Consider the following 55,376-nt stretch of genomic DNA (forward strand, 5'->3'; position numbering starts at 1 on the left):
GTCCCGCGGACCTGGTGGGTCGCCGGTTCGACCCGCCCGCTCCCGACCGAACCTGGGTTGCCGACTTCACCTACGTGCCGACCTGGTCGGGCACCGTCTACGTGGCGTTCGTCGTCGATGCCTACGCCCGKCGGATCCTGGGCTGGCGGGCCGCGTCCACCATGCRCACGAMCCTGGTCCTCGACGCCCTCGAACACGCCTTGTGGACCCGCCGGTCCGAAGGTGTCACCTCGCTGGCCGGGCTGGTCCACCACAGCGATGCCGGCAGCCAGTACACCTCGATCGCCTTCACCGAACGACTCACCGCCGCCGGTGTCGATCCCTCCGTCGGCAGCGTCGGCGACGCCTACGACAACGCCCTCGCTGAGACCGTGATCGGCCTGTACAAGACCGAGCTGATCAAACCCCGGGGGCCGTGGAARACCGCCGGCCAGGTCGAGGTCGCCACCCTCGAGTGGGTCGACTGGTACAACCACCGCCGTATCCACACCGCCTGCGGTGACCTGCCGCCCGCCGACCTCGAGGYCGTCTACCAGCAGAAACATATTCTGATCAAGTCCGAGCACTCAAACGCATGAGCCTCCGGACATGCCGGGGCGATTCAGTGACACCGGCGTCCCGGACGGCCGCGCCCATGATTTTCCCGCCCCCACGGCGGCCAGCGCAGCGGCCCCGGTTCCTGACATGGTCGTGACGACATGGGCCGTGTAACCGACGCACCCGGCACCGATACCGAATATTCCTACTCGACAAGCACGGGCATCTTCCCAGACATCGCAGAGGCAGGAAGAACAGCACACCAAGACCTGTTCCCCCGACGGGCATGAGGTCGCAACTGCGAGAGCAAGGCGATAGCTGGGCCTTGCTAAGCGAAGGTTCGGCACCTGCGGTAAATGTCGAGGTGCGAATTATTTGCAGGTGAGAGAAGTCGAGTCCTGCGTCATCGCCGCGATGATTCATTCGTGTAATGCTGTGCGCATGGCCGACTCACCCGCGACGGGTTCCGCCCCCGGTAACCAGCCCCGCGACAGGGGCGAGGACGTCTTGTCGTCCGGCGGCGTTTAGGGGCAGTGTCACCCGGCGGGCCCGGGCGACCTGCATGGATCCCACGAACACGGCCACGCTCACGCTCACGGTCACACCCATGGCGGCCACCAGCATGGTCACAGCCACTCTGCTTCTGGGACCGCTCGCCCGGGGCGCGTGCGGTTCCTGAAAGAACGGGTGTCACATCTGCTGCGACCACATTCGCATGACGCGGCCGACCGGGTGGACTCCGAACTGGAGGCCTCCGCGGAAGGAATGCGCACGCTGTGGATCTCACTCGCCGTCCTCGGACTCACCGCACTGTTCCAGACCGTCGTGGTGGTCGCGTCCGGATCCGTCGCCCTGCTCGGTGACACGATCCACAATCTCGCCGATGCCCTCACCGCTGTCCCGCTGGCTATCGCCTTCGTCCTCGGTCGCCGCCCACCCACCCGCCGTTTCACCTACGGCTACGGCCGGGCGGAAGACCTCGCTGGCGTCGCCGTCGTCCTCGTCATCACCGCGTCGGCGGGACTGGCCGCCTACGAGGCCGTCGACCGGCTGATCCACCCCCGGGACGTCACACACCTGCCCGCCGTCGCGGTCGCGGGCCTGGTCGGCTTCCTCGGCAACGAATGGGTCGCCCGCTACCGCATCCGCACCGGCCGCCGCATCGGCTCCGCCGCCCTGGTCGCCGACGGACTCCACGCCCGGACCGACGGCTTCACCTCCCTCGCCGTGCTCGTGGGCGCGGGCGGGGTCGCGGCAGGATGGCAGCTCGCCGACCCCCTCATCGGCCTGGTGATCACGGTGGCGATCCTTGCGGTGCTCCGTGACGCGGTCCGCGAGGTCGCCCAGCGGCTGATGGACGCGGTCGATCCCGCCCTGGTCGACACAGCCGAGACCGCCCTGACGGGGACATCCGGCGTCCGCGCCGTCGGCGCCATTCGCCTCCGGTGGGTCGGCCACCAGCTACGTGCCGAAGCGGACATCGTGGTACCCGCCGACCTCACCGTCGTCCAGGCGCACGCCATCGCCGTCAGCGCCGAACACGCCCTGTTCCACGCCATCCCGCGGCTCACCGCCGCCACCGTCCACACCGACTACACCCCGGCGGCATCCGCGACGGCACACGAGGCACTCGCGCATCACCGCTCCCCAGCACTGACGAGCTGAACTGTCACGAGGTCGAGGGCTGTGGTGGCTGTCCGTCGATAGCGGCCCCGGTGTCCTGACGTATCTGGGTGACCAGAGCGCGTGCGGTGCCTGTGCCGACGTGAAGCTGTTTGCGGAGCGTCTCGGCGGAGACGGGGCGGTGAAAGAGCTGCCAGTGCAGGACGTCCTCCGCGCGTGCACGGTGGAGCAGATCCTGCTGACGTGCCTCCCGCTCGACCTGACGTGATGCGGCATCCGCCTTCCGGCGCCGTTCACCGGCCTGGACCGGTGGCACTGACACCCCCGGCTGGTCACTCTTCGCCGCTGGAGAGGGGGTCGGGTGTGGGGAGGTGGCCTGGATGGCTTGCAGGAGGCCAGGGCCGGCCTCCGGCCCACCCGATCAGGAGGAGCGGCCCGACAGCGTCGAAGGCTGCCCTGCCGTAGTGGCCGGAGATGAGGGGTTCGGCGATGTTGAGGGCGAGGGTCACGGCGCTGGCGAAGATGAGCAGGAGTCTGGCCGAGCGGATGACGTCGGCGGGGCCGCCGTGCAGGGTGAGGTGGCGCGCGCCAAGGAGGAGCCCGACGACAGAAAGATCGACTGCCGGCGCCACGAGGATCGCGACGTAGGTCGGGACCCCCAGACGGATACCGAGTGTGGCGACGTTGCCCAACCCGAAGAGGAAGGTCAGCCCGACAACGGTGCCCACGATCACCGTCACCATGCGGGCGGTGCCGTTCGGACCCACCAGGTCCACGGAACGTGTGTTCGATTCGATGGGTGAGGCTGCTGGCCGGGGGCTCACTGGGCGTCGTCCCTGGCCAGGAGCCTTGTGGAGACCGGACGAACAGCGATCTCGGGACCCTCCACCAAGATCAGACGCTTCTTATTGTGGTGCGTTAGGTCCACCACGATGCGTAATAATGCCCTGACCTGGGCAAATAGGTAAGAGCTATGAGATTTGATGATTGATCGAATGGCGGAAGTCCAGGTCGGGGCGTTGATCTTTTGGTTCGATTCCCTGGATGTACTGGCGGCCCTTGGCTGCGAAGCGTAGCGGCGGCAGGGTGCTTGGGCGATGACCGCGACCGTGTCGTCACGTCGTGTGACGTTTGGGTTAGGGTTCAGACCGAGCCACCTTTGACTGGGTGGCCTGACAGCCGTGACTTTGCTGCTTCTACACTTCTGTCCGTGGGCGTCGCGGTGCCCCCGCGGTCGGGTGATGCCTGGCCGGTGCCGACGACGCCTCGTCCGGTGTGGGCCGCTTCCCCGCTGGGCCGTGTCTTCCGGTCCGGTGCGTTTGCCGCGCTTGCTGTCTGCTCGGGATGGGTGCGCACGCGGTCTCGACCGCACCCCCACCGCCTCTCCTGGTTACCGTTGTCGGGTTTTTGTTGACCTGGCGGGCCGGGTGGGAGCTGGCTGGAGTGTGGGTGACCGCGCCGCGTCTGGTCGGACTTGTGGTGGCGGTGCAGTCCTGTCTGCATGTGGCCTTCGCGATGTCCACTCCGCCCGGCCATCACCATGCGGGTGCGGGTGGCTCCCGGGCGGGCGATCTCGCCGCGCGTGGTGTGGATCTGGTGCACGGCGGGCCGATGATGCTGGGCGGGCATCTGCTGGCGGCGGTCTTCCTCGCCTGCTGGTTGGCGCGGGGTGAACGGCTGCTGTGGCGTGCCGCCCGCGGTGCCACCGAGGCGACCCGTGGGGTGTACAAGTTGGCAGCATGCTCACGTAATATCACCTTACGCTTCATTTAAGGTGACGTCACCAACTCTCGTTCATGTTCTCGCTTCGCAGGGCAGTTGCCAGTATTGGGTTCGCCGGGAAATCAATACATGCGGCAGAAAGAATTTTTCGCCTGCCATGTGCCACGACCCCATGCCCGACCAGTTCGCCAACTCGACGCCAAAAACTGAGTGAATCGCTCCATGCTGGCAGTCGTTGAACCGGCAGACCCGCTCGCGCTAGGACTTCACGGGCGGACTGTGGGTCGCGATAGATCTTAGCTAGCGCCTCAATTTCCAATTCCGTAAAGATGCCTGGATTCCCTGAAGTCGCCCGGGCAGCCTCAGAGCCGACCCCCGTGGCGTTTTCGTTCGGCGACACGTGGGAGCGGTTCGCGGGGCCAGAGTGGCGATTGACCCCATTTCCGAGATCACCATAGAACGATATGCCAAAAAAGCCGTCGCGATTGTCAAAATTTTCGATATCTCCTACATTGATCTGCGACGAGCGTTCACCATCCCGGTGCGGGTACTCGATTMCCACGACTTGACACTCCTCTCACTCAAGGCCGCCGACGGGTCTGCCGGAAGGCGCAGCCTTGGCACCTATCACGACCCTGTTCCCGACCTGTCCACCGCGGTTATCAATGTTCCCTATTCTTTCAATGTTCATCACGTTGTGGACCAGCGTTTCTACTTTATAGTCCTCTTTGTACTTCAGGGCTTCGATGATCAGATGAACCGCGGAATCGATCGCGCCGGGGTCTCGGCTAGCCAGGGCGTCTACGCGGGCATCGCCGCTCCCGAGTGCCATTACAAAGATATGTCGACTCGGCTGGAGGATTGGCGCAATAATCGCAAAGCCGACGACCGCGGTCAGAGTGACTATCCAGGGTGCAGCCTCATTGCTGCCAAACGTTGAGGTGAAGAGAATCCACAGGAAGCTAGGGATGAACCACGGCAAGGCCTGYGAAATTCGCTGTAGCCGGATACCAGCGTAGCCAACAATGCGGAGTTCGCGAGACACCTGCGTTATGCTGCGAAGATTGTAAACGTTAAACCCGATATACAGAAGGCCGTCGCTTACGCGCACTTGCATTCCCGCGCCGTCCTGCATCTTTCCCCCCGTCTTGCCTCATGCCGTATATGCCACCCTTGCCTCTGCATCACGATACCGCTAAAGCATGCGCGGGAGGGGTCGGCTCTACGCAATCCATCCCGCAGCTTGCCTTTGAGCAAGATCTTCGTCTAGTCCCCTGCACCTGAGATCACCGACATAAGTCGTATACCGTGTTGGGGTCGCTTCCTGCTGCGGCCCTTGCGTTGTCAGATGAGGATCGCGCAGAGCTCGGCCGCCTGGTGGCGTCGGGGCCGCGGTGTCTGGCAGCGAGGGCGCGGATTGTGCTGGCCTGCGCCGAGCCTTCGGCTGGCGGGAACTCGGGGGCGGCCGCCGTGTTGGGGGACCGCCTCGGGTGATGTTCGGGCAGGACGCGCTCGCGTTGCGCCAGGCGATGGCCGCTCCCACCGCACCGGGCCGCTGAGATCGAGATTCCCGCGGCGGCGTTCCTGCGGCAGATGCTGGTGCAGACCTAATACTGACCCGAAGAATAACGTGAGGTGACGGCGGTGCCCGGCTCAGGCGGCCTCGGGGATGGCGTCGAGCGGACGGTGTAGCCGAGGGCGTTGGCTTGGCGGGTCAGGCGGCGCAGGGCGCGTTCGGGGTCGCGTCGGGTGAAGTAGTCGCCGGCAGCGACGGCTCGGCGTTGGCATCACCGAAGGCGTCGTCCGGAGCGCGACGTACCGAGATCCAACACCTGCCGGTGGCTYGCCTGGGCCGCTACTCCGACGGCACTCCCGGCGAAGTGGTCCCAGCTTCCCCGGCTCCGCCACCGGGCGACCGCGTGCCCGCTGACCACGCACAGCCTCAAGACCGCTGCTGAGCAGTTCACCCAGGCCCGGCTGTTCCTGGCGTGGCTCGACGAGCGCGGCCGGACGGCTGGAGACCCTCACCCAGACGGACATCGACGGCTGGCACGCCACCCACCTCGACCAGGCGAGACGCTCGCTGCGGGCGTTCCTGACCTGGGTGATGAGTAGCCGCCAGCTATCCCGGCTCCCGCACGCCGTCGTCGGCTCCAGATCGGGCTGATGGTTTCCCGGTAGTCGGTGTAGAACCCTGATGTCCAACCGAGCGATACCGCACAATGCACTGTGGGCGACACCCGCCCGACGTACGGGCACGGGTCGGGGGTAGGCGGAATGACCGTTGCTTCCAGCAGCGATCCGCAGCTGGTTCTGGTCGCGGTGAACAGGATTTATCCCACGTTGCGGCGTCAGCTTGCGCCGGATCAGTGGGACGTCATCGGCGTCGGGCTCGACGCCTCGATCGCGGTGCTGGGCGACCCGGAACAGGTCTCCGGACATCCCGCCGCGGCGCTCACCGTCGTGCGGCTGCTCTCGGGGTCCGAGGCTGGTCGGTCGTTGCTGGCGGGGCGGCTCACAGCCCAGGACGCGATGCTCGCGCTGGCCGGCGGCGAGGCCGCGGCCGTGATGCCATGGGTCCTCGCCGCCGTGGACGTCGATCTCGACGCCGATGCGCAAGCGGTGGAACGCGCCATCACGCTCGCGCCAGGCGGCGTGGACGGCGCCAGGAGCCTCAAGCTGAAGAACTTCCGCGTCGACCTCGCGGAGCTGGTCAAGCTTGCCTCCGCCACGACGGTGGCGCTGCAGGCGGCACTGGCGAGTCCGAACCCGCTACTCATCGCCGCGGGTGCCCTCACCGTCATCCAGGCTTTCATGGGCTCGGTCACGACGGCGATCGGTGAGGACGAGGCAAGCGTGTTCTGGTCCTTCGCCCAGGCTGCCGCCGACCGCGACGACAAGGCCGCGACGGAGGGGGAGCTGCGGGCCGAGACCGACCGGCAGCGCCAGGAGTTCGGCCTGGAACCGCTGACGCCGGCGGCGTTCACCAGGGCGCTCAGGGCGCTTGAACGCATCTCCAGCATCGCCCCGGCGGGTGAGGCGGGGTGGCGGCTCGTCGAGTCTTACCATGTTGCGTGACCGGGCCGTACGAGCCGCTGTGCTCGTACGCCGGGGTCGTCAGCGATTGGACAGCTTGGGCCCGACGGCGGCGCTGTCGCCGTTATGCAAGGCGGCCCAGCTGCTCGACGGGGCGAGAGACGTCGGCGCCCAGGCGGTCGCGATCGAGGCATTGACCAGCCTTGGCGACGCCTACCTCGCCCGATCGCGTCCCGTGAGCGCGGATGATGTCGAACTGGCCATCGCCAGCTACACCGAGGCACTGCGGCTCGTGTACAAGCGGCCATTGAATGACGGCGCAAAGCCAGCTGACGTCCGTTTGGACTTCCTCTTCGTCCGCAACCATGACCGTATTCGCGCGCGGCTGGCGATAGCGTATGACCGGCGCGTTCTGGGCTCGCACGAGGAGAACCTCAGCCAGGTCCTGGAGCACTCCGACTCACTTGAGATCGATGACGAGGGCGACACCGAACTACGTGTCGCCGCCCGCCTTGCCCGTGGCCGGGCGTACCGGGACAGGAGCGTGGGTAGCGGCCTGGGGCCGATGGACATAGGTATCGCGCTTAGCCTTTTCCGTGAGGCGTCGCGGTGGCTCGAAGGCCGGGAGGGATCGGACCTCTGGGCCGACGCCCAGACCGAGATCGGCGCGACACTGCTGCGCGCCGGAGGCGCCCAGCAAGCGGTGGCCGGGGAGAACGCGGCGGACTGCCTGCACAGGGCGATGACGGCGTATACACGGAACGGTTCGTTGCGCAAGACCACGCGGGTTCACGTGCTTCTCGGCGATTACTACGGTGAGCACTGCGCCGACACCGACGGTGAGGACGTCCTCGACAAGGCTATCGATCATTACCTCCAGGCGCTGACGTTCATGAGGATGGACGAGGACCGCGCCGGCTGGGCACGCATCCAGGTCTCAGTGGCGCGGCTCGCGCTCGGTTTTCCCACCGGTGGAATCGACGTGGCCATCGAGCGGCTGGAGGCGGCCGTCGACACGTTGACCGGGCCGGAGCGCGCGGCCGACCGGCGCGAGGCGCTGGCCTTCCTTGGCCACCTTCTCCTGCGGGAGCGGCGCTGGGACGAGGCGCTCGAACGGTTCGAGGATGCGCTGGCACTTGCGCGGTCGTCCGTGGGCCAGGCCAGATCTGTGGCCGGTCGGCGCGCGGCAGCGGCCGGCTTCCGCCCTGAGGGAAGCCTGGCAGGGCTGGCGAGCGGCCTCGCCTACTGCTACTTCCAGCTGGGACGGCTCGACGAGGCCCTCACGACCCTGGAATCCGGCAAGGCCCAGCTACTCACCGACGCGCTGCGCTGGACCGAGGGCGCCGGCCTGAGCGGGGACACGGGCGTGACTGCCGGGGAACGCGCCGAGCTGACGCGCCTGACCAGCCAGATCCGCGAGCTGGAAGCCGCGCAGTACGGCGGCATACACGACTCGCAGGACACTCGGCGCCTGGGGGTCCTGCGAGGGCAGCTCGCCAGCCTGGTGGAGCGAATCCCGCGCGTCCAGCCGGCACGAGAGCCGGAACACCTGACAGTGGCCGCGATGTCCCCCGCTGAACCTGGAACCGCGCTGGTCGTGCCGCTGCTCAGCCCGACCGGCGGAGCGGTGTTCATCGTGGCCCACGGTGATGAGCATGTAGCACCCGAGAACGTGCTGGCGTTCCCGTCGCTCACGAACGCGGCGGTCCTCCAGTGGCTCGCCGGGGAGGAGGCGGCGCCCGGATGGTTCTCCGCATACACGGAGCGCAACGACGGACTGCGCGAATGGGAACTGTGGCAGGACAGGGTCCTCGACGTTTGCGGAGAGCTGTGGGAGGCCGTCGCAGGGAAGCTGCGGGACCGGCTGCGTGAGCTCGGAACATCCAGCATCGTGGTGATCCCGACAGCAGGTCTGCAGTTTCTCCCGATCCATGCGGCGGCACCGCGAGACACCGCGGCGCCGTGGTGCCTCCTCGACGACCTGACGGTGAGCTACATCCCATCCGCATACGCACTTGCCCTGGCGGCGCGGCGCCGTGACCGTCCGGCGGCGCGTGGGCCCGCGCTCGTCGCCGGCGTCAGCCGGTACGACTCTCTGCCGCCGCTGCCGAATGTCCCGGAGGAGCTGGACATGGTGGCCGCCACCCTGGGGTCGAGCCCGCTGCTGGACGGGCGGGCGACCCGGACGGAGCTGCTGCGACGCATGCCTGCCGCGCCCATCGTCCACCTCGCGTGCCACGGGGCGGACTGGGCCCTGACAGGGGCGAGGTTCCGCATGGCCTGGACGCCACCGCCAGTCCTGCGCCTCCAGGAGAGCGGGCTGTCCTTCGAAGACATCCTCCGCCAGGACCTGCGCAGCGTCCGGCTGGTCTCCCTTTCGGCCTGCGACACGGGGATGGTGGACTTGAGTCTGTCGTGGGACGAGGCCGAGGGCCTGATCAACGTGTTCCTTCAAGCCGGCGCCGCGGCGGTGGTGAGTAGCCTGTGGGCGGTCGAAGACCGGAGCACCGCATTGCTGATGCAGCGGTTCTACGACAACCTGACCGGCCATGACGCGGACCCCGCAGCGGCCCTGCGCGACGCTCAGCTCTGGCTTCGCGACAGCACCCGCGCGTCGCTGGCCGCCGTATACGAAGCGAGGATCGAGCAGGGTCAGACCCAGTTCCTGCCTGCCTACACAAACCTGATGCTCGGTGGCCCCCCGGACGAGCGCCCCTTTTCGCACCCGTGCTACTGGGCACCGTTCATCCTCACCGGGGCGTAAGGCGCAGCTGACCGCGTTCTTCAAGGCCCCGGCGATCCACTCTGCGCACCTCCGGTTTGGGCGATCGGACCCGAAGAAACCCCACCCCGCAGGCCATAACGCCCAGCCTCCGGGGCTCCTCGGGAAGAGCTGCGCGAGAGGTCGACTGCGGGTGCCACGAGGATCGCGACGTAGGTCGGGACCCCGAAGCGGATGCCGAGCGTGGCGACGTTGCCGAGGCCGAAGAGGAAGGCGAGTCCGACGACGGTTCCCACGATCACGGTCACCATGCGGGCGGTGCCGTTCGGACCCGGCAGGTCTACGGAACGTGTGTTCGATCCGTCGGGCGAGGTTGCTGGCCGGGTGCTCACTGGGCATCGTCCCTGACCAGGAGCCTCGTAGAGACCGGGCGAACGGTGATCTCGGGACACTGGCCTGGCGAGAGGTGGTTCGTGGATGAGACGTATGTCAAGTCTCCGGCCGCTGGACCTATGTGTCCCGTGCGGTCGACCACCGCACGGCCAGGACGATCATCTCAGACGGGAACCGAAACCCCGCGAACTCCGACACCGCCGGAACCGGTGGACAGGTACGACGTCGGCGGCTGTCGATCACGACTGATCGACAGCCGCGGCACAGCGGACTCCGCCGATGCAACAGCCATCCAAAGCGATGTGAGGACGACTTGTAACTGCAGCCTTAGCGGTTCGTCGCCCCGCTCCACCCTCGTACGAGACTGCCGTCGAAGCCGGGCAGCGGTGGATCATGATCGAGCCGCGACTCGTGCTCCAAAGCCCCGGTCGTCTCTGCCGGCCTGGTGGCCGGGGCTGGTCAGAACTGTCCTCTGTTTGATCTCGTCACAGATGGCTGCCGGGCAGCCGACCGCGTGGGCGAGGAGAGATCTGGACAGCCCTGCCGTGTGACGTTTCGTGGCGGGGGCAGCGACGTCCGTATGCTGTGTGTCCCTAGTGGACGGGTCGCGGAACGACCTCAAAGGGGGTGTTCCCGGTGTATGCGAACTCGCCAGCGGGCAGGCAGTTCTCGTCCGGGACCGTACCCAGCCCGTCGCAGTGCCGGGCCCGCAGTGTGAGGAAGACGGTGGAGGTGTGCTGGCCGACCCTGAGGGGTCTGAGCGGCGGCGAGACAGGCTGGGAGAACGGAAGTCCGTCCTCCGTGAAGAACCCGGTACGCAGCGCCTTCCGACCGAAGACGAACGACTTCTCCTGGGGCGTGCCGATGTCCACCACGAAGCGGGCGCGGAGGAATTTCGAGTTGAAGTCGTCGATCGGGTTGGGCTTCGTCGGCGTGTAATCGGCGGGGTAGACCGCGGTGGCGGCGCTGGCCGCCGTGACCCACCCCGGTCCGATGCGGACCCACGGTTCACCCGCGACGGCGGTACGGCAGGTGGGGGGACCGATGATCTGCTGCCTGATGTGGAAGAACTCGTTGAGATTGGTCCCGTCAGCGGTGATGCAGGCATGCTCGGTGGGACGGCCCTCTCCGAGCGCCGCGCGTTGGGGTGAATCGGCGAGCGCCGCCCCCGCGAGGCTCACCCCCATCGTCGTGGCGAGTGCCGCGGTCGCCATCCCGCGCAGGAGCCGGTGCCGTCGCCGGGCGGGCCCGCGGGTGATGCCTGCTGATTCACGTTCGATGCTCTGGTTCACTGCTGCTCTCTCTTGTCGGTTTCCGAGCGCCCTGGGCTCTCACCGGAGACATGGGGAATCATCCTGGCTCCGGCCAGGATCACCAGCTCGGTTTTCGTAACAGGTCCAAGCCAGGTCGACCGACCAGGGTCATCACCATGTCGCCAGGCGCTTCGACTAGTCCGTAGCCGTATGGGTGGCGACGGACGGCAGCTACCGAGGGGCAGCAGGCCGCGCGGCGATGTTACGACGGGCGGCGACCCGGGCCAGGGAAATTCAGCAGCGCGTCTCCGGGCGCATATTGGCGCGCAGAATATCCGCGGTTTGGGTGAGTTCCCCTTCTTGGCCCTCCCCTTTCCCAGGCGTCCGAAGCATGTGCCTGGAACAGGGAATGGTGGCCCGGAAACGGCCCCGACCTGATCCGCTCCCATCTGACGCGGATCCGCCGGTAGTGGTTCCGCTGATTTTGATCTTTAACCTGTGCGGAGGAATCCCTCAAGCTGTTTGGGTCAGGATCTTCGGGAAATTAGTTGGCCTGCCGGTCGGTGTCCTGGTCGTCGGGTCGGTTGATCCACGCGGGCTTGGGAAGCTCGGGTGGGGGCGGGGGTCGGCGGACGAACCGTTCGGGGTGTGCGGCGTAGGCGGCGTCGAGCACGCTGGCGCGGGCCTGGCGGACGGTGTCGGCCTGGCCGTGGTGCACGACGGTCGGGGTGAGCAGACCGGTCCCGGAGTGGCGGTGGTGGTTGTTGTAGTGGTCGAAGAACTGCCGGCACCAGGCGCGGGAAAGCCCGGCTCCGCCGCGCCCGGAGCCGATCCCGCGCAGGCAGCGCCACCAGCCCGCGGCCCTGCGACCGGTGGGCGGCCCTTCGGTTTCGACAGGCCCGCCAGCGCGCCCGCTTCACGGGCTTTACGCCACTCCACGATATGCGCCGAGCACAGGTTCTCCCGGCGCAGGATCGCGCCTTTCTGCCCGTCCGGGGCCGCCTCGTACTCGTTCAGGATCCGATCCGGTCCGCGAGCAGACTTCGCCAGTGGTCGGGTGCGCCGAAGAGGAGTCGTGAGGACGCCGCCCGCCGGTAGTAGAGGTGCGCCGGGTGTTCCCAGGTGAAGCCCATGCCGCCGTGGATCTGGATGCAGGCCGACGCGGCGTGGAGGTACGCGTCCGAGCAGTAGGTGCCGGCGATGGCGCTGACTTCGGCCAGCAGGTCGTCGTGGTTGGTCGCGCACCAGGCGGCGTAGCGCGCCGCCGACGTGGCCGATTCGGCTTCCAGCATCGTGTCGGCGCAGCTGTGTTTGATCGCCTGGAAGCTGCCGATGGGGCGCCCGAACTGGATGCGGTCCTTGGCGTACTGGACTGTCATGTCGAGGGCGAACCGGGCGCCGCCGGCCTGTTCGGCGGCGAGCGCCACGGCGGCGGCGTCGAGGACGCGTTCGAGGACGGGCCAGCCGTGACCGTCCGCGCCGATGAGTGTCGCCGGGGCGTCGTTCAGCTCGATCCGCGCCTGCTTGCGGGTTTGGTCGAGCGTCGTCATCGGTGTCCGGGACATTCCGGGAGCGTCACCGGGAACGGCGAACAGTGAGACGCCCCGGGTGGTGCGGGCGGCTGTCAGAACGAGGTCGGCGGTGTGTCCGTCGAGGACGTACTGCTTGGCTCCGCTGAGCGTCCAGCCCGTCCCGTCCGGCGCCGCGGTCACGGTGATTCCGCCTTCGTCCCACCGCCCGTCGTCCTCGGTCAGGGCGAGAGTCGCCACGGTGTCCCCGGTGGCGATGCCGGGCAGCCAGCGTCGCTGTGCGGTCTCGTCGCCGGACTCCAGCAGGGTGGTCACGGCGAGGACGGCGGTGGAGAGGTAGGGCCCGCAGAACAGCCGGCGCCCCATCTCCTCCAGCACGATGGACAGTTCGACGAAGGTCGCCCCAGGCGCCGCCGAGCTCAGGTGGTACCAGGATGCCGACGAGGCCGAGGTGGTGTCCGCGGCTGGCCCAGGTGGCGGGGTCGTAGCCCGTCGTCGTGGCCATCAGCCGCCGGACCTCGGCCTCCGGCGACTTCTGCGCCATGAACGTACGCACCGTGCGGCGCAGTTCATCCTGCTCGGGGGTGGACGCGAACGGAGACGTGAACGGGGACGTGGGCAAGCCATCTCCTCCTTGGCCGGGCGCTAGGCCTGCTGCCGCCCGTCGAGTGGCGTGGACAGGCAGAACCTCAGGAGTCGCTCCTTCTCACCGGGAGTCACCCGGGTGCCCGCTCGCAGATGGCCACCGACCCGCCCGAAGACGGCGTGGGTGACGAGTTCCGCGTCGAGCTCGGGGGTGGTGCTGCCGAGGCTGGCGAACGGCTCGTGGAGGAGCCTGGCCAGAGGGATCTTCGCCGCGTGGTCTCCCGTCGGGATGGACGAGTTGAGGGTGCTGCTGTTCCACAGCACGGCCGCGGTCGACGCGGCCTGCGACGCGTCGGTCTGGGCCAGTGTCCCCTCGACCCACACCCGGATCCTGCCTTCGGCGGACGGCTCGGCGGCCATCCGGCGGGCGATGGCCGCCGCGACGCGTTCGGCGCCGTCCTCGATGAGTGCCGCGACCAGGGCGTCCTTCGACGGGAAGTGCCGGTAGAACGCGTCGTTCGACAGGCCGGCGGCGGCGACGATGTCGGCCACCCGTGCCTTCCCCGCCGTGCCGGTCGTCTCGATGATGTGCCGCGCCGCGTCGATCAGCGCGGACACCTCGGCCGTGTAGTCGGGGCGGCGACGCTCCGCGGCCGTCCGGGCCGCGATGCGGGTCGCCACCCGGCTCGGACGACCGATTGCGTTCGTCATATCAGAATCATATGGTGCTAACCAGAATGATGTAGGAAGTCTGGATCGAGATCCGCCATCTGGAATGATGTTGGAGTCGATGTGAAGATTGACGGAGGGCTGCCGCACTCGCTCGCGGACCGTGAGTCCGCGGCGCGCGGCGCGGGTCTCGCCGCGTCGGTGGGCTATGACCGGCTGTTCGCGGCGGAGGCGGCGCACGACCCGTTCCTGCCGGTCGCGCTGGCCGCCGGTGCGGCGGATGTCGACCTCGGCACCAACGTGGCCGTCGCCTTCGCCCGCAACCCGATGACGACGGCGATGGTCGCGAACGACCTGCAGGTCCTGACCGGTGGGCGGTTCATCCTCGGCCTGGGGTCACAGGTGAAGGCGCACATCACCCGCCGGTTCTCGATGCCGTGGTCGCACCCCGCGGCACGGATGCGGGAGTTCGTGCTCGCGCTGCAGGCGATCTGGGAGAGCTGGCAGCCCGGTGGCCGCCTGCGGTTCGAGGGCACCTTCTACCGGCACACGCTGTCGAACCCGCTGTTCCAGCCCGGCCCGAACCCGTTCGGGCCGCCGCGGGTGTTCCTGGCGGCGGTCGGCCCGCGGATGACCGAGGTCGCCGGCGAGGTCGCCGACGGGCTGATGTGCCACGCGTTCACCAGCCCCTCCTACCTGGCGGAGGTGACACTGCCGGCGCTGCGTCGCGGCCTCGCGCGGGCTGGTCGCGCCGACGGTGCGGTGGAGGTGTGCCTGCCGGTGCTGCTCGCGACCGGCCCGGCGGGCGCCGACCTGGAGCCCGAGATCGACCGGGTGCGCCGCCAGGTTGCCTTCTACGCCTCGACGCCTGCCTACCGCGCCGTTCTCGACCACCACGGCTGGGGCGACCTGCACGGCGAGGCCCATCGCCTGTCGGTGGACCAGCGCTGGGAGGAGATGGCCGGCCTCGTGGACGACGACATCCTGCACACGCTCGCGGTCGTGGCTGACGCCGGCAGCCTGGCGGACGTCGTCCGGGACCGGTTCGGCCGACTCGTGACCGGCCTGCGCCTCAACGTGCCCTACGCGGACGACCCCGAGGCCTGGGCGCCGGTGATCGAGAAGCTCAAGCAGCCCGTCGAGGAGCCGGTGGGATGAGCCTGACCTGCTTCGACGTCCGCTACGAGGACGGGGTCGCGTATCTGCGGCTGAACCGGCCGGAGCGGAAGAACTCGCTGATCCCGTCGTTCTGGGCGGAGCTGCGCACGCTGGTCGAGGAGATCGACCGTGAGGCCCGTGCCCGGGTGATCGTGATCTCCTCCACCGGCCGGCACTTCTGCGCCGGTCTCGACCTCGGCGTGTTCGACGGCGGGATGTTCCGCGCGAGTGGCGGCGGTGACGAGCCCGGCCGCAAGCGGGCTGTGCTGTACCAGGGCATCCGGTTGTTGCAGGAGACGTTCACCGCGCTGGAGCGGGCCCGGGTCCCGGTGATCGCCGCGATCCAGGGCGGCTGCGTCGGTGCCGGCCTCGGCATGGTCTCGGCGTGCGACCTGCGCTACGCCACCAGGGACGCGTTCTTCCTGGTCCAGGAGACCAACATCGGCATCACCGCCGAGGTGGGCCAGCTGCAGCGGCTGCCGAAGGTCATGCCCGAGGGCGTCGCCCGCGAGATGGCCTACCGGGGAATGCGCCTGCCGGCCGCCCGCGCCGAGTCCGTCGGGTTCGTCAACGCGGTGTTCGACGACCACGAAGCCCTGCTGACCGGAGTGTCGGAGATCGCCCGGGAGATCGCCGCGAAGAGCCCGCTCGCGGTCTGGGGCTCGAAGCACTCCCTGAACCACGCCCGCGACCACGCGGTCGACGACGGCCTCGACCTCGTCGCGCTGTGGCAGGCCGGCATGTACCACCCGGACGACTGCCTGGAGAGCCTGAGCGCTCAGCGGGAACAACGCGCCCCGGCCTTCGAGGATCTCCGGCCGGCGCCCTGATCCGCACGGCCGAGTACATGGCCGAGTACTGCGACGGAAGGAATCCCGCGGTGACTGACCTGTGGCCCATTGACGCCGACAACCACTACTACGAGCCGCTCGACGCGTTCACCCGCCATCTCGACCCGGCGTTCACCCAGCGCGGCGTGCAGATGCTGCAGAAGGGCAGGCGGGTCGTGATGGTGCTCGGTGGGCGGGTGAGCCAGTTCATTCCGAACCCCACGTTCAACCCGGTCACCAAGCCCGGCTGCCTGGACCTCTACTTCCGCGGTGTCATGCCCGAGGGGGTGACCCGGGCGACCCTGATGGAGCTCGAACCGCTGGCTCCCGAGTACCGCGACCGGGACGCGCGGGTCAGCCGGCTCGACGAGCAGGGCCTCGCCGCCGCGGTGCTCTACCCGACCCTGGGCGTCGGGGTGGAGGAGGCGCTGCGCGAGGACGTCCCGGCGACGATGGCGTCGTTGCACGCGTTCAACCGCTGGCTGGAGGACGACTGGGGCTACGCCTACCGGGACCGGCTGTTCGCGGTCCCGTTGATCTCGCTGGCCGACCCGGAGGCCGCCGTCACCGAGGTGGAGCGGGTGCTCGCGCTCGGCGCGCGGATCGTGCACGTCCGGCCCGCTCCGGTGCCCGCGCCGGGTACGGGGTCCGGCGGGCGGTCGCTGGGCCATCCCGCGCACGACCCGGTGTGGGCCCGGCTCGCCGAGGCCGGCGTGCCGGTCGCGTTCCACCTGGGCGACAGCGGCTACCACCGGATGTCGGCGATGTGGGGCGGCTCGGCGAGGCTGGAGGCGTTCGGGAAGACGAACGTCCTCGCCAAGATCGTCGTCGGTGACCGGGCCATCCAGGACACGATGGCCAGCCTCGTGGTCGACGGCGTGTTCGCCCGCCACCCGAGGCTGCGGGCGGTCAGCATCGAGAACGGCGCCGCGTGGGTCAGGCCGCTGCTGCGCCTGATGAAGAAGTACGCGAACCAGTCCCCGGAGGGCTTCTCGGGTGACCCGGTCGAGACCTTCAAACGGCACGTGTGGGTGGCTCCCTACTACGAGGACGACATCGGCGACCTGATCGACCTGATCGGCGCCGACCACGTCCTGTTCGGCTCGGACTGGCCGCACGCCGAGGGTCTCGCCGAGCCGCTGCAGTTCGAGAAGGAGATCGAAGGCCTCGACACCGCGACCCGCCGGCGGATCCTGCGGGACAACTCCGCCGCGCTCCTCAGCCTGTGACCGCCGGGCAGGCGCCGCCGGGGCTGCCTCGTGACCGGGCCTGAGACCACCGCGCCGGAGGAGGCGGCCATCGCGGCGGGAAGCATGCCGCCGGAAGCCACGACCAGTCGCGCGGCTGGTGCGGCTGGTGCGGCTGGCGCGGCTGGTGCTGCCCCGTTCCCGAGCCGGTCGCCGTGGGCCGAGGACGGCACGGTCGGGGTCGAGGTCGCCGGCGGCGTGGCCACGGTCAGCCTGGACCGGCCGCCTGGCAACGGCTGGACTCCCGGGCTGGGGCGGGAGTTCTTCGCCGCGCTGGACCGGCTGGCGGCGGACCCCGAGGTGCGCGCGCTGGTGGTGACCGGCACCGGGCCGGACTTCTGCGTCGGCGCCGACGGTGGCAGCCTCGACAACATCACCAACGCCGGCTCGTACGAGATCGACGCGGCCCGGCCGACCTACTGGGCGGCGATGACGATCGCGAAGCCGGTCGTCGCCGCGGTCAACGGGGCCTGCTTCGGGGTCGGCCTGCAGCTGGCGCTGTTCTGCGACGTGCGGTTCGCCGGCTCGTCGGCGAAGTTCGCGACCGCGTTCGTGCGCCGCGGACTGATCGCCGAGCTGGGCATGACCTGGCTGCTGCCCCGGATCGTCGGGCTCGGTGTCGCCAACGACCTGCTGCTGTCCGGCCGGCTGGTCCGCGCCGCCGAGGCCGAGCGGCTGGGTCTGGTGAACCGGGTCGCCGAGGACACAGGCCTGCTCGCCGCGGCGCAGGAGTACGCGGCGGGCCTGGCCGCGCGCTGCTCGCCGGCCGCGATGGGCGTCGTCAAGCGCCAGACCTACACGGACCTGACGTCCACGCTGCCGGCCGCGGTCGCCCGCGGTGACGCCTACCTGGAGGCGGCGCTGGCCTCGGCGGACTTCGCCGAGGGTGTCCGCAGCTGGCGGGAGCGGCGCCAGCCCGTGTTCGGTGGCCTTGACCCCGCGCATGCCCGGTTCACGCTTCCCGACGCCGACGACGCGAGACAGGCGGCCAGCCGATGACCCGACCACGCGACATCAAGGTGATCGACACCCTGATGGGTTTCCGTTCCACCAGCAACATCCCGTCCATCCCCGGGCTGCGCGACGCGGGCCGGGCGGACAACACCATCGGTTACATGTTCAAGGGCATGCCGGCGAACCGGCCCGACGAGGTCTCCGACGAGCAGGCGATCGACGAGACGCTGGGGAAGATGGACGCCCACGGCATCGAGCTGGCCCTGGTCAACATCACCAGCGAGACGGCGAGGACCGCGCTGGTGAAGCACCCGGAACGCTTCGCCGGCTCGCTCGCCGTCGACCCGAACGACGTCATGGGCGCGGTCCGCGAGATCCGCCGCGCCGTGGCGGAACACGGCCTGCGGGCCGTGACGCTGTTCCCGTCGGGCCTGTCGCCGCAGGTGCCGATCGACGACCGGCACGCCTACCCGATCTACGCGACCTGTGTCGAACTCGGCCTGCCCGTGTTCGTCTCCGTGGGCGTGCCGGGGCCTCGCATCCCGATGGCGCCGCAGCATGTCGAGCGGGTCGACCAGGTGTGCTACGACTTCCCCGAGCTGGTGTTCGTGATGCGTCACGGCGCCGAGCCCTGGGTCGACCTGGCCGTGAAGCTGTTGCTGAAGTGGCCGAACCTGTACTACTCGACCACCGCGTTCGCGCCGAGGCACTACCCGGCGGCGATCATCGACTACGCGAACACCCGCGGCGCCGACAAGGTCATCTACGGTGGTTACTACCCGTTCGGCATCGAGCTGGAGCGCACCTTCGCCGAGCTCGACGGCGTCCCGTTAAAGGACATGGTCTGGCCGAAGTTCCTCCGCCACAACGCCGCCCGGGTGCTCGGCGTCGGCTCTGACGCCGGCGCCGAGGCCGGCCTGGGAGCGTCATGACCCCGGCCCGGGGGGCGTTGTCCGCCGTCCCGGCGCGGGCCGATGAGGCACTGCTGGACCGCACTGTCGGTGACCAGCTGCGGCTGCGGGCCACCGGGCAGCCTGACCGGCCGGCGCTGGTCTGGGCCGTCGACGACGACCCCGCCGCGCTCGACAGCCTCACCTACAGTGAGCTTCTTCGCGCTGCCGAGGCGGCCGCGACCGAGATCCGCCGCAACGCCCGGCCGGGGGAGCGGGTCGCGCTGTGGGCCGCCAACGGGCCGGAATGGGTGATCGTCGAGTACGCCTGCGCGCTCGCCGGGGCCGTGCTCGTCCCGTTCAACACGGCCTGGACCGACGGCGAGGTGGCCCACGCGCTCTCCCTGGCCAGTCCGAGGCTGCTGTTCGCCGGGGCGGACAACCGCGGTGTCGACCTGCGCTCGCGGGCGGCCGAGCTCGTCCGCCCGCGGCTCGGCTGTCAGGCGGTCGACCTGACCGGCGTCGCGAAGGACGTGGCCACGCCCTCCGTCGCCGACAGGCCCGTGGTGCTGCCGGAGGACCCGTTCCTCATCCAGTTCACCTCGGGTACCACCGGCCGGGCGAAAGGGGCGACGCTCAGTCACCGTGCCGCTCTCAACGCCGGGCACCTGCGGGCCCGGACGTTCCACGCCGACGAGCAGGACGTCTGGCTCAACCCGGTTCCGCTGCACCACGTGGGCGGGTCGGTGGTCATCGTGCTTGCGGCCTTGGCCTCCGGCGGCTGCTACGTGGCGATGTCCCGGTTTCACCCGGTCAGGCAGGTCGCGCTGATGCGGGCCACCGGCGCGACCCGCACCGGTGGGGTGCCGACGATGTTCTACGCGCTGCTGGACACCCCCGGCTTCGACGAGGCGCTGACCACCGTGCGGTCGGTCGGGCTCGGCGGGGCGAGCGTGCCGCCGTCGCTGGTCGAGCGGCTGCAGGCGCACGGGGCGACCGTCTCCGTCGGGTACGGGCAGTCGGAGTGCCCCATCGTCACCCAGTCCGACCCGGCCGGGGACGCCGATCACGTGGCGACCACCGTCGGCGTGACGATCCCGCACACCGACCTGCGCATCGTCGACGGCGGCGGGCAGGTCGTCGGCCGCGGCGAGATCGGTGAGGTCCGGGTCCGATCGCCGCTGACGATGATCGGTTACTGGGACATGCCCAAGGCGACCGACGAGGTCTTCGACGCCGACGGCTTCCTGCGCACCGGCGACGTCGGCTCTCTCGACGACGCGGGCGTGGTCCGCATCCATGGCCGGACCCGTGAGGTCATCATCCGCGGCGGCGAGAACATCTACCCGATCGAGGTCGAGGACGCCCTGCTGCGCCACCCGGCCGTCGACTCCGTCGCCGTGCTCGCCGTGCCCAGCGACCGGTGGGGCGAGGAGGTCGCCGCGGTCGTCCGGCTCACCACACCCGGCGCCGTGACCGCCGAAGAACTGGCCGAGTTCGCGGCGGAAGGCATCGCGCACTTCAAGGTTCCACGCCGGTGGCGGTTCGTCGAGGAGTTCCCGCTGACCGCATCCGGCAAGGTCCGGAAACTCGAGCTCCTGTCCCTTTTCCCGGCCCGAGTCTGAACATCACCACAGTCTGGAGGGTGCGCCCCGTCCTGGAAGCGCTGGAGCACGCCCCCGGCGCGACGGGATTGACCACGGTTCACCGGTGGCGGGGACCTATCGCCCGCCTATACCGGCGGTCTGCCATCGAGCGCCGTGGACACACAGAACCGCAGGAGGCGTTCCGCCTCGTCAGGGGTGGGGCGGGTACCGGCTCTGAGATGGCCGCTGACTCTTCCGTAGACGGCGTGGGTGACGAGTTCGGCGTCGAGCTCGGGGGTCGAGCTGCCGAGCATCGCGAAAGGTTCGTGGAGGAGCTCGGCGAGCGGCCGTTTCGCACTGTGGTCACCGGTGGGGAAGCCGGTGTTGAGGTTGGCGCTGTTCGACAGGATCGCCGAGGTGGACGCGGCCTGGGTCTCGTCGGTCTGGGAGAGCGCCGCGTCGAGCCACTGGCGGAGTCTGCCCTCGGCCGTGGGTTCCTTGGCCATCCGGCGGGCGAGGGCGGCGGCGACCCGTTCGACACCGTCCTCGATCAGTGCGGCGACCAGGGCGTCCTTCGACGGGAAGTGCCGGTAGAACGCGTCGTTGGACAGGCCGGCCACGGTGACGATGTCGGCCACCCGCGCCTTCGCCGCCGTGCCGCTGGCGTCGATGACCTTGCGGGCCGCCTCGATCAGTGCGGTGACCTCGCTGGCGTAGTCGGGCCGTCGCCGTTCGGCCGCTGTCCGCGCTGCGATGCGGGCGGCCACCCCGCTCGGGGAGGCAATGGCGTTCTCCACATCAGGATTCTAGCCTCGACCAACGTGCAGCCCGGCGCGTGCCGCTCTGCCGGGCGCTCGGTCTGCCCGATGCCGACAGGCCCGGTTGTCGGTCGAATGCGCGGCCACGACGCTCGCCCGCCGAACACCGGCTGCATTCCGGCCGAAACGCGTTTACGCTCAACCTCGAGATGGCCATGGACAACAAGATCGCCYTTCGCGTGCGGCCCTACCTGGAACCCGGCGAAGAAATCCGTCAGGTGTTCATGGCCCAGACGCGCACACCGTACCTGCGCATTCTGGTGCCCTTGTTCGGCTACACGCTCGCTGTGGTCGGCTACCTTCTGGTGCCCGAGGCCGCTTACCAGATCTATTACTGGGTCGCCTACTGCCTCTTCATGATCTTCGGCTACGGCGTCGTCATCGCGGTGCCCCTGCTCCTCTTCGGGCTTGTCGTGCTCTACATCCTCCTGTGGCCCGCGCTCACCTACCACGTGATCGGCCCCCGGATCGTCGTCGTCACCGACCGGAACGTGATCGTGCTGCGCGCACAGGGCCGGTGGCCCACCTTCCCGACAGGCGCCGCGCCCCTTGCCCGACTGCCGCTACAGAATCGTTTCGGCAGGCGCCTGCTGTGGCACTGGACGTCGGTGGAGGGCGAACGCCTGTGGATCGCCGGCCGTCCCCACCGGGATGTCGCACAGGCGGGCGCGCGTGCCAGGCCGGGTTACTGCCTGCGCCGGGTGACGAACTGTTTCCTGGCGTCCTGAGTGGTAAATCGGCGTCCTGAGCGGTAAGTCGGTGTCCTGAGCGGTAGCTCCGCTCACGGCAGGCGGCGAGGGTCTCGAAGATCTTTCCGGTGGGAAGGCTGGAGCTGTCCGGGTAGCCCGGCCGGTCCGGCGATCTCGGTGGGTGTCGACGCCGCTTCGTCTCGGTGGTGTCGGGGGATGGGTGCCGTCGTGGCGGGTGGGGCGTCGACCTGTGCGGCGAACCGGCGCAGCCGCAGGCTGTTCGCGACGACGAACACCGAGCTGAACGCCATCGAGGCACCGGCGATCATCGGGTTGAGCAGGCCGGCCGCGGCCAGCGGCAGGGCCGCGAGGTTGTAGGCGAAGGCCCAGAACAGGTTGCCTTTGATGGTGGCCAGGGTGCGGCGGGAGAGCCGGATCGCGTCCGCGGCGGCCCGCAGGTCACCGCGGACGAGGGTCAGGTCGCTGGCCTCGATGGCGACGTCGGTGCCGGTGCCCATCGCGAGGCCGAGGTCGGCCTGGGCGAGGGCGGGGGCGTCGTTGACGCCGTCGCCGACCATCGCGACGACCTTGCCCTGCGCCTGCAGACGTTTGACCACGTCGACCTTGTCGGCGGGCAGTACCTCGGCGATGAGGGTGTCCGGGCCGGTGCCGATGCCGGTCTCGGCGGCGACTGTGCGGGCGACGGCCGTGTTGTCGCCGGTGAGCAGCACGGGGGTGAGCCCCAGCTCGCGGAGCTGGGCGACGGCCTGGGCCGAGGTGGGTTTCACGACGTCCGCGACGACGAGGACGGCGCGGGCCTTCCCGTCCCAGGCGACGCCGACGGCGGTGCGGCCGGCGGTCTCGGCGGTGGTTCTGGCTGCGGCGAGGTCGGGCGGCAGCGGCTGGCTCCACTTCTCCAGGAGTGCCGGTCGTCCGACGAGGACGGCGTGCCCGTCGACGACGCCCTGGACGCCGAGTCCTTCCAGGTTGGTGAACTGTTCGACGTCGGGCAGATCGCCGACGCGCTCGCGGGCGCCGCGGGCGATGGCGGCGGCGATCGGGTGTTCGGAGGCGTTCTCCAGCGCCCCCGCGAGCCGCAGCACCTCGGTCTCGTCCGCCTCGGCGGTGCCGGCGGTGTCGGCCGTGCCGGCGGTGTCAGTGGTGCCGGCGGCGACGTGGATTCCGACCAGGCTCATGCGTCCTGTGGTGATGGTGCCGGTCTTGTCGAGGACGATCGTGTCGACCCGGCGGGTGGATTCGAGTACTTCGGGCCCCTTGATGAGGATGCCGAGCTGTGCTCCCCGGCCGGTGCCGACCAGCAGCGCGGTTGGGGTGGCCAGCCCGAGGGCGCAGGGGCAGGCGATGATCAGTACGGCGACCGCGGCGGTGAACGCGGCGGCCGGGCCGGCGTCCGCGCCGAGCCAGAAGGCCAGGGTGGCAGCCGCGAGAGCGATGACGACGGGCACGAACACGCCGGAGATCCGGTCGGCGAGCCGCTGCGCGGCGGCCTTGCCGGTCTGGGCGTCCTCGACGAGTTTCGCCATCTGGGCGAGCTGGGTGTCGGCGCCGACGCGGGTGGCACGCACGATCAGACGTCCGCCGGCGTTCACCGTCGCTCCGGTGACGGTGTCACCTGGGGCGACCTCGACGGGGACGGACTCGCCGGTCAGCATCGAGGCGTCGACGGCCGAGGATCCCTCGTCGACCACGCCGTCGGTGGCGATCCGCTCGCCGGGCCGGACGACGAACCGCTCGCCGACGGCCAGCTGGCTGATCGGGATCCGGATCTCGGCGCCGTCGCGCAGGACGGCGACGTCCTTGGCGCCGAGTTCGAGCAGTGCGCGCAGCGCGGCGCCGGCCTGTCGCTTCGCCCGTGCTTCGAAGTACCGACCGGCGAGGATGAAGGTGGTGACGCCGGCGGCGACTTCCAGGTAGATGTTGCCGGTGCCGTCGCCGCGGGCGATCGTCAGCTCGAACGGGTGTGTCATCCCCGGTGTCCCGGCGGTGCCGAACTGCAGGGCGTACAGCGACCAGCCGAACGCCGCGCTGACGCCGATCGAGATCAGTGTGTCCATCGTCGCGGCGCCGTGGCGCAGGTTCGTCCAGGCGGCGCGGTGGAACGGCCAGGCGGCCCAGGTCACGACGGGGCTTGCGAGGGCGAGGGAGTACCACTGCCAGTTCGTGAACTGCAGGGAGGGCGTCATCGCCATCGCGATGACCGGAACCGCGAGCACGATGCTGGTGATCAGGCGGTGGCGCAGCGACCGGGTCGGATCGGGTTCGGCGCCGGCCCCGGTTCCGGCTCCGGCCCCGGTTCCGGCTCCGGCCGCGCCCGGTTCCAGGTCCGCGGCCGGCGGCCGGGGCAGGTCGGCGGTGTAGCCGGCTGCCTCCACCTGGGCGACCAGCACGGCCGGGTCGACGCCGCCTGGGGCGCTCACCCGGGCCTTCTCGGTGGCGTAGTTGACGGTGGCCGTGACACCGTCGATCTTGTTCAGCCTGCGTTCGATCCGGTTCGCGCAGGACGCGCAGGTCATCCCGCCGATCGCAAGCTCGATCTCGGTGATCGCGGCGCCGGTGGTCGTCGTCGTGGTTGCGCTCATACCGGCCGTACCTTCCCTTCGCGATCAGTGGCCATGGCCGTCGGTGCCGCGCTCGATGGCACCCGGCAGGTCCGGGGCGGAGCCGCTGTGGTCGCCTCCGTGGCCGCCGCCGGCGGTGGCGGTGGCGGCGTCGTCGTGGTCCGTACTGGTGGTGGCCGCGTCGAGCGGGCCGACCGCCGTGCCGACGCCGTAGGCACCGCCGAAGACCAGGGCGAGCGCCGCACCGAAGGCGGACAGTTTCGCGATCGTGTTCATGCGTACCTCCTTCTCGCGGGGCGTGGCCGTGGCCGCGTCCCGCGGCGCCGGCCTCAGCCGACGAGCTGGTAGCCGGCTTCCTCGACCGCGGTACGAACCTCGACCGGATCGAGCTGCCGGTCACTGGTCACCGTGACGGCGCCGGAGCCCAGGTCCACCGCCACGTCGGTGACGCCGGCGATCTCGCCGAGTTCCTCGCTGACCGAGGCGACGCAGTGCGCACAGGTCATGCCGGTCACGGTGTAGATGGTCTCGCTCATCGGGGTCCTCCCTCGGATCTGGCGATGTGCTGGTGCTCGACGGGCCACGCGCCCTTGCGGCGGCTGGCTCGACGCACCGAACATACCCCCGGGGGGTATCCATGGAAAGAGGTGCGCCCTCCGCTGTTCGGAGCACGACACCTGCCAGGGGCCAGGTATGAAACCCGGACTCAGTCGTTGTGGGGTGCGGTACCCGGGGCATGGGTGTGGCTCGACGCGGGCCGAGGCCGSTCCGGTTCGCCGGTCTCTCCCACCGCCGGTGACGTGGGGGGTACGCCGTCGCCGCCGCCTGGGGTTGGGGTCGCCGGATGCTCCCCGTCCTGACCGTGGGAGTGCGGGACGGATTCGTCCGTCGTCGGGTGGCTGTGGCTGTGCGAACCGGCGAGTTCCACCGCGGGGATCGCGAGGCCGGTGACACCGGCGCCGGCGGCACCGATCACGACGGCCGCGCTGAAGGAGGAGCGGAACCCGCGGGCGTGCCGGGACCACAGCTCCCACAGCGCGACGACGCAGACCACCGCCTCGAACGCGACCGTGGTGAGGTCGACTCGGTCGACCTGTTCGGGCAGGCCGGCGTGGGGGCCGACGGGGAGCCCGGAGGTCCGGCTGACAAGCCACAGCAGGATCGACCCGGCGTTGACCAGCAGGCCCGCGGCCATCGTCCGTCGGCCGGCCTGCCGGAGCGCGGGGAGGGCCCAGCCCGCCTGGAAGATCGCGGCCGCGATGAAGAACACCCCGGACAGCGGCCAGCTGCCGAAATGGCTCGGCGCGACCGCGGCGTGGGTGGCGGCGGCGCCGAGCGAGGCGAATGCCGCCAGGATGCGGCCCGCTCCCGTGTCGTCCATGATCCGGGATTCGGTCTGCCTCCGGCGCCCTGCGCGGGCCGCGTCCGCGTTGCGGGCCGCGTGACGTCCCGTCCGGCGGATGACAAGCGGTGCGGTCGGGGGACTGTCCACCCGTGCCGCGTACCGCCGGCTGGTGCGTCCGCTGCCCGGATACGTCACGGCAGTGGCGAGGCCTGGTAGCCGAGCTCTTCGATCACCGCGACCACGTCCTGCGGGCTGTTCTGGTCGAGGTCGAGGTCGACCGTGGTGCGCGCCTGCCGGAGGGCGGTCCGCGCGCCGCGCACGCCTGGCAGGTCCTCCAACGCGTCGTCGATGAGCAGCGAGCAGCTGCCGCAGTGCATTCCTTCGACGCGGAAGGTGTGCGTGGTGACGGGCACCGTGGTACTCCGTTCTCCTCGTTCGGGCGGGCGGGGCGGGCCGTTCGGTCGAGTGCTCGGTCGAGATGGACGAGGTCGGATGACGGTGCGGACGACGTTCAGACGACGGTGATGAGGCCGGTGTACATGCCCATGCCGCACGCGTAGCGCAGCTGGCCGGGCTCCAGAACACCGAGGTCGATCGCCGTGTCCCCCTGGGTTGGCAGGATCTCCTCGACGTCGTGACCGGGGATGACGAACGACCGGATGCAGCCCCGCACGTTCTCCGAGTGCACGACCAGCGTGGTGGGCACACCGGCCTGAACCTGGACGTTGCCCGGGCTGTAGGAGTCGGCGCGGGCGGTGATCTCCACGGTCTGGCGGCCACCGGCGGTCGAGGTGGCGGATGTGTCGGCCGCCGGTGGCTGGGTGAGACCGAGGGTTTCGGCGAGACGGCCGGCGGCCAGGGGCGAACCGGCCAGCTGCAGGCCGCCGTTGAGGGTGTAGAGCCCCATCGCCAGGACGACCAGTCCGGTGACCAGGGCCAGTCGGCTGCGCCACGCGGTCGCGGCCTTGCGGGCGGCGTAACCGAGGACGGCGAACAGCGGGCCGGTGCCGAGGACGAACACTCCCATCGTGGCCGCGCCCGCCGGCGCGGACCCGGCGGCGAGTGCCAGCGCCTCCACCGACAGTGTCACCCCACAGGGGATGAGCACGGTCGCCAGGCCGAGCAGCGCGGGTGCCAGGGCGGCCTGCGATCGGGCCCGCCGGCGGACGATCCTCGTCCACGACGCGGGTGGTTCGACGACGACGTGGCGGAATCCGGGCACGCCGAGCTGGGCGAGACCGAACAGAATGATCAGCAGGCCGGCACCGATCTGCAGCCAGGTGCGGGCGCCGACCGACAGCTCCACCGCGCTGCCGGCCGCCCCCAGCAGCGCCCCGAGCGCGACATGCGAGACCAGCTTGCCGGCCAGGAACCCACCGACCGGTGTGAGGTCGTCACCGAGCCGCGTGCGCCAGTCCGGTTCCGTCCCGACCTGCTGCGGCCGCCGTCCTGGACCGGACCGCGCGCGTTGGACCCGGACCGAATGGCGGCCGCGCAGGGGCGCGCCGCCCGACGGCCGTGCCGATCCCGCTGCGGCGGCGTGCTGCCGGGTGATCAGACCGGTCAGCAGCCCGCCCTGGACCGCGGCACAGGACACCCCGCCCGCGAACAGGCCGGTCACGAGAACAGCTGCGAGATTCACCGGACCTCCGCGGCGGCGGGTAGGGGATCGAGCGAGGACTCCCGGTCGAGCACCGGTTGGGGAGAAGACGGCGGCGCCCGACGTCGCGGGCGCCTTCGGTGTGGAACCCCTTTCCTGTTTCCTGCCCGACTGCTTGTCGAAGGGAGCACCGGAACCGGGGTGGGATCGGCAGGCGGTCCGGCGTGAGCGGCCGAAGGTCAYGGTAAACCACTACTTCACGTAGTAGAAAAGCGGGTCGACGGTGACCGGTCGATGTGGTCCAACCCGCTGTCGAGGCGGTGGCGGTGGTAGTTAGCGCTTTGCTTGGCTCCCGCTCCGGGCATCTGGGTCTTCGCCGCAGGGAGTGGGGGGCCGGTGGGCGATCCGGTCGTCCAGGGAAGAGGTTTGGCTCGATGAACTACTACGTGGTGCAGTAGATGGCGAGGGCTGGCAGTCTGCAGGACGGTCACGGGCCGGGAGGAGACGGGGCCCCGGTCGCCTCTGGGCATGAGGCGATGGGCCACGGTGGGCACGGCGACCTGTCGATGGCCGCGATGGTCGCCGACATGCGCCGCCGGTTCCTGGTGGCCGCGGTCTTCTCGGTCCCGATCCTGCTGTGGTCGGCGATCGGCAGGGACGTGCTCGGCTTCGACGACCCTGCCCCGTTCGGGYTGCGCGACGACGTGTTCCAGCTGATCCTGAGCCTGCCAGCGATCTTCTGGGCTTCGTGGATCTTCTTCGACGGGGCGTTCAGAGCGCTACGTGCGCGGACCCTGGACATGATGGTCCTCGTCGCCGTCGCGATCGGTACCGGCTGGACGTACTCCCTGGTCGTCACCCTCACCGGCGGCGGCGAGGTCTTCTACGAGGCGGCCACCGTCCTCGCCGCCTTCGTGCTGCTGGGCCACTGGTTCGAGATGCGTGCCCGCGGTGGTGCCAACGACGCGATCCGCTCGTTGCTGGAGCTGGCGCCGGAGAAGGCGCTGGTGCTGCGGGACGGCGAGCCTGTCGAGGTGCCGACCGCGCAGGTGGTCGTCGGGGACCTGCTGCTGGTCCGGCCGGGCGGCCGGATCCCGGTCGACGCGGTGGTCGTCGCCGGCGAGTCCGACATCGACGAGTCGATGGTCACCGGCGAGAGCCTGCCCGTCCACAAGGCGCCGGGGTCCGAGGTGATCGGTGCCACCATCAACACCACCGGCATCCTGCGGGTCCGGGCTGTGAAGGTCGGCGCCGACACCGCCCTGGCGCAGATCGTCTCCCTGGTCCAGCAGGCGCAGAACAGCCGCGCTCCCGGCCAGCGGCTGGCCGACCGGGCCGCCTTCTGGCTTGTCCTGGTAGCCCTCGCGGGCGGGCTCGCCACCGGGCTGGTGTGGCTGCTCGCCACCGACCGGCCGACGCAGGAGGCGGTGCTGTTCGCGATCACCGTCGTCGTCATCACCTGCCCGGACGCCCTCGGCCTGGCCACCCCGACAGCGATCATGGTCGGCACCGGGCTGGGTGCCGGCCGGGGCGTCCTGTTCAAGAACGCGACCGCGCTGGAGGCCGCTGCCGGTGTCACCACGGTCGTCATGGACAAGACCGGCACGCTGACGAAGGGCGAGCCCGAGGTCACCGGCATCGAGACGCTCAGCTTCCCCGAGGAGGACCTGCTGCCGCTTACTGCCGCGGTCGAACGGGAGTCCGAGCATCCGCTCGCGGCGGCGATCGCCCGCCACGCCGACGTGCGCGGAGTGCCCCGGCGGCCTGCCGAGGCGTTCACCAACGTCCCGGGGCAGGGCGCGGTGGCCACCGTCGACGGGCACCGGGTCGCGGTCGGCAACAGCCGGCTGATGCGGGCCGAGGGGGTCGCGCTCGGTGATGCCGCCTTCCGGCTCGACGCCCTCGCAGCTGACGGGCGCACGGCCGTGCTGGTGGCGGTCGACGGGCGGATCGCCGGCCTCGTCGGTCTCGCCGACGCACCGCGGCCGAGCGCCGCGGCGGCGGTCACCGCCCTGCACGACGCGGGCGTCGAGGTCGTGATGCTCACCGGCGACAACACGGGCACGGCGCGGCGGATCGGGAGGGAACTCGGCATCGACACGGTGATCGCCGAGGTCCTGCCAGGTGACAAGGCGGCGGAGATCGCACGGTTGCAGGCCGGCGGCCGGCGGGTGGCGATGGTCGGCGACGGCGTCAACGACGCCCCGGCGCTGGCGCAGGCCGACCTCGGTATCGCGATCGGCGCCGGCACCGATGTGGCGATCGAGACCGCGGACGTCGTGCTCATGCGCTCCGACCCGCTGGACGTGCCCACCGCTCTGCTCGTCGGCCGGGCCACCGTCCGCAAGATGCGCCAGAACCTGGCCTGGGCGGTCGGCTACAACACGGTCGCCCTGCCGATCGCCGCCGGTGTCTTCGCACCCCTCGTCGGCCTCACGCTACGACCCGAGATCGCCGCGCTGACGATGTCCGGGTCCAGCTTCCTGGTCGCAGTGAACGCCCTGCTGCTCAAACGGCAGAAGCTGCCCCGGACGTCGACAGGGCCGCACGTGGACTAGCACCGCAGCGCAGTGGCCGCGGCCGGTGCCGACACCGCGTACCAGGATGCCGACCTGACCGAACCGGTCGGCGAGCCCATGGCCCGACCGTAAACTACTACGTCAAATAGTAGGTTCTCGTGCATGCTCGGCGCGCGTGCGGCCCTGTCGCCGCCTGCGGGCGTGATCCTTCGCGGGAGGAACCGGAAAAAAGCCGATAACGCCGTCCTGGATGGCGTGTCGTGTCCGCTCGTGGACGCAAGGGATGCGACGTCGAGTACTAGCTCCCGTAGTAGTATCCCGGTGGCGGAAGCGGAGAGGGTGACGTGACGCGCTGCGAGGCAACGGCACGACACGGCGCACTCTGGGCCCGGCTCGTGCTCGTGTCAGCCGTCCTGCTCGGGCTGCTGGCGATGCACGCAGGCCTGGCCGTGCAGGTGCACGCACTCGGCTCGCCGCTCTGCGTCGAGGGAACCGGCCGTGACGTCCACCAGCGCTGCCCCCACCCGCACCAGCCCGGCGGTGGAGACCACGGCCACCAGGGCACGCTCTGTTCGGCGGTGTTTCGTGACGACCCCGAACCGGTCGCTCGCCACGGCGAACCGCACGACCTGGCGGCCATGCCTACCTCCGCTGACGCTTCCGCCTCCGCCGGGACGCGACAGACGCGGGGCGATCCGCCGCCGACGCCACCACCTCGGTACCTGACCGACCTGTCCGTCTACTGCGTGTGGCGGCTGTGAGCGGCCCGGCGCCGGACGTCGCGCACGCCTGCCGGCGCGCTCGGCGGCTCCGGCCTCAGCTCCGTTGGCACCCCGACACCGAGGACGACCTGTGCGAAGAAGACACCACCCTGGACTCGCCGCGGTAGGACTGGCCCTGGCGGCCACGCTCGTGGCCTGTGGGAGCGGCGACGCCCCCGCGCCATCCTCGTCCGCAACGGCAGGAAGCGGCAGCGCCGTCAGCGCCGGCGACCACAACGCCGCGGACGTGATGTTCGCCCAGATGATGATCCCGCACCATCAGCAGGCCGTGGAGATGGCGGAGCTGGCACCCGGGCGGGCCACCGACCCGGCGGTGCTCACGCTGGCCCAGCAGATCGGGACGGCGCAGGCACCGGAGATCGCGACGATGACCGGCTGGCTTGACGCGTGGGGCGAACCCACCGCCATGCCCGGCGGGGGTCACGGCGGTGGGGGGCACGGCACCGAGGGCATGGGAATGATGTCGGAGACCGACATGGCCGCTCTCCGGGGGGCGTCCGGACCGGCCTTCGACCGGATGTTCTGCGAGATGATGATCCGGCACCACGAGGGCGCGATCGAGATGGCGCGCACCGAGCAGCGGGACGGGCGGTTCCCCGACGCCGTCGCACTGGCAGGGACGATCGTGTCCACCCAGACCGCAGAGGTCGCAACCATGAAGGGGCTGCTCGGCACCGGATAGCCGACCAGGTCCCTGGGGCGCCGGCCGCACGCCAGCGCCCCAGGGGCTCCTCGGATCCCGGACGCGACGGTCAGGCGCAGTGATATCCGAGATCATGCAGAGCCGGAACCACGGTCATCACGAGTGGCAGGAGCAGCAGCGCGGCGGCGAGGAGGCCGCGAGTGGCAACGGCGGAGCGGGGCAGCGGCGGATCCGCGGCCAGCAGGCGTAGTACCCGTTGCCGGACCGCGGTGTTCGCCATGCCCAGCACTGGGGCCGGGGGAGCAGCGAGCCTCAGCACGGCTTCGGCGACGACGTGGGGAGCGCTGCGCCGGGCCGCGCTGTCGTCGGCGGTGAGCTCCAGGAGCCGGCGCAGCTCCTCGTGGCCTGCGACGAAGAGCGGCACGATCGGGAACGCCCTGGCCAGGATTGCCGTCGTGGCGAGGATGAGGTGGTGCCTGCCGGCGAGATGGGCGCGTTCGTGCGCGATGACGGCGTCGAGTTCGGTGGGGCGCAGAGCCCGCAGCGCGCCTTCGGTGATGACGACGCCCCCGCTGCGGCCAGGGAGGCAGAACGCACTGCGACCAGCGTGATCCAGGATGTAGATCCGCAGTGCGGGATGGAAACGCCCGAGCAGGCGGACGTCATGGCGGTGGCGGACGCGCGACCGGCGGCCTCCGACGGCGACGGTTACAGCGACCTGGAGGAGGCGGAGCGCCGCGGCGGCACCTACGACCACGCCGGCAGTCCGTGGAGCCGTCCACCGGGCGGAGACCGTCAGGCTGTGGTCGCTCCAACCACACCACTGGACGAGCAGGACCAGCGTGTCCCCGATCGCGTGCAGCGGTACGAACAGGAGCGCCGCGGCCAACGCCGCCACGGACACCACGGAGATCATCGCGGCGAGCCACATGACGACGGCGAGCCGGGGCGCGCGGGAGGACCAGGAAGCGTCGCGGAGGGAGTAGGGCAGGCCGCAGGCGACGACGGCCGCGTACGCCGCGAGAACACCGAAGATCACGGGGCGGGTTCCTCGTCGCCGCGACCACGGCTGGCGGAGTGCCACTGCACCGCTTCACGCAACGTCTCGTACTCCGTGGCATCCATGGCCTGCACGAAGTGGAGCAGCGCCAGGCCTCGGTCGTCCGCCCCGGACAGCACCGACCTCATCAGCTGGGCGGTGTAGGCGCTTCGGCTCAACGCGGGCTGGTAGCGGTAGGAACGCCCGGCGCGTTCCCGGGTCAGCCACCCTTTGTGGAACAGCCGGTCCATCACCGTCATCACCGTCGTGTAGGCCAACGGGCGCTCCGGTGCGAGCAGTGCCCGGACATCACGGACGGCCACCGGACCGCGTGCGGACCACACCCGGTCCATGATGTCGGCCTCCAGATCGCCGAGTTGTTCCACGACTCCCCCTCGCACGGCACCTGACAAGCACCGCATCCATCTCATCCCACGCCGACGAGAGCGGTCCTGCCTGCCCCGGTCGCCGCCATCGGCTGCCTCTGGACATCGATGGACATCGGTGCGGCCGGTGACGTGCGTCCATCTCCGCAGTCTTGCCGGTCGCGGGACGGACTGGTGCGGCCCGATCCGTTCGTCGTTGGTACCTACTACCAATCGTAGTTGTTACGGCTGGGATCCGTGGGGTGCAATCCATCTCGACCTGGGTGGACGGATCCCATTTTTTCCAGATAAAGCAGCTCGTCTGGTGATCGTTTCCGTGGAGTCCGGGCGCCGATTGGATGTCGATCTGCTACATGGCATAGTAGATCCATCGCATTGGGGGCACGAAGGGACGTAGGGGTGGATCGTGCGAGAAGGCGCGGCTACCGGGCTCGTGAGGAACCGGTACCGACGCAGGGGCGCCATCCGCGAGCGAGGGTCACGGAACGCACCGGCGGAATGTCGCCCCGTGCATCAGCGTCGCAGCGCCGCGTAGCGACGCTCGCTCTGATGACGACGGGCAGCTTGGCCACCGCCTCGACCGGCTTCGCGCTCGCCACCACCGGCGACGCTGCCACCGCGGCATCGCCGACACCCCCCGTCCGCACGGCTGGCGTCCTGAACACGGGTTCTCGGCCCGCGGTGACGGACAGTGCGGCTGCGGCACTGGCCACCGCCGTCGCTGATCCGTCGCGGAACTTCACCGGTGTCGCCTTCTCCTCCGATCGGGCGACCGTCGCGCCCAACGGCGAGGTGATGTTCACCGTCCGTGCGGCCAATGCCGATGGTGATCCACTCGTCGGGTCCGCCGTCCGGATCGTGGCTGTCGACGGACCGAGATGGACCACCACGGCCACGCTCCGCACGGACGCCGCCGGCGAGGCGCGGATATCCACTCGACTGCTGTCCACGACCACCCTCACCGCCGTGTTCGACGGCTCCGGCGCGCTGCGCCCCTCGATCGCCGGAGCGGCGACAGTCACAGTCCAGGCACCACCCTCGGCGGCGAGGCCCGCTCGCACCGGAGGGGGGCGGTCCGGCGCCGCGTCCACACCGGCCTACGACTCGGTCCCGGCGAGCGAGATCGGGGCGAAGGTGGTCTACCTCGCGTCCCTGCAGAACGGCAAACCGTACGTCTACGGCGCCGCGGGACCCTACGCCTTCGACTGCTCGGGATACGCCCAGTACGTCTACCGGCAGCTTGGACGGAACCTGCCACGTACCGCCCAGCAGCAGTTCCAGGCCACGACACGTATACCGAAGGCCGGGAAACAGCCCGGAGACCTCATCTTCTTCGGCAGCCCGTCAAACATCACCCACATGGGCATCTACGCCGGAAACGGCTATATGTGGGCAGCGCCAAGGACCGGAAGCAATGTCCGGCTGCAACCCATTTACAGCTCCACTTATTATGTGGGTCGGGTTCGGTAGCGTGGGGCCACTCACGGCCGGAGCCGCCGCCCTGGTCAACCAGGGCCTGATCGCCGCCGCGATCTCGCTGGCCGTCCTGGCGGTGGTGTTCCTGGGATGGCAGCGACGCCGTAGGTCCACCGGCATTCCCGAAACCGGCGGGCCCGGTGGCTGCGGCGGAGGATGCGCCTGCTGACAGCGGGCGCGATCAGCGGTGCGGCGATCTCAGCGGGTCCGGACACTCGCGGTGTCCCGGCCGGATCGCAGCAGGGTGCCGGGGGTCGCTCCGGTCGGCCGCCCGGCGCGGACGATCTCAACGCCGTTGACCAGTACCGCCGCGACGCCGATCGGGTCCGCGGTCAGGCGGGACGCACCCGCGGGAAGATCGTCGACGGTACGTGCCGGTGTGGAGTCGACGGTACGCGGGTCGAACAGCACCAGGTCCGCGGCGTGACCGGGAGCGATGATCCCGCGGTCGGGCAGCCCGAAAGCCGCGGCGGGTTCGCCGGTCATCATGGCCACGGCCCGCTCGAGGCTCACCAGTCGCCGCCCGCGCAGGCAGTCCGCGAGGAAGCGGGTCGGGTAGGGCGCCCCAGCCATCCGGTCGAGGTGGGCACCCGCGTCGGAACCGCCCAGCAGGACGTCCTCGTGTTCCCAGGTTCGTGCCCGCAGTTGCCATGAGGCGTGGTCGTCGTCGGTCGGCGTCGGCCACAGCACCGTGCGCAGACCGTCCGCGACCGCGATGTCGACCAGGGTGGTGAACGGGTCCTGCCCGCGTTCGGCCGCGACGTCACCGACGACGCGGCCGGACAGGCCCGCGTTGGCCGTGGAATAGGTGTCGCCGATGACGTAGCCCTCGAAACTGGACAGCCGGCGCAGGACCCCCGCCTCCGGTGACCGGGCCTGGGCCTGCATCCGTGCGCGCACCTCGGGGTCGCGGAGCCTGCTGATCCGCTCCGGGACGGGATGGCGCAGCACCTCGCCCCAGCCGGGAATCAGGTGTAGCGCGCAGAAGGTCAGCAGGCTCATGTTCATCGGGACGAGGGTCGGCATGGTCAGCGCGATCACTCGTCCGCCGGTCTCGCGGGCGCGGCGTGACGCTTCCAGCTGCCGGGGAACCCGTGCCGGGACGGCCGCGTCGACGGTGAGGACATTCCAGTTCAGGGGGCGGCCGGCCGCCGCGGACATGCCCGCGAGCAGCTCGATCTCCTCGTCGTCGAACTGGTCCAGGCAGCCGGGCACGATCGCTTCCAGGAAGGTGCCCTCGTGCTGGCCGACCGCGCGGCACAGCGTGAGCAGCTCGTCGGTCGTGGCCCAGCGTGAGGCGACGGGTCGCCCGTCGCCGTCCGCGTGCGACGTCGACAGTGTCGTCGACAGCCCGAGGGCGCCGGCGTCCAGCGCGCCGTGCAGCTGGACGACCATCGCCTCGACCGCGTCGTCGTCTGCCGCCGATCCGACCGCGGACGCGCCCATGACATAGCGGCGCAGCGCGCAGTGCCCGACGAGAAAGCCCGCGTTCACCGCGATGCGTCCCTCCAGGCCGGTGAGGAACTCGCCGAAAGACTCCCAGTCCCAGCTGACGCCGGTCTCCAGGGCCGCCAGGGGCATTCCTTCGACTTTCGCCATCATCCGGCGCAGGTAGTCGGCCTCGGTCGCGCCCCCGGCCGCGCTGCCGTCGTCCGCCCGCAGCGGAGCCAGGCTGAAGCCGCAGTTCCCGCCCAGCACGGTGGTGACGCCATGCTGGCTGGAGGCGCTCGCGGCAGGATCCCACCACAGCTGGGCGTCGTAGTGCGTGTGCACGTCGATGAAGCCGGGCGCCACGACGAGCCCGGTCGCGTCCAGGGTCCTCGCCGGCACGCCGGACAGCGCGCCCGGGTGGTCCACGGCGACAACGCGACCGTCCCGTACCCCGACATCAGCCAGGACTCCTGGTCGGCCCGAGCCGTCCACGACGCGCCCGCCAGCGATGATCAGGTCAAACACGGGAACCTCCTAACTCGCGGCGTCGGCAACCTCATCGGTGACCTGCCGACCGGTGCGTCATCTGAACCGTTCACAGTGGCGACAGGAAAAGCTCGCTCGGTGGCGGGCGACTTACCCGGCGGTCAGCCCGCCGTCACTGGCGAGGATGGCGCCGTTGATGTTCGCGGCCTCGTCGCTGGCCACGAAGGCGAACAGAGCCGCTATCTGCTCCGGGGTGGCCAGGGGCTTCGGCAGGCTGTAGCGCCCGATCAGCTCCCAGTCGGTGTCGGCGGGGAACTCGGCCGTGCGGACGATGTTCGTCTGCGTTCCACCGGGTGCGATGGCATTGACTCGGAGGTCCTTCTTGAGGAACTCCATGGCAAGCGCACGGGTGAGCTGGACGACCGCGCCCTTCGTCATGCAGTAGACAACCGTGTAGGCGCCCCCCATGACTCCCGCGTTGGAGGCGATGTTCACGATGTTTCCGCGGCTGGCAAGAAGATGCGGAATAGCGGCCTGACACAGAAAGAAATAGCCGTCGGTGTTCACCGCGAACATGGACCGGTACTCCTGTTCGCTGACATCGGCCACGTTGTTGAAACGCAGGATCCCGGCGACGTTTCCGAGTACGTGCAGGCTGCCGAACGCCTCGACGGCGGCCGAGACCGCCGCCCGGCATTCGGCCGGGTCACGTACGTCCGTGACGCGGGTGCGCACCGTTCCGTCGCTGTCCGTGGCCAGCTTCTCCGTCTCCGCCAGGCCGGCCGTGTCGACGTCGCAGGCCAGTACCGAGGCACCCTCCGCGGCGAGGCGGAGAACGACGGAGCGGCCGATTCCGGACGCGGCGCCGGTGACGAGTGCGTTGCGTCCGATGAATCGCCGGCCGGTCAGGGTGGGTGACATCACGATCTCCGTCGTCGAGTCGGGGCGGGCGGGGCGTGCTGGCAGCGGCGGGCCGCCGGCAACGGGGAGATCGCCGGTGGGATCGGCGGTCATCTACGCGCGGACCGAGTCCAGCCGATGGAACCGGCTGGACTGGAAGACCAGTGGAGGGATCCGAAGGTCGGCGTTCAGATCGAGCACACGCATCAGCACGACGTTGTGGTCCCCGACCGGGACCTCCTGCTCGATGCCGCACTCGAACCACGCGCTCGCCTGGTTCATCAGCACCGCGCCGCCGGGAGTGGCCTGCCAGGAGAGGGCGGCGAACCGGTCACCAGCACGGGAACCAAGCTGCCGGCAGGCCTGCTCCTGGCTGGCGCTGAGCACGCTGACACCGAACCGGCCGGCCGTCCGCAGCACCGGCCAGGTGGTGGAGCTGTGTGCGACGCAGATCGAGACGTAGGCCGGGCACAGCGACACCGAGGTGAACGAACTGGCGGCGATGCCGACCGGGGACCCGTCCACGAGCGCGGCGACCGCGGTCACCCCGCTGGGGAAGGCGCTGAAGACGCGACGTAGATGATCGGTGTCGTCGACGCGGGCCGTCCCGCGGTTGACATCGCGCTCCGCCGCGCCGGGCTGCGAGCTCATGGCCGGCCACCCGTCCGCGCCGGCACGTCCGCGACCGGTTCGGGGCCACGCGGGGAACGGCGCTGCCGGAAGAGGAAGCCCGCACCATTGCTGATCTTCGCCAGCCCCACTTCCGGGGCCTCGGGTGCTTCCGGCGCGGCCGGGTCKACCTCGATCTCGTAGGCGAGCACCTCGTCCGGCCGCAGGCGCGCGGCACCGACCCTGGCCCGGGCGTCGACGCCGCGTACCAGGGCGGCTATCTGGGCAAGGCTGTCCGCACCGTGGCCCAGGCGGGCGAACCAGGTGCGGCCGTCGGGTTCGGAGGTCATGGGACTCTCCCGAAGGGCGAATCTCACCCGGGTGGCGTCCACGAGTTCGATCCGGGTCCGCACATAGCCGGCGGGCGCCAGCATCGGGTGCAGCCGCAGGACCCTGGCCACGCTCTCCGCGCCGCCCGGCAGACGCATCGAGCGCCGTAGCCGTTCCGAGGTCAGCCCACCGAGGCCGGCGAAGACCCGGGGCACGACCTGGGCCACCCGCTCCGTACCGAAGTGGTCCTCGACGGCGAGCTGGTAGGAGCGGAACAACAGGTGGCTCTGCAGCGCCACCTCGCGCAGCGCGATCACCAGCGCGGAACGGGACAGGTCCTCGAGCGCGAAGTCCGCGGCGAACGGGCCGCTGTAGTCAGGCCACCCCCCGGGCTCGGTGCCAGGCACGTCTCGTGGCGCCGGCAGCGTCACCGTCGCCGCGAGTGACGCGGCCACGAGTGCCTCGTTGCGGTGAGGCGCGACGGGCGGGCCGTCGTCGATGTGGACCGTCCAGCGGCAGTGCGGCTCGCGGCCGGCCGGTGTGCGCGGCGGTCGATGCAGCGGCCGAACCCGGGCCCGGGGGTTGCCCGCGCCGGCGGTCGCGTCGAAGGTGGGGTCCTCGATCGTGTGGCACATACCGCGGACGAACTCCTCGCCCATCGGCTCCACATCCAACAGCGCACCGCAGTGGGCGAGGAAGAACTCTCCGCGGTCGGGCCCGAGGAGGCGGTACCGGACGTCGAGGTACTGGTGCGGAGTGCCGATGTCGAGCTGGAGGTTCTTGAATATCGACTCGACGGTGGGAGCGCCGAACCCGAGCGCCCGCTGAACCCGCCGGGAATAGACCGGGCTGGCCGCCATCCACTGGTCGATGGCGGCCTTCTCCATCGTCTCCCGATCGCTGTTCTCCAGCACCAGCGGCATTCCGATGCGGTCCTGGAGGTGGCCGTGCAGCAGCCATTCACGGCCGAGGGAGCACAGCTCTCGACGTCCGAGGCCGTCGAAGGGATCCTCGTCGCGTTCTTCGACGGGGGCTTCGCTGGTCTCTCCTGATTCGGTCATCGCACCGTCTACCACCTTTGTTGAATGGAATTAGAACCAGTTCTAACATAGAAAATGTGCTGGTTTCGGTCAAGCTGTTCTGGGTTCTGGGTTCCGGTGAGAATCGTGATGGTTCGTACGCGACGCACGCCACTGGATCGGATTTCGATCGGCTGATCGCGGTCTGCCGGGTATCCCGGCTAGTCGGCCATCAGGAGGACGCCGCGGGCGAGATCGCCGGCCTCGAGGTCCTCGATGGCGTGGTGGATGTCGGCCAGGGGGTAGGTGCGGGTGACCAGCTCGTCGAGCAGCAGCCGGCCGGAGCGGTAGAGCTCGACGTAGGTGCGGATGTCCCGCTGAGGCCGGGAGGCTCCATAGCGACAACCGAGGACCGACTTGTCGAGGTAGAGGTCGGCGACCCGGAAGGAGGCCTCCGCACCCTCCGGCGGAACGCCGAGCAGGACAGCGGTCCCCGCCCAGTCGAGGGAGTCGATCGCGGCCCGGATCAGCGAGGAGCTGCCGACGCACTCGAACGCGTGATCGACGCCGGCCGGCACGAGCGCTCGGATGGCACCCGCCACATCGCCACCGGCCGGGTTGACGTAGTCGGTCGCACCGAACTGCCGGGCGAGCTTCTCCTTGGCGGGGTTGACGTCGACGGCGATGATCCGGCTGGCACCCGCGACCCGGGCACCCTGCAGGACGTTGAGCCCGACTCCACCGACGCCGATGACGGCGACGGTGTCACCAGTCGACACCCGGGCCCGGTTGAGCACGGCTCCGACACCGGTCACGACCCCGCAGCCGACCAGCGCGGCGGAGGCCATCGGGACGTCCCGGGGAATCGGCACACACTGGTTGGCCCGCACCACCACCTGCTCGGCGTAGCAGGAGACGTTCGCGAAGCTGTAGGCCGGCTCGCCGCGCCAGGTGAACGGCGCAGGCCTGCCGCCGAAGGTGCCGCGGCACATCGTCGGTCGGCCCGAGTCGCACTCTGCGCATGCCCCGCAGTTACCCAGCGTGGTGAGTACGACGTGGTCACCCTCCGCCAGGGTCGTGACGCCGGGCCCTGACGCCACGACCACGCCGGCGCCCTCGTGCCCGAGGACCGCGGGGGTGGGCCAGGAGATCGTGCCGTTGAGCACCGACACATCGCTGTGGCAGAGCCCGGCCGCCTTGACCCGGACCGTTACCTCCCCGGCCCCCGGGTCCCGTACGGTGAGATCGTCCACCAGTTGTGCGCGCTCGCCGTCCCAGACGACACCCTGCATAACCTTCAAGATCCTTTCTGGAGGCCCGCGCGGGCCGGGAGCGAGAATCGGCGGGGCAGAGGGGTACAGCGGCGGAGAGGTACAGCGGCAGAGGGTTGCAGTGGCAGAGGGTTGCAGTGGCAGAGGACGGGCGGGGTGACAGTGCTCAGCCGTCCCAGACGACGCTCTGGATCTCGCTGTACGCGTGCAGGGCGAACTCCCCGCAGTCACGGCCGACGCCACTGCGCCTGAACCCGCCGAACGGGGTCTCGTTGTTGCGCGCGATGGTGTTGATGCCGACGTTGCCGGTGCGCAGCCGGCCCGCCACCCGGTAGGCGAGCGCGGTGTCACCTGACCAGACGTAGTCGTAGAGCCCGTACTGCGTCCCGTTCGCGATCGACACGGCCTCGTCGACGTCGTCGAAGCCGATCACGACGATCACCGGCCCGAAGAACTCCTCCTGGGCGACCGTCATGCCTGGCTCCACATCGGTGAGCAGCGTGGGCTCGATGTAGTAGCCGCGGTCAAGACCGGGCCGCCCGCCGCCGACGGCGACGGTCGCGCCCGCCGAGGCGCCATCGGCGATCAGTGCCTCGACCCGGGCGCGTTGGGCGGCCGAGATCAGCGGCCCGACGACCGTCTCCGGGTCTCGTGGGTCACCAACCCTGCAGACCCCCGCGAAGGCCACAAGCTTGTCCACCAGCTGGTCGTGGACCTGCCGCTGGACCAGGACCCGGGTCGGCGCCGTGCAGATCTGGCCGGAGTGGAAGCTCCAGGTGCTGCCGATGCCCTGTGCCGCCGCGTCCAGGTCGGCGTCGGCGAGGACGATCGCCGCGCCCTTCCCGCCCAGTTCCATCAACTGACGCTTGATGCCACGCCCCGCGACCTCGCCGATGCGCTGGCCGACCTCCGTGCTGCCGGTGAAACTGATCATGTCGACGTCGGGTGAGGCGACCAGCGCGGCGCCGCTGCCCGCGGTCGAACCCGTGACGACGTTGAGCACTCCGGCGGGCAGGCCCGCCTCGTGGGCGATCTGGGCGAACCGCAACACCTGGAGTGGGTCCTGGGGGGCAGGCTTCAGCACCACCGTGTTGCCCATGGCCAGCGCCGGCGCGACCTTGCCGGCCAGGTTGGGGAGCGGAAAGTTGTAAGGGGTGATGCACGCGACGACCCCCACCGGGGCGCGGCGGGCGACGGCCCCGACGAGCCCGCCGCGTGCCATCGCGGTCGCCGCGACGGCCTGTGGCGGGAGCGGAAGGTCGGTCGAGGCTCCCGCGAGCCGCGCGTAGCGCTCGAAGCGCTCGACCGCGACCGGCACCTGCATGGTCGTGGCGACCCGCATGGTCGAGCCGGTCTCGGCCTGCACGAGTGGTACGAGCTCGCCCGCCTGCTTGGCGAGCAGGACGGCGATGCGGTCCAGAATCTCGGCGCGGTGTGCCGGCGGGGTGGCCGACCAGTCGTCGAAGGCCGCGCGAGCTGCTGCCGCGGCGGCCTCCACCTGCGCTGATCCAGCCTCCGGCGCCGCACCGACGACCTGCTCCGTCGCGGGATCAAGCACCGGGTAGTGGCCGTGCTCAGGCTCCCACCATTCGCCGTGGACGTAGATCTTCGTGTCGGGCTCACCCATGTACCCCGTCCCCTCTCGCAGCGCTTCGGCGTTCCGTGGGCTGTGTGGTGATCGCTGCGCGCCAGACGAGTGATAAGCGGGCAGCGTCCTCATACTAGAACCAGTTCTATGATCAGGTGCAGATGGCTGGCATTGCTTGCCAGGTGGTGTCGGCATGCTACGCTCTAGAACCAGTTCTAGTCCACCGCTGATCGGCGGCCAGGCGTTCTGCCGTCGACATCGGAGAGGGGTGGCACCGCCATGGAGTTCGGGCTCTTTAATTCTCTGCACATGCCGAAGAGGGTCACCGGAGGAGGTCCTCCAGACACGGAACATCAGCGCCTGCGAGCCGAGATCGACCTTGTTTGCGCCGCTGATCGGGTTGGCTTCAAATACACCTGGGCGACCGAGCATCACTTCCTCGAGGAGTACTCGCACCTGTCCTCGAACGAGAGCTTCCTCGCTTATCTCGCCGGCGTCACGGAGCGGATCCACCTGGGTAGCGGGATCTTCAACATCACCCCGCCGGTGAACCATCCGGCACGCATCGCCGAACGTGCCGCCATGCTCGACCACCTCTCCAACGGCCGGTTCGAGCTGGGTATGGGCCGGGGTTCGTCCAGCACCGAGCAGCAGGGGTTCGGCATCACCGACCCGGCACTGACCCGGGAGATGTTCGACGAGGTCGTGGCCGAGCTCCCGAAGATGTGGCGGGAGGGGCTCTACCAGCACGAGGGCCGGTTCTTCTCGCTACCGCCGCGGCAGGTGCTGCCGAAGCCGTACACCGACCCGCACCCGCCGATGTGGGTCGCCGCCGGAAATCCCGCGACCTTCGAGAAGGCGGCCCGGATGGGCCTGGGTGTGCTGTGCTTCGGCCACGGCACGCCCGACGAGCTCGCGCCACTGATCGAGGTGTACAAGAAAAACATCGAAAAGGCAGAGCCAGTCGGCGGCTACGTTAACAACAATGTCATGGTCACCAGTCAGATGATGTGTCTTCCGGACGGGGCCAGGGCGCGCGAGACCGCCCTCGACATGTCGATGAGCCGTCTACAGAGCTTGGTCTACCGATATCTCGACACGTTCCCGAAGCCGAAGCACGTGCCCGACTGGCCGGAACTGCTGCCGAAAGTCACTCCGGACCTGCTCGAACTGGCGATCACCAACGGGTACGTCATCGTCGGCGACCCGGAGGAATGCGCACGCTCGGTCCAGAGCTACGTCGACATCGGTGCCGACCAGCTGGTGTTCGGTGTCCTCTCGAGTGCGCTGACCCGTGAGCTGGCCATCGAGTCGGTGGAGACGTTCGGCCGCCACGTGCTGCCCCGCTTCGACACAGATCCGGTTCACAGCACCACCCGACAGCGGCAGGCGCAGGTCGGTGGGGCCTGACCCGGTCGGCCGGCCTGAGCATCGGGAGGGGCAGGCGGATGTCGTTACCCGACGAGTTCCACGAACTCGCCCGGAAGGTGAACAACTGGGGTCGATGGGGTCAGAGCGATGAGCGGGGGACCGTCAATCTGATCACGCCGGAGGCGGTCCGGCGGGCCGCCGCGACGGTACGCAGTGGCCGCCGGCTGGCGCTGGGGCTCCCGCTGTCGTCCGGCGGGCCGCAGACCGGGGCGTTGCCGGGCAGGATCAACCCACTGCGAACCATGGTGTCGCTCAACGAGCCCATCACCGGTGATCCGGCGCAGGCATGCTTCTCCGACGACGTCGTCGTGATGGGGCTGCAGGCCGCCACCCACTGGGACGCCCTCGCGCATGCCTCCTACGACAATCGCATCTACAACGGATTCGGCGCGCAGACGATCACCGCGGCGGGGGCGGGGCGTTGCGGGATCGACAAGATCGGGCCGTTGGTGGGGCGCGGTGTGCTTCTCGACGTCGCCCGCGCCCGCGGCGTCGACGTCCTGCCCGGCGGCCATGCGATCACGGTGAACGATCTTGAATGTGCCGTCGACCTGGCCGGTCTGCGGATCGAGGCGGGCGACATCCTGCTCGTCCGTACTGGGCAGATCACCGTTCTGCATCGGGGTGACCGGCTCGGCTACATGGCGCCCGCGGCGGGCCTGTCCATGCTGACGGTCGAATGGCTGCATCGCCACAACGTCGCCGCGGTCGCCACCGACACGATGACGTTCGAGGTCTTCCCCGGCGAGCGCCCTGATCTGTATCTCCCGGTCCACCTGCTGCACCTGGTCGAGATGGGGCTCACGCAGGGCCAGAACTTCGACCTGGAGGAACTGGCGGCCGACTGCGCCTCGGACGGTCGTTACGACTTCCTGCTCGAGGCCACGCCGCAGCCCTTCAGCGCCGGACTCGGTGCACCTGTCAACCCGGTCGCCGTGAAGTAACCTCCCGAAGAGAGCTGAGCGCAGATGCGATGACGTACGTCAGAGGTCGGCGACCTCCGGTGGTGCGAGGCGGCGCGGCCGGGCACGAGGCCACCTGCCGGTGGCGGGCAGGGCGCGGAGACGGAGGTCGCGGGAATGTCGGCCGACACTGCCGCGCTCAGATCGGACCGCGCATCCGAGCCCGGCGCGGTCGTGGCCAACTCGACCCAGCACGCACGGCGGGAGCGCATCCTGACCGTCGCGGTCGGGCTCGCCGCCGGCGGTGGCTACGAAGCGGTGCAGATGCGCACTGTCGCGGAGAAGGCCGGCGTCGCACTGGGCACTCTGTACCGCTACTTTCCGTCCAAGGAGCTCCTGCTCTCCGCGGCACTCATCCGCCGCCTGCGCGGTGCCGGCGCGGATCTGCGCTCGGTGCCGAGGAGCGGCGACGATCCCGCCACCCGGGTCATCGCCGTGATGAACCTGCTCATCGATGGGCTCGACCGCAATCCCCGCCTCGTCGGAGCTTTCATTCAGGCGATGACGTCGAGTGCCGCTGGTGTCGCCATCGACGAGGCCGAAGCGGCGATGAGAACTGTCATCGGTGCCGCGATCTACGGCCCGGATCACGTCGCCGACGAACGAGACAAGGTCGTCACCGAGATAATCGGGAAGGCCTTCCTCACCGACCTGCACTTCTGGCAGGTCGGCCGGCGCAGCGTGGACGAGCTGCGTGCAGCCGTCGCGGCGACGGTCCAGGTGGTCCTCGCCGGCCAGTACGCCTACCGGCCGGTCGAGGGCGCCCGTTCCGCGGATGCGAATGTGGAGACGGGCCGCCCCGAGGGCAGCTGATCCTGATCCTTTCCCGGCAGTGGGTTCACCGCGGTCGATGACCGCGCGGAAAAACCATCCCGATCACGTTGCGGCGGCTTCACCGTGCCTCTCGAACCGGTGCGGAAGCGGCCCCACCACGGACGAAGGGCGACGATGGTGAGCACCACGACCGCCAGACCGGAAATCGAGAACATTCCCCTGATCATCTCGGTGGATGACCATATCCTGGAGCCCCGGGACCTCTGGCGGTCCGAGCTGCCTCCAGGACTACGTGACCGCGGTCCTCGGGTGGTGCGGGAGAAGGTCAGACTTGTCTTCTCAGGCGGTCACTACGGATTCGAGCGCGGTGCCCCCGACGGCCAGTGGTGCGATGTGTGGGTCTACGACGACCTCGTTTACCCGACCGGGCTGCTGCATGCCTCGGCGGGCGTTCCCGCGCACGAGGTCAAGAACCTTCCGGCGGTCTACGAGGACTTCCGGCCCGGTACCTATGAACAGTCCGCCCGGCTGGCCGACATGGACACGAACCATGTCGAGGCGGCGATCAACTTCCCGAACACCTTCCCCCGTTTCTGCGGGCAGGGCTTCGCCGAACGCACGGACAAGGCCGTCGCGCTCGCCTGCCTGCGGATCTACAACGACTGGATGATCGACGAATGGTCGGCGGGCCCCGGCCACGGACGACTCATCCCACTCACCCTTGTGCCGCTGTGGGACCCGCTGCTGGCCGCCGAGGAGGTACGCCGCTGCGCCGCGAAGGGATCCTTCGCCATCTCGTTCTCCGAGAACCCCAGCAGGCTCGGGCTGCCCTCGCTGCACTCGAGGGGGTGGGACCCCCTGTTCCAGGCCTGCGAGGAGACCGGCACGGTCATCACGATGCACATCGGATCCTCGTCGACGCTGCCGACGACGTCGCCGGACGCCCCGCTGGCCGTCAGCATGTCCCTGTCGTCGCAGAACGCGGAGGGCTCCCTGTGCGACTGGATATTCTCCGGCACGCTCGAGCGCTTTCCCGGCCTGACGATCACCTATGCCGAGAGCCAGGTCGGCTGGATGCCGTATCTGCTCGAGCGGATGGATCTGGTGTGGAAAGGGGGCGTTGGCGGAATCGACCTTCCGCGCCCGCCGAGCAGCTACATCGCCGGCAGGGTCTTCGGCTGCCTGTTCGACGACCAGCACGGCCTCGTCTCCCGGTCGTCGGTCGGGATGGACAACATTCTCTTCGAAACGGATTTTCCGCACACGGACGGGACGTGGCCGAACTCCCGCGCCGTTGTCCAGCGGCTCGTCGCCGGCGCCGGAATGGAGGCCTCCGAGATTCACCAGCTGGTGCGCGGAAACGCGATCCGCGCCTTCGGTCTTCATCGCTTCGGCATCACGCCCTGACCACCCACGACGTGGGTTTCCGTCGTCGGATGCCGCCGCAGCGGGGCGGTCGACATCCGGAACGCCGGCGCCGCGCCCGCGGCGGTCAGGGGTGTGCGGGGCCCAGCCGCAGGTGGTGGGCGGCTGTGGCGGCACGCATCGTCGGGAAGATCATTTCAGGCTGGATCTTCGCGGTGAGCCCGTAGGCGGTGAGGTCGTCGAGCAGGTCGTGCTTGGCGTGAGCCAGGCCGAAGGCGATGCCGCGGCGGGTCACCTCGGCGCGCACGTCCTCCAGCGCGTCGAGTGCCGTGATGTCGACCTCGACGATGGCCTCCATGTTGAGGACGAACCAGTCGACGTCCTCGCTGCACGCGTCGAGAGCCGCGAGCGCACGGCGGCGGAAGTTCTCGGCGTTGGCGAAGAACAGCGGTGAGTCGTACCGGTAGGCGAACAGGCCCGGGACGGTGCGGGCGTTCGGGTAGTCGTCCACGTCGTGCATCCCGTCCAGGCCTGGAACCTGGCCCAGCACCGCGTCGTGGGGTCGGGCGACCCGGGCCAGCAGATCCAGCAGCGACACGGCGATGGCCACCAGCACCCCGTACAGGATGTCGAAGACCAGGACGCCCACCGCGGCCGTGAGCGCGAGCGCGAGCTCGCTGCGCCGGAACGAGGCAAGCCGACGGAAGCCGGCGACGTCGATCAGCCTGGTCGCGGCGAAAATGATGATCGCGCCGAGGGTCGCCATCGGGAACATCGCCAGCGCGGGACGTCCGAAGGCGAGGACCAGGACGACCGCGCCGAGCGCGACCAGGGAGTACAGCTGGGTGCGCGCGCCGCTGGAGGCGGCGAGCGCGGTACGGCTCCCGCTGCTGCTGACCGGGAAGCCCTGCCCGACTCCCGCTCCCAGGTTCGCCGCGCCGAGCGCGAACAACTCCCGGTTGGCGTTGATCTGGTGGCTGTCGCGCCCGCTGAAGGCACGGGCGGTGAGCATGTTGTCGGCGAAGCCGACGAAGAGAACGCCGAGCGCGGACGGAGCGAGGTCGACGAGGTCGGACCCCGTCGGCAGCGCCAGGTGCGGGAGGCCGGCGTCGACGTGACCGACCACGCGCACGCCGTGCTCGTCGAGGCCGAACGCCCAGACCGCGACCGTCGCGATCGTGATCACGATCAGCGGGCTCGGCAGCCGGGGCGTCCACCGGTGCAGCGCGACGAGCAGTGCGAGCGAGGCGGCCGAAACCGCGAGGGTCTTCCCGTGCAGGTGGTGCAGTGAGGTGGCGAACGAGTGGAGCTCCCCGTACAGGCTGTCGCCGTCGACCGGGACTCCGGTCACCTTCTCCAACTGCCCGACGACCATGATGATCGCGACCCCGGCGAGGTAGCCGACGAGGATCGGCCGCGACAGCAGGTGGGCGATGACACCGAGCCGCGCGAACCCGGCGGCCACCGCGAACACCCCGACCCCCACGGCGAGCGTGGCCGCGAGAGCGGCATGCCGGGACGGATCACCGTCCGCCAGCGGGGCGACGGCGGCCGCTGTCATCAGCGCGGTGGTTGATTCCGGGCCGACCGACAGCAGCCTCGACGACCCCAGCAGCGCGTACGCGACCATGGCGGGAGCGATCGCCCACAGGCCCGCGACGGGTGCCACGCCCGCCAGCGCGCCGTAGGCCATGACCTGCGGGATCAGATAGGCGGCCACCGTGAGGCCGCTGGTGACGTCCCCCCGAACCCACCGGCGGGAGYAGCGCGGCGGGCGCGGGAGACGTGGGTGGAACACGGGGAACGGCACTCCTGTCCGGCGGCGATGGTGACGACGAATGCCACCCTCGGGAAGAACTACACCACCGGAGCCGATCCCGCAGCAGACGGCTCAGCAGCAGCGCGAGCGCCGCCGCCTGGCAAGCGTAGCGAGGTGGCCGAGCCGTCCGTCCACGCCCGCCACGACCTCGGTCATCGTGGCGGGCGCACGCTGGTTTCCTGCGGGGGCCGGGCCCGCGCGGCGTCGAGCAGGATGCGGCGTTCGGCGCCGGCGATGGACCACGCCACCGCCGTGACGGCGTCCGGGTCGACCGACACGGAGGTGATGCCGAGCCGGACGAGCCGTTCGACGTAGTCGGGTCTGGTGGAGGGGGCCTGGCCGCACAGAGACGAGGTGAGGCCGTTGTCCTGGCAGGCGGTGATGATGCGGGCGATGGTGTCCAGCACCGCGGGGTCGGCCTCGTCGAACAGCTCCGCGCAGGTCTCGGAGTCGCGGTCGACGCCGAGCACGAGCTGGGTCAGGTCGCCTGCGCCGATGGAGACGCCGTCGATCCCGAGCCCGGCGTAGGCGGGGATCCAGTAGGCGGCCGAGGGCACCTCGGCCATCACCCAGCGGAGCATGTCCCGATGTTCGCCGAGCGGACTGGTGTCGACTGCCTTCAGACAGGCTTCGAGCTCCCACGCGGTCCGCACGAACGGGATCATGAGGTGCAGGTTGGGGGTGTGTTCCCGCACAGCGGCGAGTACTTCCAGCTCCGCCGCGAACACGGCGGGGTCGTGGATATAGCGGAAGCAGCCCCGGTAGCCGATCATCGGGTTGGCCTCGATCGGCTCGTGGCGCTCGCCGCCGGTGAGCCCGCGGAACTCGTTGGTGCGGAAGTCCGTGGCCCGGTAGATCACCGGCCGGGGGGCGAACGCGCGGGTGATGCGCAGCAGTGACGCCGTCATCCGTGCTGTGAACTCGGCGCGCCGCCCCAGCTCCAGCAGGTGGCGGGGATGCATGCCGCCGAGGGCGTCGGTGAGGAGGAACTCCGCGCGCAGCAGGCCCACGCCCGCGACGGGCAGGGCCGCGACCTGCTCCGCGTGGTCGGCGACGGCGAGGTTCACGTAGAGCCTGGTGGCGGTCGGCTCGATGGCACCCACGGCCGGTGGATGCTGGGCCGGGATCATCGCCGTGCCGGGCTCCGCCCGGTCCGCCACCACGGCCGGCGGGGCGACCATCACCACGGTCCGGGTGGGATTGGCCAGTGTCCCCGCGGCGGCTTCTCCCGCGCCCGCGCTTTCGACCACGCCGAGGGCGCCGTCGACGACGACCTGGTCGCCGGTCCGCAAGGTGGACGTCGCCGTGCTCGTTCCAACGACGCAGGGGACACCGAGCTCGCGGGCGACGATCGCCGCGTGGCAGGTGACGCCGCCGCTGTCGGTGACCACGGCGGCGGCACGGCGGATGACGGGCACCCAGTCCGGGGAGGTCATCGCCGCGACCAGGATCTCGCCGGAGGTGAACGCCGCGGCCTCGTCGGGTGAGGCGAGGACACGGACCCTTCCACCGGCCCGGCCCGGCGAGCCGCCCCGGCCGGTCAGCAACACCGTGCCGGCGGGTGCCACGCCGGGGCGCGGCAGCACAGCCGGGCCCGGCTCACCGGGAGCCGTGGCCGGACCGGCGATGGGCCGTCCGGCCGCGGCCGCCGCACCCCTGGGCGCGCCGGTGGTGACAGGGCGGGCCTGCACGAGGTGGGTGTGGCTGCCCTCGATCGCCCACTCCATGTCCTGCGGCTCGCCGAAATGCTCTTCGACCTGCAGGGCGAGCCTGGCCAGGCCCAGAATCTCGTCCGCGGACAGGACCTGGCGGTGGTCCCGGGCCGGCATGTCGACGGTCAGGTCATGACCGTCGCGGCCACGGACTATCTGATGGCCCTGCGCGCCGGTCCGGGCGTCGACCAGCCGCAGACCGTCCTTGTCCACCACGTAGGTGTCCGGGATGATCTCGCCGCCGACGACGACCTCGCCGAGCCCGAAGGCTGCCTCGATCACGATCCGGGTCCTGTCACCGGTCAGTGGGTCGGCTGAGAACATCACGCCCGACCGCTCGGCGTCGACCATCCGCTGGACCACGACCGCGATCCGCGGTTCGGCCGCCAGGTGGTGGCTGGCCCGGTAGGCGACGACCCGCGGCCCGTACAGCGATGCCCAGCACTCGCGTACCCGCGCGAGGAGCTCCTCCGCACCGCAGACGTTGGTGAACGTGCTGTTCATGCCCGCGAACGAGGTGTCGGCCGCGTCCTCGGCCGTCGCCGACGACCGTACCGCCACCGGGCCACCGCCCAGCTTTCGGTAGGCCTCCGATATCGCCTGGCGCAGCGGCTCCGGGACGGGCGCCGCCTCGATGCGCTCTCGTAACTCCCCGGCGACCTGCTTGAGCTGCGTGTTGTCGTCAGGGTCGATCCGCGCAGCGCGGGCGGCGATCTCCGAGCGCATCCGGGCCGCGTCGACGACGTCGAGATAGGCGTCCGCCGTGATCACGAAACCGGGCGGCACCGGCAGCCCGGCGCGGGTCAGCTCTCCGAGGTTCGCGCCCTTGCCCCCGACCTGCCCGACGTCGTCCGCACCGATCTCCCTGAACCATGCGATCCACCGACGCTCGCTCACCGGTCGCCCTCCCTGCCGCTCGCTCCCGTCACAACGCCGACCAGCTCACCCACCGCCGCGGTGGCCTTCGTACCGGTGGTGGCAGGCATCATGTCCGCCTCGATCGGGATGACCATCAGCATGTCGCCGGACGAACGTCGCTCCGAGTGAGCTACCTCCCGCCACCTATGGGCGGATGGTCCTGGCCCGGACGGGACCGCTGGACATCGTTGGACCCGCTCGGAGCCAGTGCTGCGTACGGCGGGGCCGACATCCCGCCATCGTCGGCGCCGCGGTGGAGCCGGACCGTCGCGTGCGACGGCGTTCGTCGTCAGATCTCGATGTGCGCGCCCATGATGACGGTGCGGTCGCGGGGGAGTCCGAAGTGTTCGGCGGCGTCGGCGGTGATGTAGGAGGTCGCGATGAACAGCCGCTTGCGCCAGCGTGCCATGCTCGGCGCGTCCCCGACGCGAAGCTCGATCTTGGACAGGAAGTAGGACGCCTGGCCGAGGTTCAGTCGCTGTCCCTCGATGGTGGCCGGGTCGAGTGCCCTGAGCGCGCCGAGCACGTCTGGTTGGTCCATGTAGCCGAACCGGGCGGTGATGTGGCTGATGCCGTCGTCGGCGTAGCCGAGGTCGTCCACGGCGATCCGCTCGTTCACCGGGACGCGAGGCACCGGCAGGGTCTCGACCGACATGATCAGGACGAGGTCGTGACGTACGTGGTTGTGCTCGACGTTGGCCCGCAGTGCCAGCGGGGCGGTCTGCTTGCCGCGGTTGAGGAACACGGCCGTGCCCGGCACCTGGGCCGTGGGCGACGTGGTCGCGTGCAGCTCCTCGACGAAGTCGCGCAGTGATCCCTCGCGCCTGTGCCGCTCCGCGGTGACGATCTGTCGTCCTCGCTGCCAGGTCGTCATGACCGTGAACGCGGTCAGCGCGATGAGCAGCGGCAGCCAGGCGCCGTGGACGAGCTTCGTCAGGTTGGCCGCGACGAACAGGAGGTCGACCAGCAGCAGCACGCTCGCGCCCAGGCCGAGCAGCCATCGCGGGGTGTGCCATCTGAGCCGGGCCACGTAGAAGAACATCAGGGTGGTGATGGTGATCGTCCCGGTGACCGCCATGCCGAACGCGTAGGCGAGGGCCGCCGAGCTGCGGAACGCGAAGACGAGCGTGAGCACCGAGACCATCAGCAGCCAGTTGATCCACGGGATGTAGATCTGGCCGATCGTGGACTCCGAGGTGTGGGCGATACGCAGCCGCGGCAGGTAGCCGAGCTCGGCGGCCTGGGACGCGACCGAGTACGCCCCGGTGATCACGGCCTGGGAGGCGATGACCGTCGCCGCGGTGGCCAGCAGGACGAGCGGCAGCCGTGCCCAGCCGGGAGCGAGGAGGAAGAACGGGCTGCTGATGCGATCCGGGTGTTCGAGGAGCAGGGCTCCCTGGCCGAGGTAGCTGAGCACGCACGCGGGGAACACGAGCAGCAGCCAGGCCCGGGTGATCGCCCTGCGGCCGAAGTGACCCATGTCGGCGTACAGCGCCTCGGCGCCGGTGACCGCGAGCACGACCGCCGCCAGGGCGAAGAATCCGATGCTGATGTGATGGACCAGGAAGCCTGCCGCGTAGGTCGGCGACAGTGCCTTGAGGATGGCGGGGTGCCCGGTGATGCCGGCCACCCCGAGCACGCCGATGGTCACGAACCAGACGATCATCACCGGTCCGAAGATCCGGCCTACCGCCGCGGTGCCGCGCCGCTGTACCAGGAACAGCACCACGATGATCGCCGCGGTGACGGGCACGACGAGATCGTCGAACGACGGTTTCACGATCTTCAGGCCCTCGACCGCGGACAGCACCGAGATCGCCGGGGTGATCATGCTGTCGCCGAAGAACAGCGCGGCGCCGAAGATTCCGAGCCCTGCCAGCGCGGCGGTGGCTCGCCGGCCCCGCTGGGTGCCCAGCCGCCGCAGCAGGGTGATCAGGGCCATGATGCCGCCCTCGCCGTCGTTGTCGGCGCGCATCGCCAGCAGCACGTAGGTGACCGTGACGATGATCATGACGGACCAGAACACCATCGACACCACCCCGAGCACGCTGTCCGTGCTGACCGGGACGGGGTGCGGGTCCTCCGGGTTGAAGACCGTCTGCAGGGTGTAGATCGGGCTGGTCCCGATGTCGCCGAACACCACTCCGAGCGCACCGACCACCAGTGCGAGCCGCACCACGTCCCGCGAAGGCGGACTGTGGGCGTCCGACGGTCGTACCGGTGCGGGCTCCGGGGCCCCCTGCTGCCGATCCGTCACAGGGATCCCTCCTGGATGCTGGCGGCTGCGGGCTGGCGAGGTCCGGGGTCCGCGCCAGACCGTACCGCCCGTGCGGGGCCGGGACTCACAGATCGACGGACGGTTCCGGTGTCCATGCGGCCGGYTGGGCAGGTGTATCCGGCGGCGCTGTGGCCGGGGTTGCGACGGCGGGAAGGGACAGCACCATGGTGAGGCCGCCGCCAGGTGTCTCGTCAGGGGTGAGGGTGCCACCCATGGCCTCGGTGAGGCCACGGGAGAGCGCGAGACCGAGGCCGACCCCGGTGGTGTTGTCGTGGTCGCCCAGGCGTTGGAACGGCTGGAAGACGTGGTCGTGCTCGGCACGAGGAATGCCCGGACCGCGGTCGATGACGCGCAGTTCGACCCGTCCGGCGAGAGCACTGGCGGTGATGATCGGTGGGGTGTCGGCGGGCGCGTGGCGCAGGGCGTTCGCGACGAGATTGACGATCACTCGCTCCAGGAGCGCCGGGTCGGCGTGGACGGCGGGCAGGTCGTCGGGGACCTGCACGTTGATCTTGCCGGCGGGTGGGCCGATCTCGTCGAGTGCGGGCGGGACGATGTCGTCGAGGCCGATGGGGCGGGGGAAGACGCTCAGCGCGCCGGCCTGCAGCCGGGACATGTCGAGCAGGTTCTCGACCAGGCGGGTCAGTTTGTCGAGGGATTCGTCGGCCGTGGCGAGGAGTTCCGCCTGATCCTCGTCGGTGAGGGTGATGCCTGGTCCGCGCAGGCCGCTGATGGCCGCCTTGGCGGCGGCGAGCGGGGTGCGCAGGTCGTGGCTGACGGCGGTGAGCAGGGCCGTGCGGACCTTGTCCGCGGCGGCGATCGGGGCGGCCTCGGCGGCGGCCGCCCGGAGCCGGTGCTGGTCGAGGGCGACAGCCGCCTGGGCGGCGAAGGCGGTCAGGATGCGCCGGTCGGCGGCGGGCAGTGGCCGTCCGGTCAGCGCGAGGCACAGGTCGTCGCGTACGGGAATGTGCACTCGCTCGCCGTCAGGGCGCTCGCCATCAGGGTGGGCGTCGCCGGCCGCGGTGCTGTGCCCCGCGGCGGGTGGAACGGTGCCGACGGTCATGACGGGATGCCACTCGTCGCCGGCCTGCGTGTCGTCGGTGCGTTCAAGGAGCGTCACCGAGGTCATCCCGAAGGTCTCCTGGGCCTGGGAGAGGAGAGCGGGTAGGGCGTCCTCACCGCGCAGGACGCTGCCGGCGAGTGTGGACAGGGTGGCGGCTTCGGCGGAGGCGCGCACCGCCTGCCCGTAGCGGCGGGCGGAGGTGGACACGACTCGGCTGACCAGGCTGGCCACGAGGACGAAGCCGGTCAGAGCCAGGACGTTGTCGCCGTCGGCGATGGTCCACGCGTTGACCGGAGGGGTGAAGTAGTAGTTGAGCAGCAGGGAGCTGGCGATCGCGCAGAGCAGCGCGGGGCCGAACCCGCCGACGAGCGCCACGGTGACCGTGATCAGCAGGTAGGCGAGCATCTCCGTGCTCAGGCTGAAGGTGCCCCGGATGGCGGTGAGCCCGGCAGTGAGGGCGGGGACGAGCGCCAGCGTGAGCAGCGTCGCGATGATCCGGCGGCGCGGTTCCAGAGCCGCTCGGCTGCTGGGCAGCCGCCAGCTGGCCCTGCGAAGGAGGTGGGGTGTTTCGTCCTCGGCGTCCGCCGGGGCAGGTTTGTGGCCCCATGCCTCGGAGTGAGTGACCAGATGGACGTCGATCGGGCCGGACAGGCTGGTGGTGGTGACACCGATGCCTGGGCTGATGATGTGGGCGAGCCGGCCGCGGCGGCTGGCTCCGAGTACGAGCTGGGTGGCGTTGGCGGCGCGGGCGAAGTCGAGGAGTGCGGTGGGGACGTCGTCGCCGATGACCTGGTGGTAGCTGCCGCCGAG

At 70.1% G+C, this 55,376-nt stretch carries 45 protein-coding genes and 4 pseudogenes; 20 read left to right on the plus strand and 29 right to left on the minus strand.

Annotated features, from left to right (window positions below; genetic code table 11):
• Window positions 1-578, plus strand: a 578-nt coding sequence (locus tag CcI49_RS37815; protein ID WP_076834452.1) for an IS3 family transposase, incomplete at its 5' end; no start/stop codon positions are given.
• A gap of 517 nt (window positions 579-1,095) precedes the next feature.
• Complete coding sequence (locus CcI49_RS37820; RefSeq protein WP_076834454.1) at window positions 1,096-2,202, plus strand: cation diffusion facilitator family transporter; 1,107 nt, start codon at window positions 1,096-1,098, stop codon at window positions 2,200-2,202.
• 4 nt (window positions 2,203-2,206) lie between these two features.
• On the opposite strand, the pseudogene CcI49_RS37825 reads toward CcI49_RS37820, so the two are convergent.
• A pseudogene (locus CcI49_RS37825) lies at window positions 2,207-2,984 on the minus strand (hypothetical protein).
• A gap of 625 nt (window positions 2,985-3,609) precedes the next feature.
• On the opposite strand from CcI49_RS37825, the gene CcI49_RS37830 reads away from it, so the two are divergent.
• The gene (locus CcI49_RS37830) at window positions 3,610-3,933 is read left to right on the plus strand and encodes a hypothetical protein (RefSeq protein ID WP_131831292.1); all 324 of its coding nucleotides are present in this window, start codon (window positions 3,610-3,612) and stop codon (window positions 3,931-3,933) included.
• A gap of 7 nt (window positions 3,934-3,940) precedes the next feature.
• Here CcI49_RS37830 and CcI49_RS41830 read toward each other — a convergent pair whose 3' ends face one another.
• Both CcI49_RS41830 and CcI49_RS41835 read right to left on the minus strand, forming a co-directional pair.
• Entirely contained in the window at window positions 3,941-4,444 is a 504-nt protein-coding gene (locus CcI49_RS41830; protein WP_131831293.1) for an effector-associated domain EAD1-containing protein, read from the minus strand.
• Window positions 4,445-4,459: 15 nt separating this feature from the next.
• Window positions 4,460-5,017, minus strand: a complete 558-nt coding sequence (locus tag CcI49_RS41835; RefSeq protein WP_131831294.1) for a hypothetical protein — start codon at window positions 5,015-5,017, stop codon at window positions 4,460-4,462.
• A 1,142-nt stretch (window positions 5,018-6,159) separates the two neighbouring features.
• Here CcI49_RS41835 and CcI49_RS37835 point away from each other — a divergent pair.
• Window positions 6,160-6,960 (plus strand): hypothetical protein, encoded by an 801-nt coding sequence (locus tag CcI49_RS37835; protein WP_076834458.1) that lies wholly within the window; start codon window positions 6,160-6,162, stop codon window positions 6,958-6,960.
• A 55-nt stretch (window positions 6,961-7,015) separates the two neighbouring features.
• Window positions 7,016-9,682 carry a CHAT domain-containing protein gene (locus CcI49_RS37840; protein ID WP_158230883.1) on the plus strand — a complete coding sequence of 889 codons (2,667 nt, stop codon included), beginning with the start codon at window positions 7,016-7,018 and terminating at the stop codon, window positions 9,680-9,682.
• 134 nt (window positions 9,683-9,816) lie between these two features.
• Here CcI49_RS37840 and CcI49_RS43950 read toward each other — a convergent pair.
• The 5 genes and pseudogenes from CcI49_RS43950 to CcI49_RS37870 form a co-directional block, all read right to left on the minus strand.
• Window positions 9,817-10,032 (minus strand): annotated as a pseudogene (locus CcI49_RS43950) (hypothetical protein); the annotation flags it as partial.
• Between the two features lie 594 nt (window positions 10,033-10,626).
• On the minus strand, window positions 10,627-11,325 hold the full coding sequence (locus tag CcI49_RS37850) for a hypothetical protein (RefSeq protein ID WP_131831295.1): 699 nt from the start codon (window positions 11,323-11,325) through the stop codon (window positions 10,627-10,629).
• A gap of 595 nt (window positions 11,326-11,920) precedes the next feature.
• A pseudogene (locus CcI49_RS43955) lies at window positions 11,921-12,085 on the minus strand (IS3 family transposase); the annotation flags it as partial.
• A gap of 214 nt (window positions 12,086-12,299) precedes the next feature.
• Window positions 12,300-13,359, minus strand: a pseudogene (locus CcI49_RS37865) (acyl-CoA dehydrogenase family protein).
• Window positions 13,360-13,460: 101 nt separating this feature from the next.
• Complete coding sequence (locus CcI49_RS37870) at window positions 13,461-14,111, minus strand: TetR/AcrR family transcriptional regulator (protein ID WP_076834464.1); 651 nt, start codon at window positions 14,109-14,111, stop codon at window positions 13,461-13,463.
• Window positions 14,112-14,192: 81 nt separating this feature from the next.
• On the opposite strand from CcI49_RS37870, the gene CcI49_RS37875 reads away from it, so the two are divergent.
• The 6 genes from CcI49_RS37875 to CcI49_RS37900 are packed head-to-tail and all read left to right on the plus strand — an operon-like array spanning window position 14,193 to window position 20,773.
• The gene (locus CcI49_RS37875) at window positions 14,193-15,227 is read left to right on the plus strand and encodes a TIGR03617 family F420-dependent LLM class oxidoreductase (RefSeq protein ID WP_076834466.1); all 1,035 of its coding nucleotides are present in this window, start codon (window positions 14,193-14,195) and stop codon (window positions 15,225-15,227) included.
• The gene (locus CcI49_RS37880) at window positions 15,224-16,057 is read left to right on the plus strand and encodes an enoyl-CoA hydratase-related protein (protein ID WP_076834468.1); all 834 of its coding nucleotides are present in this window, start codon (window positions 15,224-15,226) and stop codon (window positions 16,055-16,057) included. Before CcI49_RS37875 ends, CcI49_RS37880 begins: the two co-directional genes overlap by 4 nt.
• Before the next feature lie 50 nt (window positions 16,058-16,107).
• The gene (locus CcI49_RS37885) at window positions 16,108-17,286 is read left to right on the plus strand and encodes an amidohydrolase family protein (protein WP_083749964.1); all 1,179 of its coding nucleotides are present in this window, start codon (window positions 16,108-16,110) and stop codon (window positions 17,284-17,286) included.
• 30 nt (window positions 17,287-17,316) lie between these two features.
• Window positions 17,317-18,303 carry an enoyl-CoA hydratase-related protein gene (locus tag CcI49_RS37890; protein WP_198955746.1) on the plus strand — a complete coding sequence of 329 codons (987 nt, stop codon included), beginning with the start codon at window positions 17,317-17,319 and terminating at the stop codon, window positions 18,301-18,303.
• Window positions 18,300-19,190, plus strand: coding sequence for an amidohydrolase family protein (locus CcI49_RS37895; protein WP_054564659.1), 891 nt, complete (start codon window positions 18,300-18,302; stop codon window positions 19,188-19,190). Before CcI49_RS37890 ends, CcI49_RS37895 begins: the two co-directional genes overlap by 4 nt.
• Window positions 19,187-20,773, plus strand: coding sequence for an AMP-binding protein (locus tag CcI49_RS37900; RefSeq protein WP_076834472.1), 1,587 nt, complete (start codon window positions 19,187-19,189; stop codon window positions 20,771-20,773). Before CcI49_RS37895 ends, CcI49_RS37900 begins: the two co-directional genes overlap by 4 nt.
• Window positions 20,774-20,880: 107 nt before the next feature.
• On the opposite strand, the gene CcI49_RS37905 is transcribed toward CcI49_RS37900, so the two are convergent.
• Window positions 20,881-21,531, minus strand: coding sequence for a TetR/AcrR family transcriptional regulator (locus tag CcI49_RS37905; RefSeq protein WP_076834475.1), 651 nt, complete (start codon window positions 21,529-21,531; stop codon window positions 20,881-20,883).
• Window positions 21,532-21,707: 176 nt separating this feature from the next.
• On the opposite strand from CcI49_RS37905, the gene CcI49_RS37910 reads away from it, so the two are divergent.
• Window positions 21,708-22,280, plus strand: a complete 573-nt coding sequence (locus tag CcI49_RS37910) for a hypothetical protein (RefSeq protein WP_241840513.1) — start codon at window positions 21,708-21,710, stop codon at window positions 22,278-22,280.
• Between the two features lie 53 nt (window positions 22,281-22,333).
• On the opposite strand, the gene CcI49_RS37915 is transcribed toward CcI49_RS37910, so the two are convergent.
• The 6 genes from CcI49_RS37915 to CcI49_RS37940 all read right to left on the minus strand — a co-directional run bounded on the left by CcI49_RS37915 (window position 22,334) and on the right by CcI49_RS37940 (window position 27,807).
• Window positions 22,334-24,841: a heavy metal translocating P-type ATPase gene (locus tag CcI49_RS37915; protein ID WP_241840515.1), complete on the minus strand. Its 2,508-nt coding sequence runs from the start codon at window positions 24,839-24,841 to the stop codon at window positions 22,334-22,336.
• A gap of 24 nt (window positions 24,842-24,865) precedes the next feature.
• Entirely contained in the window at window positions 24,866-25,096 is a 231-nt protein-coding gene (locus tag CcI49_RS37920) for a hypothetical protein (protein ID WP_076834477.1), read from the minus strand.
• Between the two features lie 53 nt (window positions 25,097-25,149).
• A complete protein-coding gene (locus CcI49_RS37925; protein WP_076834479.1) occupies window positions 25,150-25,356 on the minus strand; it encodes a heavy metal-associated domain-containing protein in 207 nt (68 codons plus the stop codon).
• 170 nt (window positions 25,357-25,526) lie between these two features.
• Window positions 25,527-26,312, minus strand: a complete 786-nt coding sequence (locus CcI49_RS37930; protein ID WP_241840517.1) for a hypothetical protein — start codon at window positions 26,310-26,312, stop codon at window positions 25,527-25,529.
• A 44-nt stretch (window positions 26,313-26,356) separates the two neighbouring features.
• A complete protein-coding gene (locus CcI49_RS37935) occupies window positions 26,357-26,578 on the minus strand; it encodes a heavy metal-associated domain-containing protein (RefSeq protein ID WP_076834481.1) in 222 nt (73 codons plus the stop codon).
• A gap of 98 nt (window positions 26,579-26,676) precedes the next feature.
• Window positions 26,677-27,807, minus strand: coding sequence for a sulfite exporter TauE/SafE family protein (locus CcI49_RS37940; RefSeq protein ID WP_076834483.1), 1,131 nt, complete (start codon window positions 27,805-27,807; stop codon window positions 26,677-26,679).
• Window positions 27,808-28,223: 416 nt separating this feature from the next.
• Here CcI49_RS37940 and CcI49_RS37945 point away from each other — a divergent pair, with 416 nt between their 5' ends.
• Window positions 28,224-30,323 carry a copper-translocating P-type ATPase gene (locus CcI49_RS37945; protein WP_241840519.1) on the plus strand — a complete coding sequence of 700 codons (2,100 nt, stop codon included), beginning with the start codon at window positions 28,224-28,226 and terminating at the stop codon, window positions 30,321-30,323.
• 365 nt (window positions 30,324-30,688) lie between these two features.
• On the opposite strand, the gene CcI49_RS37950 is transcribed toward CcI49_RS37945, so the two are convergent.
• A complete protein-coding gene (locus CcI49_RS37950; RefSeq protein WP_076834485.1) occupies window positions 30,689-30,910 on the minus strand; it encodes a hypothetical protein in 222 nt (73 codons plus the stop codon).
• 226 nt (window positions 30,911-31,136) lie between these two features.
• Here CcI49_RS37950 and CcI49_RS37955 point away from each other — a divergent pair, with 226 nt between their 5' ends.
• A complete protein-coding gene (locus CcI49_RS37955) occupies window positions 31,137-31,748 on the plus strand; it encodes a DUF305 domain-containing protein (RefSeq protein ID WP_076834487.1) in 612 nt (203 codons plus the stop codon).
• A gap of 70 nt (window positions 31,749-31,818) precedes the next feature.
• Here CcI49_RS37955 and CcI49_RS37960 read toward each other — a convergent pair whose 3' ends face one another.
• Window positions 31,819-32,748, minus strand: a complete 930-nt coding sequence (locus tag CcI49_RS37960; RefSeq protein ID WP_076834489.1) for a M56 family metallopeptidase — start codon at window positions 32,746-32,748, stop codon at window positions 31,819-31,821.
• On the minus strand, window positions 32,745-33,134 hold the full coding sequence (locus CcI49_RS37965; RefSeq protein WP_054564649.1) for a BlaI/MecI/CopY family transcriptional regulator: 390 nt from the start codon (window positions 33,132-33,134) through the stop codon (window positions 32,745-32,747). The genes CcI49_RS37960 and CcI49_RS37965 overlap by 4 nt, the downstream gene beginning before the upstream one ends.
• A 549-nt stretch (window positions 33,135-33,683) precedes the next feature.
• On the opposite strand from CcI49_RS37965, the gene CcI49_RS37970 reads away from it, so the two are divergent.
• Together CcI49_RS37970 and CcI49_RS42345 are read left to right on the plus strand one after the other, a co-directional pair.
• Entirely contained in the window at window positions 33,684-34,604 is a 921-nt protein-coding gene (locus CcI49_RS37970; protein ID WP_241840521.1) for a C40 family peptidase, read from the plus strand.
• A gap of 1 nt (window position 34,605) precedes the next feature.
• Window positions 34,606-34,779 (plus strand): hypothetical protein, encoded by a 174-nt coding sequence (locus CcI49_RS42345; protein WP_158230885.1) that lies wholly within the window; start codon window positions 34,606-34,608, stop codon window positions 34,777-34,779.
• Window positions 34,780-34,808: 29 nt separating this feature from the next.
• Here CcI49_RS42345 and CcI49_RS37975 read toward each other — a convergent pair whose 3' ends face one another.
• The 6 genes from CcI49_RS37975 to CcI49_RS38000 all read right to left on the minus strand — a co-directional run bounded on the left by CcI49_RS37975 (window position 34,809) and on the right by CcI49_RS38000 (window position 42,283).
• Window positions 34,809-36,566 (minus strand): amidohydrolase family protein, encoded by a 1,758-nt coding sequence (locus CcI49_RS37975; RefSeq protein WP_076834493.1) that lies wholly within the window; start codon window positions 36,564-36,566, stop codon window positions 34,809-34,811.
• A 111-nt stretch (window positions 36,567-36,677) separates the two neighbouring features.
• Window positions 36,678-37,448 carry an SDR family oxidoreductase gene (locus CcI49_RS37980; RefSeq protein WP_076834513.1) on the minus strand — a complete coding sequence of 257 codons (771 nt, stop codon included), beginning with the start codon at window positions 37,446-37,448 and terminating at the stop codon, window positions 36,678-36,680.
• Between the two features lie 93 nt (window positions 37,449-37,541).
• Window positions 37,542-38,078, minus strand: coding sequence for a flavin reductase family protein (locus tag CcI49_RS37985; RefSeq protein ID WP_076834495.1), 537 nt, complete (start codon window positions 38,076-38,078; stop codon window positions 37,542-37,544).
• On the minus strand, window positions 38,075-39,427 hold the full coding sequence (locus CcI49_RS37990; protein ID WP_198955747.1) for a hypothetical protein: 1,353 nt from the start codon (window positions 39,425-39,427) through the stop codon (window positions 38,075-38,077). Before CcI49_RS37990 ends, CcI49_RS37985 begins: the two co-directional genes overlap by 4 nt.
• A gap of 179 nt (window positions 39,428-39,606) precedes the next feature.
• Entirely contained in the window at window positions 39,607-40,677 is a 1,071-nt protein-coding gene (locus CcI49_RS37995) for a zinc-binding dehydrogenase (protein ID WP_076834497.1), read from the minus strand.
• A gap of 145 nt (window positions 40,678-40,822) precedes the next feature.
• On the minus strand, window positions 40,823-42,283 hold the full coding sequence (locus CcI49_RS38000) for an aldehyde dehydrogenase family protein (protein ID WP_076834499.1): 1,461 nt from the start codon (window positions 42,281-42,283) through the stop codon (window positions 40,823-40,825).
• A gap of 240 nt (window positions 42,284-42,523) precedes the next feature.
• On the opposite strand from CcI49_RS38000, the gene CcI49_RS38005 reads away from it, so the two are divergent.
• The 4 genes from CcI49_RS38005 to CcI49_RS38020 all read left to right on the plus strand — a co-directional run bounded on the left by CcI49_RS38005 (window position 42,524) and on the right by CcI49_RS38020 (window position 46,818).
• A complete protein-coding gene (locus CcI49_RS38005) occupies window positions 42,524-43,654 on the plus strand; it encodes an LLM class flavin-dependent oxidoreductase (RefSeq protein ID WP_076834501.1) in 1,131 nt (376 codons plus the stop codon).
• 38 nt (window positions 43,655-43,692) lie between these two features.
• Window positions 43,693-44,619 carry a cyclase family protein gene (locus tag CcI49_RS38010; RefSeq protein WP_076834503.1) on the plus strand — a complete coding sequence of 309 codons (927 nt, stop codon included), beginning with the start codon at window positions 43,693-43,695 and terminating at the stop codon, window positions 44,617-44,619.
• 135 nt (window positions 44,620-44,754) lie between these two features.
• Window positions 44,755-45,450: a TetR family transcriptional regulator gene (locus CcI49_RS38015; RefSeq protein ID WP_076834505.1), complete on the plus strand. Its 696-nt coding sequence runs from the start codon at window positions 44,755-44,757 to the stop codon at window positions 45,448-45,450.
• 138 nt (window positions 45,451-45,588) lie between these two features.
• On the plus strand, window positions 45,589-46,818 hold the full coding sequence (locus tag CcI49_RS38020) for an amidohydrolase family protein (protein ID WP_241840523.1): 1,230 nt from the start codon (window positions 45,589-45,591) through the stop codon (window positions 46,816-46,818).
• A gap of 85 nt (window positions 46,819-46,903) precedes the next feature.
• Here CcI49_RS38020 and sulP read toward each other — a convergent pair whose 3' ends face one another.
• From sulP to CcI49_RS38040, 5 genes are all read right to left on the minus strand, one after another.
• The gene (gene sulP, locus CcI49_RS38025) at window positions 46,904-48,574 is read right to left on the minus strand and encodes a sulfate permease (RefSeq protein ID WP_076834517.1); all 1,671 of its coding nucleotides are present in this window, start codon (window positions 48,572-48,574) and stop codon (window positions 46,904-46,906) included.
• A gap of 173 nt (window positions 48,575-48,747) precedes the next feature.
• On the minus strand, window positions 48,748-51,204 hold the full coding sequence (gene ppsA, locus CcI49_RS38030) for a phosphoenolpyruvate synthase (protein ID WP_076834509.1): 2,457 nt from the start codon (window positions 51,202-51,204) through the stop codon (window positions 48,748-48,750).
• Window positions 51,201-51,326, minus strand: a complete 126-nt coding sequence (locus CcI49_RS44330; protein WP_255354678.1) for a hypothetical protein — start codon at window positions 51,324-51,326, stop codon at window positions 51,201-51,203. Before CcI49_RS44330 ends, ppsA begins: the two co-directional genes overlap by 4 nt.
• A 188-nt stretch (window positions 51,327-51,514) precedes the next feature.
• Window positions 51,515-53,482 (minus strand): potassium transporter Kup, encoded by a 1,968-nt coding sequence (locus tag CcI49_RS38035; protein ID WP_054564634.1) that lies wholly within the window; start codon window positions 53,480-53,482, stop codon window positions 51,515-51,517.
• 85 nt (window positions 53,483-53,567) lie between these two features.
• A partial coding sequence (locus CcI49_RS38040) for an ATP-binding protein (RefSeq protein ID WP_116437615.1) occupies window positions 53,568-55,376 on the minus strand: 1,809 nt, incomplete at its 5' end.

This window comes from Frankia sp. CcI49 (genome assembly GCF_001983215.1).
Lineage (GTDB): Bacteria > Actinomycetota > Actinomycetes > Frankiales > Frankiaceae > Parafrankia > Parafrankia irregularis.

Excerpts from the sequence above, each read along its gene's own strand:
- CcI49_RS37835 (WP_076834458.1), top strand. The coding sequence starts at position 6,160 with ATGACCGTTGCTTCCAGCAGCGATCCGCAGCTGGTTCTGGTCGCGGTG.
- CcI49_RS37870 (WP_076834464.1), bottom strand. The coding sequence starts at position 14,111 with ATGACGAACGCAATCGGTCGTCCGAGCCGGGTGGCGACCCGCATCGCG.
- CcI49_RS37880 (WP_076834468.1), top strand. The coding sequence starts at position 15,224 with ATGAGCCTGACCTGCTTCGACGTCCGCTACGAGGACGGGGTCGCGTAT.
- CcI49_RS37895 (WP_054564659.1), top strand. The coding sequence starts at position 18,300 with ATGACCCGACCACGCGACATCAAGGTGATCGACACCCTGATGGGTTTC.
- CcI49_RS37900 (WP_076834472.1), top strand. The coding sequence starts at position 19,187 with ATGACCCCGGCCCGGGGGGCGTTGTCCGCCGTCCCGGCGCGGGCCGAT.
- CcI49_RS37915 (WP_241840515.1), bottom strand. The coding sequence starts at position 24,841 with ATGAGCGCAACCACGACGACGACCACCGGCGCCGCGATCACCGAGATC.
- CcI49_RS37920 (WP_076834477.1), bottom strand. The coding sequence starts at position 25,096 with ATGAACACGATCGCGAAACTGTCCGCCTTCGGTGCGGCGCTCGCCCTG.
- CcI49_RS37925 (WP_076834479.1), bottom strand. The coding sequence starts at position 25,356 with ATGAGCGAGACCATCTACACCGTGACCGGCATGACCTGTGCGCACTGC.
- CcI49_RS37970 (WP_241840521.1), top strand. The coding sequence starts at position 33,684 with ATGACGACGGGCAGCTTGGCCACCGCCTCGACCGGCTTCGCGCTCGCC.
- CcI49_RS37980 (WP_076834513.1), bottom strand. The coding sequence starts at position 37,448 with ATGTCACCCACCCTGACCGGCCGGCGATTCATCGGACGCAACGCACTC.
- CcI49_RS37985 (WP_076834495.1), bottom strand. The coding sequence starts at position 38,078 with ATGAGCTCGCAGCCCGGCGCGGCGGAGCGCGATGTCAACCGCGGGACG.
- CcI49_RS37995 (WP_076834497.1), bottom strand. The coding sequence starts at position 40,677 with ATGCAGGGTGTCGTCTGGGACGGCGAGCGCGCACAACTGGTGGACGAT.
- CcI49_RS38000 (WP_076834499.1), bottom strand. The coding sequence starts at position 42,283 with ATGGGTGAGCCCGACACGAAGATCTACGTCCACGGCGAATGGTGGGAG.
- CcI49_RS38005 (WP_076834501.1), top strand. The coding sequence starts at position 42,524 with ATGGAGTTCGGGCTCTTTAATTCTCTGCACATGCCGAAGAGGGTCACC.
- CcI49_RS38010 (WP_076834503.1), top strand. The coding sequence starts at position 43,693 with ATGTCGTTACCCGACGAGTTCCACGAACTCGCCCGGAAGGTGAACAAC.
- CcI49_RS38015 (WP_076834505.1), top strand. The coding sequence starts at position 44,755 with ATGTCGGCCGACACTGCCGCGCTCAGATCGGACCGCGCATCCGAGCCC.
- CcI49_RS44330 (WP_255354678.1), bottom strand. The coding sequence starts at position 51,326 with ATGCTGATGGTCATCCCGATCGAGGCGGACATGATGCCTGCCACCACC.